General features: G+C 36.5%; 47 protein-coding genes, 2 tRNA genes and 3 pseudogenes (1 of these 52 running past the window's edge). 19 read left to right on the top strand and 33 right to left on the bottom strand.

The window, feature by feature from the left end; translation table 11 throughout:
* Nucleotides 1-124 precede the first annotated feature (124 nt).
* On the bottom strand, nt 125-1,207 hold the full coding sequence (locus ACFIL7_RS01650; protein WP_375634715.1) for a hypothetical protein: 1,083 nt from the start codon (nt 1,205-1,207) through the stop codon (nt 125-127).
* A 381-nt stretch (nt 1,208-1,588) separates the two neighbouring features.
* Between ACFIL7_RS01650 and ACFIL7_RS01655 the strand changes: the two genes are divergently transcribed.
* Both ACFIL7_RS01655 and ACFIL7_RS01660 read left to right on the top strand, forming a co-directional pair.
* Entirely contained in the window at nt 1,589-2,329 is a 741-nt protein-coding gene (locus tag ACFIL7_RS01655; protein ID WP_375634716.1) for an antA/AntB antirepressor family protein, read from the top strand.
* Nucleotides 2,326-2,604, top strand: a complete 279-nt coding sequence (locus ACFIL7_RS01660) for a hypothetical protein (RefSeq protein ID WP_006589100.1) — start codon at nt 2,326-2,328, stop codon at nt 2,602-2,604. Before ACFIL7_RS01655 ends, ACFIL7_RS01660 begins: the two co-directional genes overlap by 4 nt.
* A gap of 46 nt (nt 2,605-2,650) precedes the next feature.
* On the opposite strand, the gene ACFIL7_RS01665 is transcribed toward ACFIL7_RS01660, so the two are convergent.
* From ACFIL7_RS01665 to ACFIL7_RS01675, 3 genes are read right to left on the bottom strand one after another with little or no spacing between them, the layout of a single operon-like run.
* The gene (locus ACFIL7_RS01665) at nt 2,651-2,797 is read right to left on the bottom strand and encodes a CopG family antitoxin (protein ID WP_375633829.1); all 147 of its coding nucleotides are present in this window, start codon (nt 2,795-2,797) and stop codon (nt 2,651-2,653) included.
* Nucleotides 2,798-2,839: 42 nt separating this feature from the next.
* Nucleotides 2,840-3,157: a type II toxin-antitoxin system HicB family antitoxin gene (locus tag ACFIL7_RS01670; RefSeq protein WP_375633830.1), complete on the bottom strand. Its 318-nt coding sequence runs from the start codon at nt 3,155-3,157 to the stop codon at nt 2,840-2,842.
* A complete protein-coding gene (locus ACFIL7_RS01675; RefSeq protein WP_375634717.1) occupies nt 3,147-3,419 on the bottom strand; it encodes a toxin HicA in 273 nt (90 codons plus the stop codon). The genes ACFIL7_RS01670 and ACFIL7_RS01675 overlap by 11 nt, the downstream gene beginning before the upstream one ends.
* A 41-nt stretch (nt 3,420-3,460) precedes the next feature.
* Between ACFIL7_RS01675 and ACFIL7_RS01680 the strand changes: the two are divergent.
* From ACFIL7_RS01680 to ACFIL7_RS01690, 3 pseudogenes are all read left to right on the top strand, one after another.
* Nucleotides 3,461-3,837 (top strand): annotated as a pseudogene (locus ACFIL7_RS01680) (lysozyme); the annotation flags it as partial.
* A pseudogene (locus ACFIL7_RS01685) lies at nt 3,834-4,060 on the top strand (hypothetical protein). The pseudogenes ACFIL7_RS01680 and ACFIL7_RS01685, both read left to right, overlap by 4 nt.
* 131 nt (nt 4,061-4,191) lie before the next feature.
* Nucleotides 4,192-4,411, top strand: a pseudogene (locus ACFIL7_RS01690) (hypothetical protein).
* Nucleotides 4,412-4,577: 166 nt separating this feature from the next.
* Here ACFIL7_RS01690 and ACFIL7_RS01695 read toward each other — a convergent pair.
* From ACFIL7_RS01695 to ACFIL7_RS01715, 5 genes are all read right to left on the bottom strand, one after another.
* Nucleotides 4,578-4,898 (bottom strand): hypothetical protein, encoded by a 321-nt coding sequence (locus tag ACFIL7_RS01695; RefSeq protein WP_375683275.1) that lies wholly within the window; start codon nt 4,896-4,898, stop codon nt 4,578-4,580.
* A gap of 126 nt (nt 4,899-5,024) precedes the next feature.
* Entirely contained in the window at nt 5,025-5,528 is a 504-nt protein-coding gene (locus ACFIL7_RS01700) for a tyrosine-type recombinase/integrase (protein WP_375683276.1), read from the bottom strand.
* Between the two features lie 710 nt (nt 5,529-6,238).
* Complete coding sequence (locus ACFIL7_RS01705) at nt 6,239-7,186, bottom strand: outer membrane protein (protein WP_375629670.1); 948 nt, start codon at nt 7,184-7,186, stop codon at nt 6,239-6,241.
* A gap of 558 nt (nt 7,187-7,744) precedes the next feature.
* Nucleotides 7,745-8,017: a hypothetical protein gene (locus ACFIL7_RS01710; protein ID WP_375675692.1), complete on the bottom strand. Its 273-nt coding sequence runs from the start codon at nt 8,015-8,017 to the stop codon at nt 7,745-7,747.
* Complete coding sequence (locus ACFIL7_RS01715) at nt 8,011-10,386, bottom strand: mechanosensitive ion channel domain-containing protein (protein WP_375675694.1); 2,376 nt, start codon at nt 10,384-10,386, stop codon at nt 8,011-8,013. Before ACFIL7_RS01715 ends, ACFIL7_RS01710 begins: the two co-directional genes overlap by 7 nt.
* Nucleotides 10,387-10,566: 180 nt before the next feature.
* On the opposite strand from ACFIL7_RS01715, the gene ACFIL7_RS01720 reads away from it, so the two are divergent.
* From ACFIL7_RS01720 to ACFIL7_RS01735, 4 genes are all read left to right on the top strand, one after another.
* On the top strand, nt 10,567-10,944 hold the full coding sequence (locus ACFIL7_RS01720) for a hypothetical protein (RefSeq protein ID WP_375613487.1): 378 nt from the start codon (nt 10,567-10,569) through the stop codon (nt 10,942-10,944).
* Between the two features lie 91 nt (nt 10,945-11,035).
* Nucleotides 11,036-13,549 (top strand): protein translocase subunit SecD, encoded by a 2,514-nt coding sequence (secD, locus tag ACFIL7_RS01725; RefSeq protein ID WP_375675697.1) that lies wholly within the window; start codon nt 11,036-11,038, stop codon nt 13,547-13,549.
* Between the two features lie 99 nt (nt 13,550-13,648).
* Nucleotides 13,649-15,400: a YbaL family putative K(+) efflux transporter gene (gene ybaL, locus ACFIL7_RS01730; protein WP_375683277.1), complete on the top strand. Its 1,752-nt coding sequence runs from the start codon at nt 13,649-13,651 to the stop codon at nt 15,398-15,400.
* Nucleotides 15,401-15,415: 15 nt separating this feature from the next.
* On the top strand, nt 15,416-16,369 hold the full coding sequence (locus ACFIL7_RS01735; protein ID WP_375613484.1) for a YbhN family protein: 954 nt from the start codon (nt 15,416-15,418) through the stop codon (nt 16,367-16,369).
* A gap of 1,123 nt (nt 16,370-17,492) precedes the next feature.
* On the opposite strand, the gene ACFIL7_RS01740 is transcribed toward ACFIL7_RS01735, so the two are convergent.
* Nucleotides 17,493-17,568: transfer RNA gene (locus tag ACFIL7_RS01740), tRNA-Lys, on the bottom strand.
* Between the two features lie 436 nt (nt 17,569-18,004).
* Here ACFIL7_RS01740 and ACFIL7_RS01745 point away from each other — a divergent pair.
* Nucleotides 18,005-19,573, top strand: coding sequence for a TerC family protein (locus ACFIL7_RS01745; RefSeq protein ID WP_375612149.1), 1,569 nt, complete (start codon nt 18,005-18,007; stop codon nt 19,571-19,573).
* A gap of 655 nt (nt 19,574-20,228) precedes the next feature.
* Here ACFIL7_RS01745 and ACFIL7_RS01750 read toward each other — a convergent pair.
* The 4 genes from ACFIL7_RS01750 to ACFIL7_RS01765 all read right to left on the bottom strand — a co-directional run bounded on the left by ACFIL7_RS01750 (nt 20,229) and on the right by ACFIL7_RS01765 (nt 24,012).
* Nucleotides 20,229-20,372: a DUF6990 domain-containing protein gene (locus tag ACFIL7_RS01750; RefSeq protein ID WP_375634734.1), complete on the bottom strand. Its 144-nt coding sequence runs from the start codon at nt 20,370-20,372 to the stop codon at nt 20,229-20,231.
* A 2,019-nt stretch (nt 20,373-22,391) separates the two neighbouring features.
* Nucleotides 22,392-22,766, bottom strand: coding sequence for a hypothetical protein (locus ACFIL7_RS01755; RefSeq protein ID WP_375634721.1), 375 nt, complete (start codon nt 22,764-22,766; stop codon nt 22,392-22,394).
* Between the two features lie 424 nt (nt 22,767-23,190).
* A complete protein-coding gene (locus ACFIL7_RS01760) occupies nt 23,191-23,409 on the bottom strand; it encodes a YbfB/YjiJ family MFS transporter (protein WP_375632810.1) in 219 nt (72 codons plus the stop codon).
* A 526-nt stretch (nt 23,410-23,935) separates the two neighbouring features.
* Nucleotides 23,936-24,012 (bottom strand) — tRNA-Arg (locus tag ACFIL7_RS01765).
* Nucleotides 24,013-24,275: 263 nt separating this feature from the next.
* Between ACFIL7_RS01765 and ACFIL7_RS01770 the strand changes: the two genes are divergently transcribed.
* Together ACFIL7_RS01770 and ACFIL7_RS01775 are read left to right on the top strand one after the other, a co-directional pair.
* Complete coding sequence (locus ACFIL7_RS01770; RefSeq protein ID WP_375634722.1) at nt 24,276-25,049, top strand: NAD kinase; 774 nt, start codon at nt 24,276-24,278, stop codon at nt 25,047-25,049.
* Between the two features lie 146 nt (nt 25,050-25,195).
* Entirely contained in the window at nt 25,196-26,590 is a 1,395-nt protein-coding gene (locus ACFIL7_RS01775; protein ID WP_375683278.1) for a DEAD/DEAH box helicase, read from the top strand.
* A gap of 60 nt (nt 26,591-26,650) precedes the next feature.
* Here ACFIL7_RS01775 and gltX (ACFIL7_RS01780) read toward each other — a convergent pair whose 3' ends face one another.
* The 7 genes from gltX (ACFIL7_RS01780) to ACFIL7_RS01810 all read right to left on the bottom strand — a co-directional run bounded on the left by gltX (ACFIL7_RS01780) (nt 26,651) and on the right by ACFIL7_RS01810 (nt 36,998).
* Entirely contained in the window at nt 26,651-28,024 is a 1,374-nt protein-coding gene (gltX, locus tag ACFIL7_RS01780; protein WP_375634723.1) for a glutamate--tRNA ligase, read from the bottom strand.
* A 10-nt stretch (nt 28,025-28,034) separates the two neighbouring features.
* Complete coding sequence (locus ACFIL7_RS01785) at nt 28,035-29,696, bottom strand: NAD+ synthase (protein WP_375634724.1); 1,662 nt, start codon at nt 29,694-29,696, stop codon at nt 28,035-28,037.
* 137 nt (nt 29,697-29,833) lie between these two features.
* Nucleotides 29,834-31,213 carry a class II 3-deoxy-7-phosphoheptulonate synthase gene (locus ACFIL7_RS01790; RefSeq protein ID WP_375618353.1) on the bottom strand — a complete coding sequence of 460 codons (1,380 nt, stop codon included), beginning with the start codon at nt 31,211-31,213 and terminating at the stop codon, nt 29,834-29,836.
* A 68-nt stretch (nt 31,214-31,281) separates the two neighbouring features.
* Nucleotides 31,282-32,673, bottom strand: a complete 1,392-nt coding sequence (gene gor, locus ACFIL7_RS01795; protein ID WP_375632800.1) for a glutathione-disulfide reductase — start codon at nt 32,671-32,673, stop codon at nt 31,282-31,284.
* A gap of 204 nt (nt 32,674-32,877) precedes the next feature.
* Nucleotides 32,878-33,447: a DUF2059 domain-containing protein gene (locus ACFIL7_RS01800; protein WP_375634725.1), complete on the bottom strand. Its 570-nt coding sequence runs from the start codon at nt 33,445-33,447 to the stop codon at nt 32,878-32,880.
* 78 nt (nt 33,448-33,525) lie between these two features.
* Nucleotides 33,526-34,257 (bottom strand): ribose-5-phosphate isomerase RpiA, encoded by a 732-nt coding sequence (rpiA, locus tag ACFIL7_RS01805; RefSeq protein WP_375618356.1) that lies wholly within the window; start codon nt 34,255-34,257, stop codon nt 33,526-33,528.
* Between the two features lie 482 nt (nt 34,258-34,739).
* Complete coding sequence (locus tag ACFIL7_RS01810; RefSeq protein WP_375683279.1) at nt 34,740-36,998, bottom strand: ComEC/Rec2 family competence protein; 2,259 nt, start codon at nt 36,996-36,998, stop codon at nt 34,740-34,742.
* A 111-nt stretch (nt 36,999-37,109) separates the two neighbouring features.
* Between ACFIL7_RS01810 and gltX (ACFIL7_RS01815) the strand changes: the two genes are divergently transcribed.
* The 7 genes from gltX (ACFIL7_RS01815) (at nt 37,110) to ACFIL7_RS01845 (ending at nt 45,131) form a co-directional block, all read left to right on the top strand.
* Complete coding sequence (gene gltX / locus ACFIL7_RS01815) at nt 37,110-38,540, top strand: glutamate--tRNA ligase (RefSeq protein ID WP_375634727.1); 1,431 nt, start codon at nt 37,110-37,112, stop codon at nt 38,538-38,540.
* Between the two features lie 261 nt (nt 38,541-38,801).
* A complete protein-coding gene (gltA, locus tag ACFIL7_RS01820) occupies nt 38,802-40,097 on the top strand; it encodes a citrate synthase (protein ID WP_375634728.1) in 1,296 nt (431 codons plus the stop codon).
* A gap of 706 nt (nt 40,098-40,803) precedes the next feature.
* A complete protein-coding gene (locus ACFIL7_RS01825) occupies nt 40,804-41,556 on the top strand; it encodes a transporter substrate-binding domain-containing protein (protein ID WP_375683280.1) in 753 nt (250 codons plus the stop codon).
* Between the two features lie 464 nt (nt 41,557-42,020).
* Nucleotides 42,021-42,773, top strand: coding sequence for a transporter substrate-binding domain-containing protein (locus ACFIL7_RS01830; protein WP_375632791.1), 753 nt, complete (start codon nt 42,021-42,023; stop codon nt 42,771-42,773).
* A 78-nt stretch (nt 42,774-42,851) separates the two neighbouring features.
* Nucleotides 42,852-43,574 carry an ABC transporter permease gene (locus tag ACFIL7_RS01835; protein ID WP_375632790.1) on the top strand — a complete coding sequence of 241 codons (723 nt, stop codon included), beginning with the start codon at nt 42,852-42,854 and terminating at the stop codon, nt 43,572-43,574.
* On the top strand, nt 43,571-44,278 hold the full coding sequence (locus ACFIL7_RS01840) for an ABC transporter permease (RefSeq protein WP_375632788.1): 708 nt from the start codon (nt 43,571-43,573) through the stop codon (nt 44,276-44,278). The genes ACFIL7_RS01835 and ACFIL7_RS01840 overlap by 4 nt, the downstream gene beginning before the upstream one ends.
* Before the next feature lie 79 nt (nt 44,279-44,357).
* Nucleotides 44,358-45,131 carry an amino acid ABC transporter ATP-binding protein gene (locus tag ACFIL7_RS01845; RefSeq protein WP_375634730.1) on the top strand — a complete coding sequence of 258 codons (774 nt, stop codon included), beginning with the start codon at nt 44,358-44,360 and terminating at the stop codon, nt 45,129-45,131.
* Nucleotides 45,132-45,151: 20 nt separating this feature from the next.
* Here the strand turns inward: ACFIL7_RS01845 and lpxB are convergent, their stop codons facing one another.
* The 12 genes from lpxB to rpsB form a co-directional block, all read right to left on the bottom strand.
* Complete coding sequence (lpxB, locus tag ACFIL7_RS01850; protein WP_375634731.1) at nt 45,152-46,348, bottom strand: lipid-A-disaccharide synthase; 1,197 nt, start codon at nt 46,346-46,348, stop codon at nt 45,152-45,154.
* A complete protein-coding gene (locus tag ACFIL7_RS01855) occupies nt 46,341-47,213 on the bottom strand; it encodes an LpxI family protein (protein WP_375632782.1) in 873 nt (290 codons plus the stop codon). The genes lpxB and ACFIL7_RS01855 overlap by 8 nt, the downstream gene beginning before the upstream one ends.
* Before the next feature lie 2 nt (nt 47,214-47,215).
* Complete coding sequence (lpxA, locus tag ACFIL7_RS01860) at nt 47,216-48,040, bottom strand: acyl-ACP--UDP-N-acetylglucosamine O-acyltransferase (RefSeq protein WP_375609506.1); 825 nt, start codon at nt 48,038-48,040, stop codon at nt 47,216-47,218.
* Nucleotides 48,041-48,064: 24 nt separating this feature from the next.
* Nucleotides 48,065-48,532: a 3-hydroxyacyl-ACP dehydratase FabZ gene (gene fabZ / locus ACFIL7_RS01865; protein WP_375683281.1), complete on the bottom strand. Its 468-nt coding sequence runs from the start codon at nt 48,530-48,532 to the stop codon at nt 48,065-48,067.
* A gap of 1 nt (nt 48,533) precedes the next feature.
* On the bottom strand, nt 48,534-49,580 hold the full coding sequence (lpxD, locus tag ACFIL7_RS01870) for a UDP-3-O-(3-hydroxymyristoyl)glucosamine N-acyltransferase (protein WP_375612127.1): 1,047 nt from the start codon (nt 49,578-49,580) through the stop codon (nt 48,534-48,536).
* A 65-nt stretch (nt 49,581-49,645) separates the two neighbouring features.
* Nucleotides 49,646-52,042: an outer membrane protein assembly factor BamA gene (gene bamA, locus ACFIL7_RS01875; RefSeq protein WP_375632780.1), complete on the bottom strand. Its 2,397-nt coding sequence runs from the start codon at nt 52,040-52,042 to the stop codon at nt 49,646-49,648.
* 203 nt (nt 52,043-52,245) lie between these two features.
* A complete protein-coding gene (locus tag ACFIL7_RS01880; RefSeq protein ID WP_375634732.1) occupies nt 52,246-53,394 on the bottom strand; it encodes an RIP metalloprotease in 1,149 nt (382 codons plus the stop codon).
* A 15-nt stretch (nt 53,395-53,409) separates the two neighbouring features.
* Nucleotides 53,410-54,225 (bottom strand): phosphatidate cytidylyltransferase, encoded by an 816-nt coding sequence (locus ACFIL7_RS01885; RefSeq protein WP_375613469.1) that lies wholly within the window; start codon nt 54,223-54,225, stop codon nt 53,410-53,412.
* A 719-nt stretch (nt 54,226-54,944) separates the two neighbouring features.
* The gene (gene frr, locus ACFIL7_RS01890) at nt 54,945-55,505 is read right to left on the bottom strand and encodes a ribosome recycling factor (RefSeq protein WP_375632774.1); all 561 of its coding nucleotides are present in this window, start codon (nt 55,503-55,505) and stop codon (nt 54,945-54,947) included.
* A 37-nt stretch (nt 55,506-55,542) separates the two neighbouring features.
* Entirely contained in the window at nt 55,543-56,262 is a 720-nt protein-coding gene (gene pyrH / locus ACFIL7_RS01895; RefSeq protein ID WP_273790666.1) for a UMP kinase, read from the bottom strand.
* A gap of 157 nt (nt 56,263-56,419) precedes the next feature.
* Nucleotides 56,420-57,343 carry a translation elongation factor Ts gene (tsf, locus tag ACFIL7_RS01900; RefSeq protein ID WP_375683282.1) on the bottom strand — a complete coding sequence of 308 codons (924 nt, stop codon included), beginning with the start codon at nt 57,341-57,343 and terminating at the stop codon, nt 56,420-56,422.
* A 102-nt stretch (nt 57,344-57,445) separates the two neighbouring features.
* Nucleotides 57,446-57,671 carry the 3' portion of a 30S ribosomal protein S2 gene (gene rpsB, locus ACFIL7_RS01905; RefSeq protein WP_273788135.1) on the bottom strand. 554 nt of this gene lie beyond the right edge of the window, so the window shows 226 of its 780 coding nt (coding positions 555-780); its start codon lies off the right edge, out of view — the gene reads right to left on this strand; it ends in the stop codon at nt 57,446-57,448.

Genomic DNA, 57,671 nt, shown 5'->3' on the forward strand with positions numbered 1-57,671 from the left:
CAAAGCCCCCTCTTCTCAAGAACACTTCACTGTTACAGATGTCCAAGCCTCTGAATCCGGTATGTATAAGCTTATCTTGCGGGAGATAAAACAATGAACGTATCTTTTCTTGTGTGTTTAAAAATCAATAAAACTGTCCCAGAACTCGAATTACTGCTGTAAACCTTGGACTTGAAAAGGCAGTGAATTGGTAATTCCGTGGTATGCCGGTACGGAGACTGATTTGGCATTCATGGTATGTTATAGCTACTGATGCAATTCGTGTCCAAGTGGTTCGTTCATTCTTTTCAGGACTTTCAAATACAATGGCTTGATCGGTTACCAAAAGACGTCCTCTAAGTGTGATCTTTTTATTAATATCAAAGAAAACGCGTTCTTGAACCCCCAACAATTTTTCATTGTGTGCTAAACGATATTCATATTCGCTTGCGTCAAGCTCTTGAAACATTTTACACGCTTCAGAAAAACTAGACACTTTAATATCCGGTAGCAACATTGCAACTTGTTCTTCAAAAAGTTTTACTTTTTTCTTTTCAGAGTAGTGAGCGATCACCAAAAGTAAAACAATAATAATGGCTACTAATAACCATGGTGAAATACTTATTACTACCACAATGCCTCCAATCAATAGAGCACAAAGGAGAAAGATCCTGATCCATTTTTCCAGTTGTTCATTTTTAAGTGCTGGAGATGTTTTATTAACGACTGAGAAATCAGAATAAGGATGTGCAGGAGGGAGCGACATTGAAGCCTGTTCTGGAACTTTCTCTTTAGAAAGTTTTTTGCGTTTATCTTGCCAATAAGCGAAAATGGAAAACGCAAAAAACGCAAAGAAAATTAACCAAAACCATCCCCAAAAACCTAACCCATCATTTTCATCTGATTTATTGTCTTCAATGGAGGTAATTTGCTTATCGGTATTCTCAGCTGGTGCCTGAGTCACGCTTTCATCTTGAGTAGCGACATCTATTGACGCAGTTGAAGAGGAGGTAACAATTTCATTATTGTGTGTAATTTGATTTGGTTTGTCTTTGTGTACAGAAGCACCTACTATCGCAGAGCCGATAAATAATAAAGCTCCAATACCAAGAGTTTTCAGTCCGTTTTTCCGCCATTTCTTTATACATACTAAAACGAGTCCGACAACCATCATTGGCAATGATAACAAGCACACGATCATTGCAATTGTATCAAGGGTATCCAGCATTACCTCCCCCTCCGCTATAAATAAAAAAGTAAAGTGGAAATTTAAAGTGAGTCGACAAATAAAGTAAAGACGTACTTATATAAGTTAGAAAAATGTAATATTACTGCTTGACATTATGATAGGAGTATGAATAATCGAATCAGGTGCCTCAAAAACACCTTAAACCATAAGCGGATTGGTTACCGAAATAATCAGTCTTCTATACATTAAAGACTTTGACTCATTATATGCTACATGCGTATAATAATATTGTCGGGTGTGGTTACGCTATACAATACCCTTGCGGGGAAAGTGTAACGACGGACTTATGGCCGTGTTTTTGAGCACCCGGCACTCTTCTTAGAGTGTCAATCAAAAACATCTAACCATAAGGAATTCATTATGAATACTCTTATAGAAATTAGAGAACAGGTTATCGATCAGGAAACTGTTCAAACTGTTAACGCTCGTGATTTGCATGCGTTTTTGGAAGGAGGTAAAGATTTCTCTACTTGGATTAAATATCGCATCAACAAATATAATTTATTAGAAAATCAGGATTATTTAGTTTTCACCAATTTTGGGGAAAACCTCCAAGGTGGTCGTCCCTCTAAAGATTATCATCTAACTTTAAGTGTAGCAAAAGAGCTTTCTATGCTTGAGAATAATAAGAAAGGTAGAGAAGCTCGTTTATACTTTATCAAATGTGAACGGCTTTTGAAACAAGTAGCAACACCACAAGTTGACTACTCTAAACCCGAAGCATTGCTTGGTGTCTTGAATCACTTACAAAATCAAATAGAGCAGAAAGATCATGTTATTGCTGAATTGACTCCAAAAGCAAAAGCTTTGGAAGGTTTAAAACGCTCTGATGGTTTATTCGGTCTTATTGAAGCAGCAAAGATGTTAGAGGTAAGACCAAAGGACTTAACAGATTACTTGCGTAAACATGATTGGGTCTATCGACGGGCTCCAGGGGCACCTCTGTTACCTTATCAGGATAAAATCAAGAAAGGCTTTATGGACTGCCCTGCTATTACTATCCAAAGACCAGATGGCACAGAAAAGGTACTCCCTTCAACAAAAATTACCTCCAGAGGATTAGCATGTTTAAGAGAGCAAATTCATGGAGGTGTACAATGAATAGCAGTGTCGATTTTTTGTGCGATTTGTGGATGGCATTGTTTAAGCTTTCTAACCATCGAGGCATTGGAGATGAGGACTGCAATGCTATAGTTGAGGTTATGGAATCGGTCGTAGATGCTCTGGTTTTAAAGCTTCAAGATGACGTGCCCAATATTACAAAAATCTTGGCAATTTTGACAGATTTTGGAGCTTCAGAACTTCCACATCGTATGGATTCTTTGTTGCGAACTTATGAACCAAATTTAGACAACCCCATTAAAAAGGTTGCTTAACTTAAAAACAAAACTCCCCTCCCTATCGTTAAAGGTGGGGAGGTAGTCAAGAGACTTCTTTAGGTAAGAACTCAAAATGAACGGATTTAAAATCAGTTAAGTCATAATCTGTAAGATCGGCAGTATCAACAAAGTTTTCTGCTTCTTCATCCGTCTTGAAAACGGGTATTTGTTTTAATTTAGAGGTTTTCATAAGAATTAGTTTTCTTTTAGTACGTATAGACTTTTAAAAGATTCAAAGCTTAGAAGAAATGTATCTGTTTAAACTCACACCATTTTCAGCGGCTTGTATTGAAAGTTTTCTATGGAGTTCTGGTGGTATTCTTAATTGAAACTTGCCACTATATTTACCATGTGACAAAGGCAGAGGAACTTCTTCTCCATTATGTTGCATGTCCTCAACAACTTCTGAAACAAGGTCCATAATACCTTTTAAAGCTTTCTCTGCTTGAGCATCTAACCATGAAAGGGATGGGAATTCTGCACACAATCCGACATATTCCTCATCTTCTTGCGACCACAAAACACGATATGTATAATGATTATTGTTCATGTTTCATCCTTTCTATCGCTTGTAAGATTTGTTTGACTTGATAAGCTTTTGCTTTGTTACTAGAATCTTTTTGAATATTCACACGTGGGTCACCAAGCCACAGGGTTTTAAAAACAAAGTGGCTTTTACCATTGTTCCGCGGTTTTCCAAAAAAATGTACACACACAGCCAACAAATCTGAAAACTTGATGTTCTTTGGTGATGCTTTCATCAAGCTGATTATTTTTTCAACTTTATTGTTCATAACCAATAATAGTATCATTATTAATCCTAGTTAATCATTTTTAGAAATAGCGTCAACTAACAAGAGCCTTTTGTAACTCGACACTGTTAAAAAAGCTCAATCAAGGTGAATATGAAGCTGTCCCTTCAGAGCTACAGAAATGGACCAAAGCAGGCGGAAAGCGTCTTGAAGGTCTCACACACCGGCGCGCGGCAGAAACAGGCTTATGGGCAAAAGGGGCTTATGTTTCCTCTAACTACCAAACAGTAGAAACGCAAGCACCAACGGGACTTTTCAAAGCTGAAGCCCTTGCACCGATTATTGGCTCTTTTTCTGGGCTTGGTGGTTTGTTAGCAGGAAATGGACCAATCCAATGGCTTTGGCAACCATTATGGTTTTAGCCGCATGTGCTGGTATTTTCTTTGTTGCTAAACGCTTTCAGGAGCACCGCCTATGATCTTATGGATGAAAAAAATCTGATGGTGACAGGTGCGGCTTTAGCCGCTTTTTTTATGATTTTAGCAAGAGCTTTTACTCTTGGGAAAAAAGCAGAGCAACAAAAGCAAACAGAAAAAGCTTTAAAAGCAGCCACAACACGGCTGGAGGTGGAAAGTGAAGTTAATCAAAAAAGTGATGCTGATGTGCGTGCTGCTCTCTCTGACTGGTTGCGCAACAAATAAATATGCTTCTTCTTGTGTTGGCTGGTTGCCAATTTATTTAGACAAGAAAGATCTGAACACCATCAGTTCAAACTTAGCAAGAGAGATCTTAAAGCAAAATAATCTAGGTGAACGCTTGTGTGGGTGGAAACATGGCTAGAAAAAAAACACAAGACGATATAGAGCTTACAGAAGCAGAAAAAGAAATACTTCAAGAAATCATCATGACCTACAAAAGCGTGAAAATGATGTCTCGCTTGATAAAATGGATGGCATTCATCCCTCTTTATGGTTATCCTTTATTTTGCTCGTCTTATGGATGCAATAGACAATGTCTTTGCACATTTTAAACAGTGGCTAACCAAAAACTGAAAGCTTTACCCCCTCCCCGCTTTTAAAGCGAGGAAAGAGAGATTATATCGTAATCTATCCGCTAATCGCTTAAGTGTTTCTTAGACACCTGACGCGACAATAGACATAACAATTATCAAGCCTCTCCGGATATAAAAGACGCCCCTTGTTCTAAGAGGGCACGGCGCTATTCTAAAAAATCCGTCCGCATGTAAGCCTTTGTCACTGAATTCCCAACTGAATACGCAAGAACAGATTCTGCAATTTCAAATGGTGCTGACGTTGTCTCTGCTATCCAGTCCCACAGAATCGATCTGAAACCATGAAGTCTATAATCAAAACCTTTGTCTTTCATGAATTTAGAAAGTGCTACATCAGATATAGGCTTTTCAAAACTCTCAGCAAATAAAAAACCATTTTTTCTATTTTTTGCTTTTTCAATAACAGCAAGCGCTTCAGCTGTAAGCGGCACATGAAAATCAGAAACCTTTCCAACAATTCTCTTCATATTTTCTTTTGAGATAATCCATATTGATCCATAAATCTCTTCTGATCGAATATGCCTGATTGGTATAAAACAAAAAACCGTCAAAATAAGAAGTTTTAAAGCTAGATGTGATACAAGCTCATCATTTTAAGATTGAAAAAACTTAGGCATTTCTTTCCATGGCATAGCTGGAATATTTGGGGCATTTTGAATAAACTTTTCTAATAAAGCTTTTGCTTTTAATTGCATATCCACATCTATACTAAGTGCCACCGCATGTTTTATAGCTATATTCAAGCGGGATAAAGCTTTACTTGCTGTTTCGTTTTTTGTCTTCCAAATGGGAGAAATGCATCCTTTTATATCAATTTGCGTCAGTTCAATGATTGGCGTATCACCAAGTTTAGGAAAAACATGTAACTCAAGAGGTGTTAACCAGTTTGCTGCTTTTCCTTCATTTTTCAATTCGTTTTTTTTCGCTTCAAAAGTACTAGAGGCAATTTCTCGTAAAGAAATACCCCCTGCTCGACGTAAATTTTCTTTTTGTTTTCGACGAATCGGGTCAATTCTTTGATCTAAAAGATCACGACAAGCTAAAGCTTTGAACAGTGCTTCTTTTAAAGATACATTGCGACAAGAGCCTAATCCCATTTCTCGTCGTATTTATATTGAGGTCAAACCTAAAAACCCATCATCCTTGATCTGGTGTAGTTTTGATAAGCCATAAACCAGCTCTGTCAGCATATTTTCCTTTAGATAGATTTTTTACAGATAAGACAGACAGTCTATCACGTTCTTCGAACCACCTTTTAAAAACCACCTTTTGAATTGCACTTGGAGCACTTTCATCTGGTACCAAGATTATATATAAAAGGCAATTTAATAAATAAAATAAAATAAAAACAATTAGTTATTAAACAGAAAAAAGATAAACTGTGCTATCAGGTGATATTGTAGAGAGTTCTAAGGGAAGAAAAAATTGTTGCACAAACGTACACGCCGTCCGCACCACTCTATGTAAATTTTCTTTATTTTCTCATTACTTAGATAGTAAAAACTCTCTTTAAGTTTACTGTTTGCAACTCTATAACGGTATTATAAAGTGATAACTGTAATAATATGAAAGACGAAGCAATCCTTCTTTGCCAATAAATGTTTCAACCACACCTCGTGAACTAAAAATTTTTTATTCTTAACAATTAAGAATCTGAGTAACTCTTCCTTACCTCCTCATTCTCACTCAAAGTCAAAGCCCCCTTTTTTTTACCATAAAATAGTGTTTACAATGCATAAAATTAAAAAATAAAGGCCCTATCAAAGAAATAGGACCTCTTAAATTTAAGCTCCTTTATCCTACAAAATTAGAATTTGTAAGCTATTCCTGCGCGAAAATCATTCGTCTTATACTTAACTTCAATCTCGTCTTTAAATTTCCTTTTACCAAAATCTGAGTAACGATATTCCGCACGCACAACAAGATGGTCTGTCATTGCAAAATCAACACCACCACCGAGAGTATAACCAATCATCGTTTTTGTTACATCCGATGTCCTATTAAATGGCTCACCTCCCGTAATTACTGTCGACAAAATATCTTGAAACTGTCCATAAGCAACACCACCAGCAATATAAGGCATCACATGCCCCGCAGAAAACCCAACACGCACCCGTGTAGCACCTGTCCATTTTTGTTTTAACGTATGATTAAACGTTAAACTGTCTTTCTCTTCTTTATCCTCTGCAGAAGAGCGAGAAAAGTCTCTACCCTGTCTTCTGACAAGTTTTGCCTTTTTTCGACTTTTTCCTTCTGTACCTAATTCCTCAGTATCAGTACCCGATCCTTCAGTACCCGATCCTTCAGTGCCCGATCCACCAGTGTCAGGACCACCTGCACTCGTTTCATCAGCCTGAAATCTTGTTTTTGTATCCTTTTTTTCCGTTAAAAGCATATCCGTATCAATCCCCACAATAAAATTATTACCGAGATCAAAATTAACACCCGCATAAAAACCACCTATAAATCCAGAAAGCTCAGGCATATACTGCTTCTCGACAGGCACCCATGGTTTACTTTTACTCTCCTCATCGGGATAGAGAGGAATATCAACATCACGCGTTATTGCAGAAGTCTTACTTGAAAAGCCACCAACTTGCCCCCCGAAATAAAAACCTGCCCAAGAAAAAGGTGAAGAAGCAACAACTTCTGAGGCAACATGTAATGGCTCTTCGTGAGCCACCACATCTGCAGCCTGTACTATAGAAGGTGAAATCAAAGAAAAAACAGATGCTGTTATAAATTTTGTATTCATAAAATTATACCCCATTGCTAAATTTATATAATCAAAAATCACATTTAGAAAAACAAAGTTTTATAAAATCTTATGCTGCAAAATCGCATGTACTCCTTTATAGTTACATTTAAATCTATTACTATATTAATATATCATTACATCAAAATTTAATATTATCAAATAAATTTTAAAATATTATAATAATGATTACTTAAAATAATAAATATTTAATAAAAATACCTATTATCTTGTCAAAAGAAGGAAATATAAAACATTTTGTATTAAAATTACCGCAAAAAAATCACAAAATAGTATACTTTATGCCTTTTTTCATGAAAAAAATCTAAAAATGATGTAATTATTTTTAGAGAATCGATGTTTATTGACAATATTATAAATACCTCAATATTCTTACATCCAAAATGCATACTGTAGATTCTACATAGTATAAAAAAGCATCTATTTTATACTAAAATCATACTTTTTTTTACCATTTTCTAAAGGATGAGATTATTAATTACACACAATATCATTATCCTTCTAAATCTTGTCCCCAAACAAAAATTCTCAATCATTTTATTTAAAAATTGCTCTTCCCCTACTGATTTCTATATTATCATCTGCCTTTATTGCAAAACGGTCTTTATTAGGAAAAGTTATAAAACATCCCTTCATACAAATTGTAATTGTTTGATGAGTATTTAAAGAAATTTTTGAAGGTATACTTCCTTCAACAACAATAAGAGATTGCATCTTTAAATCAGTATTCTTCACTGTTGCAGCAAAAGCTGTTATGGTAAAAATACTTAATAGAATAACTGTAATCAAAATATAAGTATATTTCAGCATTCTAAGATTCCTTCCTCAGCAAAACGCTTATATAGGCTAAATTGAAGAGCATTGGTTACATGAGAAGATGAGGTAATATTAGGCACATAAATAGCCAAATTAAAGGAAAAACTCTTACGATCAAATGCTGTAAAACTCACCTGTGGGATAGGATTTTTTAAAACGCCTTCTGTCGCAGAAGCAATCTCTAACAAAATTTCAGCAACATGCTCTGGAGCAACCTTAGATGATACAGTAACTGGTATATCAATTCGTCCTACTTTATTACGTCGTGTCCAATTACTAACGTTGTTATTAATAAGGCTTGAATTGGGAATAATAATCGTCTTACGCTGAATTGTCTCAAGTTCCGTTGCACGCACACTAATACGCTTAACAACCCCCCCTACTGATCCAGATTCTATATAGTCCCCTATTTTAAATGGTCTTCCAACTAAAATAATAAGTCCAGAGACAAAGTTTTGGACAATATTCTGTAAACCAAAACCTATACCAAGTGAAAGTCCTCCAGCAATAAGAGCGAAATTTCTAAGATCCAAACCTGCCATTGATAATCCGGTCAAAGAAGATACAACAACGCCTCCATAACTTATCACTGTTTTGATAGAATTACGTATACCAGAATCGAACTCTCCATGAACCAACACCACATTATCTAACCAACCAATAAATCGGCGAATAAGAAACCAGCAAACACAAAAAGAAATAATTCCTGTTACAAGAGAAATCAAAGAAAGACTAATATTTCCAATCTGAAAACCGGTCACCGATTGCCACAAAACTGCTTTTAAATCAGAATAGGAAAATCCAAACTGTACAGCAATTGGCATTGCACAAAATATAACAACAAATAAATTGAGAAAAACGCTCACAAAAACTCCCAATTGATTCATCGTTTTTTCTTCTAAATGAAACCTCTGCATCAAAAGATGACCAACCGTTGTTTTCATAAATTGGTCTTTAGTTCCAAGTGCTTGAGCGCTTTGTATTCCTAAATACATGAGAACTAAAAATGCTCCATCAATCATAATTTGCTGCGTAATAAAACGCGCAAGTCCAACGTAACCTAAAAAATTCAATACAAAGAGCAGTAACCCCAAGCCAATAAGAGGAATGCGTATATAAAATGGCCAAAAGTATGGCTCTTTTTTTTCTTCTTGAACACGCCTACGTCTAAACCGCAAAGGTACAAATGATATTATAAATAGCAATATCGCTACAAGAAAAACAGCAATAAAACTTTTAGCAATTGTTAAAGATAGAGGCGCTGAAATGATTTGATAAATACTATCAAGAACAGCGTCAAATGCCAAAATACCCCCTAAAGACGTGAGTAAAATCACTAATTGATAAGCAGACGATGATGTAATCTTGAGAAGACCTACATGGGGCCTATTCGATGATAGAAGAACAACAGCTAATCGATTGATTAAAAATAATAAAATAATTTGACAACCTATCATATCAAAAACTGTTGTAAGCTTACCTGGATCTAAGTTAAAACTACGAAACAAAAACAACACAAGATAAACGCAAAGAATACATACAAGTGAAGGTAAGAGAACTGAAATAAAGGCGATCAATAAGCGTTGTAAATAAGATATTTCCTCATTAGACTTCGTAAAGTGGCAATACACATGAACAAGAACTTTTTGAGAAAAATACGAAAGTCCCAAAGTAATAAAAAGTGGAATTAAAAAGCAAAGAAATAGTTGTAAAAACTTGAAGTAAAATATAAAATTCCACCAAGAATTTAACAACACAAGAAAATCTGATGAAGCCTCTTTTGTTTTTTGGACGAGATGTTTAACCATCGGAATCGAAAACTCAAGCCTATACGTAAGCGTGCGTTTAAAAAGCTCCCGAGATTGAGAAATAGAAAGTTCAGCTATTCTATTTGCCGCTAAGAAAATTGCTTCAAAACGAAGCATGATACTGTTAATTTTAGCTTTTTGCTCTATCAAGTAGGAATATTCCTTCACTGAGCTTTTCAGTTTTTTCACGTCACGATGGAGCTCCATTAATTGATCAAGAAGTGTATTAATTTCATTAAGAGTAGGACGCAAAACAAATGCTGCCTCAATAGCACGTTCACTGATATCTTGTGCACGTAACCGTAATTCTTCTAAAGCACGCTCATCTTCTGGTTTTCTGTCAAAATCTCTTTTTAAAGTTTCAGTATTTTCTTCAAGAGTCTCAATAATCAACTGTTGTTGCTGAATAATTTCATCAACTGAATAAGAAGCTATCGTTTGTTCGACAATTGTATTTTGTGCCCCCCTATTACCCCATGCACCAGAATTAAATACAAAGATAATCCCCAAAAGAAGGAAAAGTATGTGGATGTTTTTTCTACAAAATGAATACATATCTACCTTATGAGCACAAAAGGGATTTTATTTTTCTCTTTTAAATATGGTATAAAGTAGATATTTTCAACTTTTATAGAATAATCTTATAAAAGCTTTCCCTTATCCTATAATACTGGTAATAAGATAAAAGAATGATAAATAAGCTGAACTCAATAAGATTAAAGAAGGCACTCTAGCATGTTTTTTTTGCACCTTTATTGCAAAAAAGAAGATTTTCTTCCTTTGACAACCTGGATTTTTCTATCCAGTTTAGGTGTATTCTTGACGAGCAACCTAGAAACACGTGCTTATTTAATCAAACAATCACACACCAATAATGTCATTAAAACGAATAGATTTGATTTACATCATAAGTGTGATCAGGTGAATGTTACCACAACTGAAAACAAAAAACTTGTAACACTCCATACAGAATCTATTTTTATGAGGACCTTTCAAAAAATCCTAACATTGGATTTCTTTTTAATAAAGATTCCAGCTGTTGACACACGATTTCGTAACGTTAAAACACAATATTTCTCAAATAAACGCGCTCCTCCCAATGAACATACTTAATTCTCTTCCTTGAATATAAAAACGATCATCTTATTTTACTTGTGCTTTTAACTTTGAATAACTGTTAGATTGCCTATTTACGGAATATATCATGCGTACACCTGGTTGGTTAACTACCCTTTATTGTTTTATTCTTTTAAGCAGCATTTATGTTGCCTTACCCAATTTATTTTCACACGAACAAGTTAAAAACTCGAAATTCTTACCCGACACCCGTGTAGCACTTGGTCTTGACCTTCAAGGAGGCTCTTCTCTCCTGCTCGAGGTTGATAGCAAAACGTTAAAACGCGATCAATTACACATCGTTTTAAGCAATGTGCGCAATGTATTGCGTGAAAAACAAATCCGTACATCAAATGTGCGTATTGTTGAAGATAGCGTTGTCGCGCTTATTTCTGATCCCTCACAAACTGAAAAAGCACTCTCTGCTTTGAAAACATTAATAATCCCCATACACAGTAGCTTTGGCACGACAGAACATAACATCACGATCAGTGCTCAAAATGAAATGTTTCGTATCACATTAACGGAAGCTGGTATAAAAGATCGTATAAGCAATGCTATTGAACAAAGCTTAGAAATCATCCGGCGCCGTATAGATCAAGTTGGTGTTTCAGAACCAGCCATCCAAAAGGTCGGAAATGACCGTATTATGGTCCAATTGCCTGGTTTACAAGATCCAAAACAATTACGTGATCTTTTAGGAACAACTGCCAAAATGAGTTTTCATCTTGTTCCTTCTAATGTGGATCCCAATAATCCACCGATAGGTGTTTCAATTCTTCCTGGATATACTGATGAAACGCAACGCTATGCAATTTATGATCAAATTGCTTTAGATGGAAATGTCCTGAAAGATGCCCGTGCAGGTTTTGACCCCCAAATACCAGGACGTTCCATTATTTCATTTACGCTAGATTCCGCTGGCGCAAAAATATTTGCCGATATAACACGACAAAATATTAACCGTCCTTTTGCCATTGTTCTGGATAATAAAGTTTTAACCGCTCCGACCATCAATAGTGTCATTCCCAATGGACAAGGTCAAATTACAGGAAACTTTGACTCCAAAGAAGCCTCAACTCTGGCTGCTCTGCTTCGTGCTGGTTCCCTCCCCGCACCACTCACGGTCATTGAAGAGAGAACCGTAGGTCCAAATCTTGGTGCTGATGCCATCCAAATGGGACTTTACACCGGCATAATTGGCTTTATTCTTGTTGCAATTTTTATTTTTCTTCTCTACCGTATTTGGGGATTAATTGCCAATATAGCGCTAGCTCTGCATACAATTTTAACATTTGCTGCACTGAGTCTTTTGGGAGCTACGCTTACGCTGCCTGGTATTGCTGGTATTATTTTAGGCATCGGTATTGCCGTTGATGCTAATATCCTTATCAATGAACGTATCCGTGAAGAAAGTCGAAAAGGTGTGGGTGCTTTTGCAGCCCTAGATCGTGGATTTAAACACGCTTTTGCAACCATTGTTGATGCAAATGTTACGGCAATTATAGCGACTGTCTTACTATTTTGGTTCGGCACCGGTCCCGTTCGTGGTTTTGCCGTAACAATGTTGCTTGGTATTATCATCTCCATGTTTACAAATATCACCATTGTACGCATCATCATGATTTGGATCGTTCGTAAATGGAAAATTAAAAAGTTGCATATTCACTCTGCTTTCAACATCATGCCACAAAACACAACTTTCCACTTTATGAAAGCACGTTTCATTGGTATTGGCGTCTCAATTGTTTTATCAATGGCTTCAGTTTTTCTCTTTTTTAAGCCTGGATTGAATTTTGGTATTGATTTCATTGGCGGAAGCCAAATGAGTATTACCACGAAAGGACCAGCAGATCTAGCAACTCTGCGTTCCAAGCTTTCTACTCTTAATATTGGTGAAGTTACCTTGCAAAATATTGATAACGAAAATACCGTATTAATTCGCATGCAAAAACAAAGCGGTGGCGAAGCACAACAAACCACCGCCATTGATAAGGTCAAAACAGCTGTACAAAATATCTATCCCGATACCACATTCGATCAAATAGAAGTTGTTGGTCCCAAAATTTCAGGTGAGCTTGCCACAGCTGCTTTTACTGCTGTTATTCTTGCGGCTATTGCCATGTCTCTCTATATATGGTTACGCTTCGAGTGGTTCTTTGCCATTGGAGCAATTATCACTCTCATTCTAGACACCACAAAAATGATTGGCTTTTTTGCTTTGTTTCAATTTGATTTTAATTTAACGGCTATCGCCGCACTCTTAACAATTGTTGGATATTCTATAAATGATAAAGTTGTCGTCTATGATAGGATGCGCGAAAATATGCGTCTTTATAAAAAAATGCCGTTGCGCGAACTGATTGATCTGTCCATTAATCAGGTTCTTGTACGTTGTTTTTTTACATCAGCCACAACAATTCTTGCGATGCTCCCCATGGCGATATGGGGTGGAAGTGCTGTTCATAATTTTGCATTACCCATGGTCTTTGGGATTATTATTGCAACATCATCCTCTATCTTTATTGCTGCTCCTATTTTACTCCTGCTAGGAAATTGGTGGCGTGAGCGAAATAATCGTGCAAATATCAAAGTGAAATAAAAATGCCCTTTAATGCGTATGGTACATCTCGCCTCTCTTCTCATAGAAATATAGTCGTTTTCATTCATTCGCTTTTTGATCAAGAATAGTAAATAATCCATGCTCCACGACACACCACTTATCACAACTATTGTTGCAGGCTTATGTTTAGCATTTCTCTTGGGAATGATTGCTAGCCGTTTACGTATTTCACCCCTTGTAGGCTATTTGTTAGCTGGTGTTATTGTGGGACCCAATACAGGCGGATTTAAAATAGATTCTGTCATCATTAATCAACTTGCTGAAATTGGTATTATTTTGCTGATGTTTGGTGTTGGGCTCCACTTTTCATTAAAAGACCTTTTATCTGTCAAAGCTATTGCTGTCCCCGCTGCTATTGCACAAATGGCATTTTCTACTTTTCTAGGTTTGTGCCTTGGTCTGATTATGGGATGGGGCTTTAGTGGTAGTTTGATCTTCGGTCTTGCTTTATCCATAGCAAGTACCGTTATCCTGCTACGTGCTTTGCAAGAGCGTCATCTTATTGAAACGGAAAAAGGACGCATTGCCGTTGGATGGTTGATTATTGAGGATTTAGCAATGGTCCTTATACTTGTCCTCATCCCTTCCTTGGCAAGTGCCCTCAGCAATACCAAAAAAGAAGCGTTGGATCCTCTTGTTCAATGGTTGGATTTAAGTATTTGGGGTATTTTTGGTCTCACTATCCTAAAAGTAATTGTATTTATTGCACTTATGCTCGTCATTGGGCGACGCGTTATCCCATGGCTTTTAAAAATGAGCGCACAATCGGGATCACGTGAATTATTTCGTCTTAGCGTCTTTGCTATTGCATTAGGAGTAGCTTTCGGAGCCGCTCATTTATTTGGAGTTTCTCTTTCTCTTGGTGCTTTTTTTGCTGGTATGGTCATGAGCGAATCAGAATTAAGCCACCGTGCCGCGGAAGAATCTTTACCACTGCGCGATGCTTTTTCTGTTCTCTTTTTTGTTTCTGTAGGCATGTTATTTGACCCCGAGAAACTCTTAACTCATTTTTTCCCTCTCTTAGCAACCTTATTCATTATCGTAATCGGAAAATCTGCTGTTGCCTTTTTCATCGTTAAAGCTTTTCGCTATTCTAATGCAACAGCTTTGACTATTTCTGCAAGCCTTGCCCAAATCGGAGAATTTTCCTTTATCCTTGCTGGTTTAAGTTTAAGCTTAGGACTTTTAAACAATGACGCTCATGATTTAATTCTTGGAGGAGCAATTTTTTCTATTTTGCTCAATCCTCTTGTTTTCATTGCCTGTAATAAAATTAAAAAACGTCTAGAAAAAAATTCTGCATCTTCACAAAATACCCAAATAATTATTGATATTGATCCACAAGATCCTGACCAAGATTTTTTACCGATGACCTTAAAAAACAACCATATCGTAATTATTGGCTATGGTCGTATCGGTAAGTGTGTTGCATTATCTTTAATAAATAAAGGTGAACCTATAGTGATCGTAGAAGAATCAAAACGCCTCTCTGATAAAGCGATTGCAGATGGCTTTGAGGCTATTTGCGGCAATATCATTCAACAAGAAATAATGAACGCAGCAAATATAAATAATGCACATAAAGTTGTTATTACAATGCGAAGTACCATTGAAGTAGGAGAATGTATCGTGAATATCCGTGATATGAAGAAAGATATCCAGATAATCACACATGCATTATCCGACACAGAGACAACATATCTCATTGATTTAGGTGCTGATGTTGTAGTAACAGATGATGAAGAAATTGCCAATGGCATTATAGAGTATATAACAGAACGAAGATCTGTAAGGAATATGCTCAATCATGAAAATTTACAGAAAACATAAAATGGATACAGAATCGTGAAAATAAAGCAATTTATATGGCCATTGATTGGTATCTTAGCAATGCTGGTATCTATTCGAATTCTTTACATGAAGCTCTCTGCCATTTCATTTGGGGATGTATTGGAGCGCTTGAGCAATTTAAATGCACAGCACTGGTTATTAGCCTGTTTATGTTCTCTCCTAGCTTATGCTGCTCTTGCTGGATATGATCGAATTGCCTTGCAACATCTAGGCCATAAAATTTCTTGGATTTTTATCGCTATATGTTCATTTACAACCTACGCTCTTTCACACAATATCGGTGCTTCAGTTTTTTCTGGTGCCGTTGTACGCTATCGCGCCTATAAAATGAAAGGATTAAACGGAACAGAAATCGCAATATTAGTAGGTTTTTGCTCTTTTACTTTTGTAATCGGCACAATCTTACTTTTGGGAATCGTTTTGGTGCTGCAACCCGAAATTATCACCCTCATTCATAAAGAACTTCCTGAATGGCTCGGAACAACGGCTGGAGCAATTTTACTCAGCTGTATAGCACTTTATACGTTTGGCAGCTGGCTTCAGTTAAAACCCTTACGCTTGGGGAAGAAAATTCAACTTTCCTATCCACGACTGAAAATTGTTATTCAACAGCTTCTCATTAGCCCTCTAGAGCTTTTAGGAGCAGCAGGAATTATATATGCTGTTCTCCCACATAACGCAGATATTCATTTTATCTCTGTTCTTGGTGTTTTCCTAGCATCTTTTACGATAACTCTTCTCTCTAATGCTCCAGCAGGAGGAGTAGGAGTTCTTGAAGCTCTCTTCATAACAGGCATGCCCAATATAAATCCAACCGATGTTATTGCAGCACTTATTGTCTTTAGAATGTTTTATTTGATTATACCCCTCATCCTTTCATTATTTGTGGTCGTCATTTTTGAGGCGCAACAATATTGGAAAAGAGCCCCCAAAACACCACCTGAATAAATAAAAGGCTATCAATGACTTCTTTTTTATGTACCTATAAAAGAACAAAACACCATCGTGTTACCAATTTACATATCTTTTTTAAGAAACCTCTCTCAACGCTCTTCTCCATTACACAACAATACCCGTAAATGGTATAATAGTAAAGCTATTGTTGCACCAACATCTTTATACTTAATAAAAGAGCAAGCCTGCGCCATTATACTATTTTTCCAATGTTATGATAACTTTTAGCACTTAAGAACATTAATAAGAATTATTTTTATGCCTTTCTTCAATAGGCTTTATCCACACGTTAATCCCATTTATGATGCACAAATGAATGATTTTAATTAATTTATTATAAGAGGGATTGAAACAAAAGAAGTTTATGATAGTAAAGTTTTTTCAAACAAAGAATAATCAATTCTTTATAAATCAATATATTATAATGAATCTGAGTGGCTTTCTTAATATTTATATTTTTAGAGGTTTAGCTAACGGAAAGACAGCATAGCGTAAAACCACACAGCTTAATATTTTAAAACTTTAAGCCTCATTAAAGTTTATTGTCTTTCGTTTAACAGGTATTAGCTTTAAACAATTAAACTGATCTAATTTTATTACTTGTATATCCATATAACTACTATGTATGTCCAGATAACTACTTTATTTTATCTTGATTTACCCTCTTGGAATACTGATGATTATTACAGAAGTTTTTTGTTTAAGCGGGAGAGTTATCAAAAAATATCCACGCTGCTGACACAACTAAAGTGTAAAGTTTCTTCTGTCTTTAAACAATATGCTAAAAATCCAAAAAAATTTTAATCAATTTATATTAAAAGAAGTGAAAACTGTTGATTTTTATACCCCTTTAAATAACACAATTGTCGGTAAGAAGCTTCTCCTTACCAATTGCAACTTAAAAAAAAGAAACAATACGCATTAAAAGATCTTTAAATGTCCTTTGGAAGTTCTTTGAGTCCCCTAAAAAGTACAAAAACCGATGACTAAGCTATATCAACAATCTTCACTTTTAAACAAACAGATATGGGGAAATCCTACTGCCCAATTTTATTTAGCAACTCATACCTTAAAAAAAATTACGCAATCAATAAGTTATTTACGGTATAAAATAAAATGGTGGGTGATGAGGGGATCGAACCCACGACCCGCTGATTAAGAGTCAGCTGCTCTACCGACTGAGCTAATCACCCATAAGCTTCTCAAAAGACGAGAATGAGCGTTTCTATAACGCTCCTAAGGATAGATGTCCAGATATTTTGTTGTTTGTTATATAAACTCATTGTCTGTAAGGTTAAAAATATGATATTCACCACTTGATCTTATATAAAAATAAACCCATTATAAGAAGCTTTATAAATAAATGTTCTGATTGTTATACAGAACCTATAGTTAGAGGATTATCGAGCATAATGCCCGAGCGAAAATTAGAGGAACCTTCTTGTGGTTGTAAGCGGGATGGGGCATCATTTTGTTTTATCAAAAATCACATGCATTCAAGCAATATTGTGCTGTTTTTTTCTTTGAATATAAGTTTTTTACATTCAATGTTCATGATCCAATATACGAACAAAAGCCTATGAATTTTTTTTGTCAATCGCGCGCTTTTAAGCTTCTAAAAGGTAAGGAATGATGGAATGGATCACTGATCCCCATGCGTGGTTTGGTTTGATCACGCTGGTTTTTCTCGAAATTGTTTTAGGAATAGATAACCTTATCTTTATTGCAATTTTAGCTGAAAAATTGCCACTGCATTTGCGTGACCGCGCACGCTTTATAGGTCTTACTTTAGCATTAATTATGCGGCTTTTTCTTCTTACCGTTATTGGATGGGTTATGAGACTCGATAGAGTAATTCTTTCACTTTCATCTTTTGTATTTAGTTGGCATAGCTTTATTTTAATCGGTGGTGGAGCCTTTTTGCTCGCAAAGGGAACGCTAGAATTACATGAAAGGTTAGAAGGAGTATCACATGAAAGAAAAACAGGCGTTGGTTATGCTGTTTTTTGGCAAGTAATCGTCCAAGTCGTGGTGCTGGATGCCGTTTTTTCACTAGACAGTATTATTACCGCAACAGGTATGATTGCAAAAGAGCAGGCAGCAGTTATGTATATCGCAGTCATAGCTGCTATGGGAGTAATGATGTGCGGATCTGGTGCTCTTATGCGTTTTATTAATCGTCATCCCACTATTGTAATCCTTTGTCTTGGTTTTTTGATGATGATTGGTTTTACTCTCATTGTTGAAGGATTTGGTTTTCATATTCCAAAAGGGTATTTGTATGCTGCTATTGGTTTTTCTGTTCTTATCGAAGCTTTTAATCAAATTGGACGTCGTAACCGTGAAAAAATGATTAAAACGAATGATCTACGCAGTAGAACAGCTGATGCTGTTTTGAGGCTCTTAGGAGGAGGAAGCAAAGATAGTCACCTTGCTGAGACTGTAGATGTTATTGCTGAACAGGCCGCAGCTTCTGAATTGTTTAGACCAGAAGAAAAGGAGATGATTCGTGGTGTTCTCGATTTAGCTGATCGCCCTGTTCGCTCTATCATGTCGCCGCGTAATGAGATTGAGTGGTTAGATTTAAATGCTGATGAAAATGAAATGCGTGAAGAATTACAAAAGGTTAAACATAGCCGCTTAATTCTTGCGCGTGAAAAAGTGGATGAATTTGTTGGCGTTGCATTGACAAAAGATCTTCTTTTGAATTTGGCTGAGGGGAAAAAGATTAATTGGAAAAAAGCTATGCGAGAACCCCTCGTTGTTCATGAAAATACAAGTGTTTTACGATTGATGGAGCAATTACGTCATTCTTCGATTCAGCTTGCAATTATTGTTGATGAGCATGGATCTTTTGAAGGAATTGCAACACCAACCGATATTCTCGAAGCTATTGCAGGAGACTTTCCTGATGACGATGAAGAACTCATGATCGCAGAACAACTTGAAAATGGCAGTCTTCTTGTTGAGGGATATGCTGATATCCGCCGTTTAAGTGGTTATCTTGGGCGTAACCTTGTGGATGAAGCAGATCGTTATACGACTCTGGCAGGCTTTATGCTTTGGCAGTTTGGTCATTTACCAAATGAGGGAGAAAGCTTTGAAACTGATGGTTTACACTTTAAAGTGATTGAAATGGAACGCCGAAACATATCTAAAATCCTTATTTCTCCACTTGTATCACCAGAAAAAAGCTAATTCTTTTTATAAGCAAAATGAATAAAAAGATTTTTTTATGATTAAAAATTGAAAAGAATAAGCAGTTGATAACTCAATTGCATTTCATTATTTTTATATTTTTTTTAAGCGTAAAGTAATGACATACAAAAGTTATATTATCAATGAACTTTCCATTATAAAAAATTTTCATTGATGATTGACGAAAAGCTGGAAGAGAGAAAATGGTGCAAAATTATTTGTCAATGGTCATTAACCTCAAAACAATGAATATATACAACATATTGATTTATAATAATTATTTATTACAATATTACCTTCACATCAAGAAAGCCTCTTTCAAACATCAGATTTCCGCCAATGGATAAAACTCCACCATTGTTGAGTTAACTCAACTGATGATGGCATCTTTAAACCAGACTCTGGCTCCTATAATCTTTTTAGATCTTCTTGATATTTCTTAAGGAACTATTCCTTAGCTTTTGTTTCGATAAATTTAGCTATTTTTTTCCTTCCAAGAATGAAACTCCACCTCTCTGGAAAGCTCTTATTAAGAACTTTGTTTTTCTTCCAGATGGTTCATATTTTTTACTACTTTTGCAATGAAAGCGTAGCTGAGTTGCTTAGATTTGACTACTTCTTTGACTAAAGCCAATGCACGTTCAAAATGAATCTGTTAGGTATTTTCATCAAAGCCTAAATGATCCTCTGTACTGAAAATTTGGTAATAAGATTGTAAGGTTGCAACATCACCCAATAAAGCTAGTGCACCAATATGAAGTAAGCTATAATCTGCATCATCTACCTTGATAACCTTTATGTGCCCTCCAACTTCACTCTATCGCCAAGGTGGTGCTCCATATCTGGAATAAAAGCATTTATGAAGATCAATTTTTTCTATCGCCTATTTCAAGACATAATCCCGCTTAATTCCAACCAATCCGCATATATTTCTTCTTCACAAACTCTCAACCCCTTTTTATAAAAATCAAGTTGTAGATCTTGTAAGTGCTGAGAATTGATAGGGATCAATTACCATAGGCAGCAGCTAAAATACCAGTACTAATCGAAACTCCAACATCAACTTACGGATAACCTTTGATAATTGCGTCATTATAAAGAATTTGTACTTCACAATCTGGTAGTTGATAACATGCTGAATAATTATCTACCTCTTTAATTTTTTCAACAAACCAATCAAGATTTTTGAAGAACACTGTTGCACTCTCCATGATTAAAAAATTCTTTGCTCTACCTCAAAAGAGGTTGTATCCATATCAAAAGTCAAAAGCGAAGCAGATTTTTGCAAACAAAAGTGATAACGCCGTGTAAGAGAAGAATCTTATCAATAAGGTCTTTGGTGATTTCTTTTGCAACGTCTAAACGAGATGGAATCTTATTCATAAAAAAATATAATAAAGTCAATAGTTTGCATGCAATTATTTTATATGAATCCCATTTAAAATCTACACTTTTATACGTGATTTAATTAACCATTTTTCATAAACAATTACCATGTATGGATAGACCATAAAACGCAAATCATGATGCAAATGTTATAACGCATGTAAACATTCAAATGAAGTGAACGCAGCTATCATTCATAACAGTTCATAAATTTTATGATACGTTTTTATCACACACAAATCGCATTATTAAAAACGTAATCGTTTGAAATTATCGATAACATAAATTGCATGCGTTTAAAGAATGGTATGGGGTTTACTCTTTTTTTGAGCTAAACCTTAAAAGAAATAATCATTTGAAACTATCATAGAATAGGTTTTAATTCATTAAGGGCACATAAAAGGATTTAAAGACAAGTCGATTTTAAAGCGGCGCTTACTAAAAAGTTAGTCAATAATAAGCAGACATCATATAGATATTATCATCACAACAGGTAATGAAATTGATAATGTTATGTCGTAGAAATCAAAAGATTTTTAATGATATAACGCAGGCAAACAAGCAAAAAACGTTTTAAAAGTTACAGTTTAAAAATACGAAACCAAATGACGTCCCCTCAAATTTGAGGATACTTATTAAGACAAAGATAAGTAGATAAATTTCAAAAGGATGGCAATCATATTACAAAGGCATGGTGTTTTACTCAATTTTGAGTTAAAAGCGACAATATTAAAGACTGCTCTACTCTAAAGTTAACGAGCTCAAATTTGGGCTGATTAATTTTGCCAGCCCAAATATGGACCGGCTTATTTGCAGAGAAGTTAAGTTTAAATGCAAAGTAAAAATACGCTTATGAGAACCTCACTAAATGAACGTTTAAACGTTTAGAGACACAAAATGATATCTCTATAAAAACGTTTGAAACCTAGGTTTTATAACAGTTTAAAAGCCTTAGATTTTATAAAAAGCGGTTGTTTATTGTCTTCTGAAAAGCTGCTTTTAAAACCAATGCTTGTAAATTTAAACAACGGGTTTTGTTACAAATATTCACTTAATACGCATTTTCTCTTGATTGTCTTGATATGAACCTACCAAGCGTTGAGACATTTTGATAATGTACTTTGTGTCAAATGACCACTTCAAAAATGCGAGCGTTATTCTTAATACGTTTTATAGCCATACAAAAGTGTTTATAGATTCTGTAATTCAAATGAGTGATTAAATATTATACCTGTCATTTACGTTCCTATTGATCAGTTTTAATCAATAGAATAGAGCGTTTGCAATATGATACGTTTTGTATATATGCATTCATTATTGATTTCTTTTGTATGATCTGTAGTACCTCTATTTAAAAGCAGCGTTATATCAATTGGCACGGCTTTCTTTTATGATGCGTTTATAACCATCAAAGAAGCACTCTCCACGTCTGTCATTTATTCTGTTCATCAATCTTGATAACATCATCACTTTCATAAACCTCACAATTTATGGGAACCGAATATAAATCGCTATGTCTTTTTATTCTTGCATTGCCATAAACAGAGCTATACCCATCAGTATGATACCCCATGCTAGCATTGCCGTAAACCTTGCCTAACAACCGCATGATCATAAACCGCGGCATTGCTATGAATACGTGCACTACCGGATAATTTTTCATTCCCATAAACCCACGCATAATGATAAACTCAACCGTTATAAAAAAGATGAGCATTGTCATAAACATGAGCACCAAAATACACATAGGTTTTATTACATATAAGGGTATTGCCATAGACATAGCCACCAATGGCAGTATTGCCATAGCCCCTTGTATTTTCATAAACACGACTAGATGTTACAACACGGCATTATCAGCAACCCAGCAATTGCCATCATGAGAGAGATTGCTCTTTCATTTTCAATAAAAGCATCTAGACCGCCTTTTTTACATCACCAAAATCTTTTAAAGCACGAATGCGATAATATATATATATACATGACCAGTCACGAAATCCATTTAATTGATCTATTCATATTTTGGATGTTTTTTTCTGATTAACAGGAGCGGTTTCATTTGCAATGGAAGAAATAACGGAGGTGTTTTTTGATATAGTTGTCATATTCAAGCTAATAATAACATATTCATTACCTAGGAGAATAGCAACTCCTATACCTGCCTAAAGCGAAGAAATAATCCGCCCATTATGGCTATGCTGCATGACCATCATAGAACCCAAAACCATCATTCACCAGCAACAAAACGGATCAAAAGGACTAAGTGTTAATGCCATGAAAATAATAAGTGCACTCATTACTATAGCTGCACAAGATAGTATGCGAGGAGCAAGAGATATAATCCCAATTCTGCCAAACGTAAAGAACATACTCCCAACTAAATAACCACCATAATTAGCGTTCGGTATATAAGAAAGTTGATTAAAGCTAAACAATCCCTCATCCAACATAACTGGCAATATTGGTGTATAGAGAAATTACCAGATAACCATATCAAATACAGCATTTTGAAACAATTCAAATCTTGACGGTTGTTTTTTCCCCCTTATTATTCCTTTAACTGGTGATATTCCTCATCCGCGTTCCATATCACCATAACAGCCTTTAACTCCAAAAATAGAATAAAAGCAAATTTAGCTATTTATTTTAATGCTCAAAACAATATATTTAGCGATCTACTGTCAACATCGCCAGATCAGTTGTACAATAACATATTGAATTAATATGTATTTTTATGTTATAAATGTTTATAGTTAAATTGAAAGCATATTTAGATAATCTTGCTTTTTTATCTCGATATTCAAAATGACTAACCGAAAAATTATATACGCAGCCGTAAATTTTACTTCTCTTGAAATTATTTGCTTATTCGCTACAAAACTTAATAAACAACTCAAATGACCATTTTCATAAAAGAGGAAATTGGCTTTTTTTTAGGTAATATTGTTATTTAGGATGATATGAAGTTGAAGAATTTGGTGCACCCGACAGAATTCGAATCTGTGACCTCTGCCTTCGGAGGGCAGCGCTCTATCCAGCTGAGCTACGGGTGCTTCACACTGATTATTAAAATCAGTTATGGTCTTTTAACTAATCATACTCTTAGCTTCAATGCTAAATTATCATTCTAATAAAAAAATTACTCGTTTGTAATTTATCTAACGACGCATTCCTTTTACTTTTTAATGATACTTTACCTTGAAATAACTTCTCTTTATTCAATGCTCTTTTTATTATAAAAAGAGCTTTTATTACAACTTCAAAACTCTCAAAAATAAGTTACAACATAAATTATAAGTATCAGGATAATTTTTAAATGGCTACATCACCAAGTCGCTTTCATTTTATTTCCGCAGAAACTGAGGAGGCTATCAAAGCTACCCATAAATTAATTTCCGTTTATGGTCATTCTTCTCTGGAAGAAACTGATATTGTTGTTGCAATCGGTGGTGATGGGACAATGTTACAAACCGTACGAGATGTCATGAACACAGGCAAACCTATTTATGGTATGAATCAAGGTTCTGTAGGATTTCTTATGAATGAATTTCATGAAAAAAAATTGCCCAATCGTATTGCTGCCGCACATAAAAAAGAAATCCATCCCCTGCGCATGATTGCAAAATCTGAATGTCAAGATTCTATCGAGGCGCTTGCAATTAATGAAGTATCCCTCTTTCGGCAATCTTATCAAGCGGCAAAAATTCGCATCACCATTGATAACAACGTACGAATGGAACAATTAAGTTGTGATGGTGTCCTCGTCGCTACACCAGCTGGATCAACCGCCTATAATTTATCAGCACAAGGACCTATCTTACCTCTTATGGCTCCCCTTATGGCCCTCACTCCCGTTAGCCCTTTTCGCCCTCGGCGTTGGCATGGAGCTTTGCTTCCCAATACAGTAACAGTGCGCTTTGATATGCTTGAACCTGACAAACGCCCTGTAAACGCTGCTGCAGATAATATTGAAGTTAAATCTGTCCATTCAGTTACTATTTCAATGGCAACAGAAGTAACAGCTTCAATCCTTTTTGACTCAAATCATTCATGGGATGAGCGCATTTTATCAGAACAATTTCGCTATTAATGATTGTATTATGCGTTTTATATGTATATGATTGTTATAGTTAGTTTTTTTGTGAAAACATCTTAACACTTTTAAAGAGTGTAGAATATTGGTTATAATCATCATTTAGATAGCGCAGTTAAAATCACAGAGCAGTTGATAAAAAAATGATACCATCTTTAAACAGTTTTGATGATTTAGGTCTTTCCGCAAAGGTTATTAATGCGGTGAAATCAGCGGGGTATACATCTCCGACACCTATTCAAAGTGAAACAATTCCGCATGTCCTTCAAAGAAAAGACGTTTTAGGAATCGCCCAAACGGGAACAGGTAAAACCGCCTCTTTCGTATTGCCTATGCTCACTCTCCTTGAAAAAGGTCGTGCAAGAGCACGCATGCCCCGTACGCTTATCTTAGAACCAACAAGAGAAATTGCAGCTCAAGTTGAAGAAAATTTCGATAAATACGGCATAAATCATCGTTTAAATGTTGCTCTTTTGATTGGTGGCGTTTCTTTTGAACTCCAAGATCGCAAACTTGAACGGGGAGCTGATGTTCTTATAGCAACACCAGGGCGCCTTCTTGATCATTGCGAGCGCGGTAAACTGCTCCTGATGGGCGTTGAAATCCTTGTGATTGATGAAGCTGATCGCATGTTGGATATGGGCTTTATTCCTGATATTGAACGCATCTGTAAACTAACCCCTTTTACGCGTCAAACTTTGTTCTTTTCTGCAACAATGGCGCCAGAAATTACAAAGCTAACGAAACAATTTTTACATTCTCCTGTATCTGTTGAAGTTACAAAAGCTTCCTCAACAGCTACCACAATTACACAACGGCTTGTCAAATCTGGAAATAAATCATGGGATAAAAGAGCGGTTTTACGAGAGCTGATCCAAAATGAAGGTGCAGAGCTTCAAAATGCAATCATTTTCTGTAATCGAAAGAGAGATATCTCTGAACTTTTTAGATCGCTCATCAAACATAACTTTAATGTAGGGGCACTTCATGGAGATATGGACCAATATTCGCGCATGAACACCCTAGCTGATTTTAAAAATAATAAACTTACACTTCTTGTTGCTTCTGATGTTGCTGCCCGCGGTCTCGATATTCCAGCTGTAAGTCATGTATTTAACTATGATGTTCCGACACATGCTGAAGACTATATCCATCGAATTGGTCGTACAGGGCGTGCAAATCGCAGCGGAAAAGCCTTTACAATCGTTACAAAAGCTGATCAAAAATATATCAATGCCATCGAGGAAATGAGTAATGAAAAAATTGAATGGCTCAATGGAGATCTTTCAACTTTAATAGCCGATGCTCAAACAGAAGATATTGTTGTAAAGAAAAAATCTTCAAAGAAAACTGCTCCAAAAGAGCCTGTTGCTCACACTAAAAAATCTGTAGAAGAGAATAAAACAGAATATATCAAAAATGCAAATAATAAGGAGAAGCCATCTGAGCAACAACGCTCACGAAAAAATAAGAATTACACGCCCCTTGGATTTGGTGATGATATTCCTGCATTCATGCTCATAAAGACGCGTAGATAGACTCGTCCTTTACTCTCTGTAAGCATAAAGTAAATAAAAGATGCCTTTTAAAAGTTTCTCTTATTTCTTAGAGAGTCTTTCTATTACCTTTTCACGCCCTAAAAGCTGCAAAAGATTTCCCATTTCAGGTCCATGATCCATGCCCGTAAGTGCTTGACGTAATGGCATAAATAAGAACTTTCCTTTCCGACCTGTTTTTTCTTTTAATGCTGTTGTCCAAATTTTCCAACTTTCCTCATTCAAAGCACCTTCAGGTAAGAAATCGAGTGATTGACGCACAAATACACGATCCTCTAGTGCCACTGTATCAAAATTCTGTTCATCATGAATGATTTTCCACCACAAAACAGCATCATTGACTTTATCAATATTGCGTCTTATCGCGTTCCAGAAATATTCCGCCTTATCTCCCTCAATAGAAAGTTTTTTAAGGCGCATTTTAACGTCCTCATAACTTAGTTCATGGACAAGATGACTATTCAAAGAAAGAAGATCAGCAATATCAAATTTTGCAACCGATTTTGATGTATCTTGTAAATTAAAATGCTCTAAAAGCGCTGCTTGATGGGGATAGGGATGTACATTTTGTGATGTCCCAATCAAAACGGCAAGGCATTGAACAGCTATAGATTCAAATCCTTTTTCCCGTAGAGAACGAATAGAAAGATCATTATTACGTTTTGAAAATCCTTTTCCTAAAACTGTCGCCAATAAATTGGTATGAGCAAAAACCGGTAATTCTGCATTAAGAGCTTTAAAAAGAGCAATTTGAGCGCCTGTATTTGTAATATGATCATCCCCACGAATAATATGCGTAATAGCCATATCTACATCATCAACAATAGACGGCAATGTATAAAGATAGCTTCCATCTTCACGAATAAGAACAGGATCTGAAAGAGAAGCCAAATCAATCGTCTGCTTTCCCTTTATTGCATCATTCCAGCAAACTTCTGTTCGCTTTGTTTGTAAAGGATCACTTTCAAAATTAGGAAGAAGAAAACGCCAATGGGGTTTACGACCTTGAGATTCAAAGTTTTTTTTCTCTTCTGCTGTCAATTTTAATGCTGCACGGTTATAAATAGGAGGCAATTTGCGTGAAAGCTGGATTTTACGACGCCGCTCTAATTCTTCTGCAGTCTCATAACAGGGATAAAGAAGCCCGCGTTGTTTGAGAATTTCTGCAACTTCATCATATCGATTAAATCGCTTAGATTGGTAATAAATTGAATCTGGTTGAATACCAAACCATTCAAGATCAACAGCAATAGCATCAATATATTCTTGTTTAGAACGTTCAACATCTGTATCATCATAGCGCAAAATAAATTCTCCTTTATGCGCTTGCGCATAAAGCCAATTGAAAAGCGCAATACGGATATTGCCAATATGAATATAACCTGTTGGAGAGGGAGCAAAACGAACTTTAACCATAACATAATACTCAATTTTTATCGCGAAAATGATTGACTATAGGATAGCGACGATCGCGTCCGAAATTCTTGTAACTGATTTTTACACCGGGTGCAGATTGTCGCCTTTTATATTCAGCACTATAAAGAAGCTGTTCAATTTTCTCAACAATTTCCCGTGAATACCCACGTTGAACAATATCACCAATACTCATGTCATTTTCTACAAGAGATTGCAAAATATCATCTAGAATAGGATAAGGTGGAAGTGAATCTTCATCTTTTTGATTTTCCCGCAGCTCTGCAGAAGGCGCTTTTTCTATAATATTGGATGGAATGACAATTCCTTCTGGTCCTCTCAAATTGTGCAAGTGATTTTTATTGCGCCACTCAGCTAATGCATAAACCTGCATTTTATAAATATCTTTAAGAGGATTAAACCCGCCATTCATATCCCCATACAATGTTGCATATCCCACAGCCATTTCTGACTTATTGCCTGTCGTTACCACCATTGAGCCGAATTTATTTGAAAGCGCCATTAAAAGTGTACCGCGTATACGACTTTGAAGATTTTCTTCTGTGACGTCAGAGGATAACCCTGAAAAAACAGGTGCCATTGTCTTTAAAAAAGCCTCAACAGGTTGTGCAATCGGTATGATTTCATAACAACATCCCAAAAGATCAGCACATTCTTTGGCATCTTTTAATGATTCTTGCGAAGTATAATGATAGGGCATCATAATGGTGCGAACCCTCTCAGCACCAAGAGCATCCACCGCCATTGCCGTACACAGGGCTGAATCAATTCCTCCTGAAAGACCAAGAATAACATCCTTAAAGCCGTTTTTATTAACGTAATCTTTCAAACCTAAAACACAAGCTTGATAATCGGCCGCTAATCCATTGAGAAGACTTTCTTTAGGACCTGAAATACAGTGCCATCCCGTCGTTGTTTTTTGCCAATGGCTTAAAGCAATATGGCTATCAAAGTGTTTCATTTGAAATATCTTTTTTCCTTCTCCATTCAAGGCAAAAGACCCGCCATCAAAAACGAATTCATCTTGACCACCAACTTGATTAGCATAAATAATTGGCACCCCAGATTGTAGAGCTTGCGTATGAACAACATCTATACGTCTTAAAGTTTTATTACGATAGTAGGGAGATCCGTTAGCGACAAGAATAATTTCCGCTCCTTTATCTTTAAGCTCTGTACTAAGAGAGGAATCATTCCAAATATCCTCACAAATGACTATTCCTAATTTAATTCCATGATAAACAATAGGCTGAGGACGTGGACCTGAAGAAAATAAACGCTTTTCATCAAATTCAGCATAATTAGGTAAATCAAACTTCAAACTTTCGGCAATGACTCTCCCTTCATCAAGAAGCATGACACCGTTGTAAATATTGCCATTGCGTCTTAATGGAAGTCCAATGACAATTCCTGGTCCGCCTACGGTTATCTTTGCTAATTTCTCAACAGTCTCTTCACATGTTTTTGTAAAAGCAGGTTTTAGAACAAGATCTTCCGGCGAATAAGCGCTTATAAAAAGTTCCGTGAATAAAACAAGATCTGCCCCCTCTTCTTTGGCCTTTTGATGCGCCATGACAGCTAAAGAAAAATTCCCCTCAATATCACCGACAATAGGATTTAATTGAGCAATTGATACCCGAAAATTATTTTTCATAAGCCTTTGTATCATTTCATCAGTTTAGTAACCACAACTTTATTCTTCATCATCTTTATTCTTCATCATCGGAAATATCATTTTTAAAAATTCTCTTCTGCCATAATGACCTAAAAAAATATTAGGCAAATTTTTGCCTACCCCCCAGCAGCAATTGCTAACGAGTCAGTCACGCGATTTTTTTTAAGGAGTTCAGCAACAAGAAAAGCCAATTCTAACGCTTGATCTGCATTTAACCGTGGATCACATTGCGTATGATAACGATCAGATAAATCGTCCACAGAAATGGCATGTGCCCCTCCTGTACATTCAGTAACATCACGACCTGTCATCTCAATATGAATGCCTCCTGGATAAGTTCCCTCTCCACGATGCACTGCAAAAAAATTCTCTACTTCTTTTAAAACATAATCAAAGGGACGCGTCTTATAACCATTGGCAGTAATTGTATTGCCATGCATTGGATCACATGACCATATAACCGCACGCTTCTCGCGTTCAACGGCACGGATGAGTTTAGGCAGATAACTTTCAACTTTATCATAACCAAAGCGCGTAATGAGAGTAAGCCGCCCTAGCTCGTTTTCAGGATTTAAAATATCAATTAATTTTAAAAGCTCATCAGACTCAATGGAAGGACCACATTTTAATCCTATAGGATTCTTAATGCCGCGACAATATTCAACGTGAGCATGGTCAATCTGACGCGTACGGTCACCAATCCATAACATATGACCAGATGTTGCATACCAATTTCCTGAAGTTGAATCAATCCGAGTCAAAGCCTCTTCATAACCAAGCAACAGTGCTTCATGACTGGTATAAAAAGATGTTTCACGCAATGAAGAATGTGTTTTGGATGTAATCCCTATAGAACGCATAAAATCAATTGCTTCAGAAATACGCTCTGCCAATAATTCATAACGTTCTCCCTGCGGACTGTTAGAAACAAAACTCAACATCCATGTGTGAACATTTTCTAAATTAGCATAGCCACCTTGTGAAAAAGCACGCAATAGATTAAGTGTTGCCGCAGATTGGCGATAAGCCATAGACATCCGTTGCGGATCTGGAATACGAGAACCTGCTTCAAATTCAATGCCATTAATAATATCCCCACGATAAGCAGGAAATTCAACTCCCTCTTTTCTTTCAATATCAGAAGAGCGAGGCTTTGCAAATTGACCAGCAATACGACCAATTTTAACAACCGGTTTAGAACTACCAAAGGTCAAAACAATCGCCATTTGCAAAAATACACGAAAAAAATCACGGATATTATCAGCTTCATGTTCTGCAAAGCTTTCGGCACAATCACCACCTTGCAATAAAAAAGCTTGTCCTTTTGCAACAGCTGCTAATTCATTTTTTAAATCACGTGCTTCACCGGCAAAAACTAAAGGAGGGTAACTTCTCAGTTTTCGTTCAACATCTTCTAACATAGACTTATCCGGATAAGTCGGAACTTGTTTAATTGGCCTTGTTCTCCAAGAGTCAGGTGCCCATTCTTTTATCATTACACTCTCTCTAAAGATTAATCTTACAGATTGGCATATCAAAAGCTTTTTACCGCAATATATGCTGTTTAACTTTCTATTTTCTTCCCATTTTCATATATATAACTTGGTTTATACATCGTTACCAATTCTTCTGCCATCGTTGGATGCACTGCCATCGTTTCATCAAAGATATCCTTCGTCAGCTTTCCTTTGAGAGCTATCCCAATAAGCTGTGCCATCTCACCAGCGTTTTCCCCTAAAATATGAGCGCCCACAACAATACGGCTTTCACCATCAACAATGAGTTTCATAAGCATTTTCTCTGAACTACCAGAAAGAACATTACGCATAGGACGAAAAACTGTACGATAAATTTCAAGACGCTTATAACGCTTTACCGCCTCCTCTTCTGAAAGACCAACCGTTCCAATCTCTGGCTGTGAAAAAACTGCTGTTGTAATTAAATCATAATCAGGTGTTGTTGGAATATTCTCAAATGCTGTCTTAACAAAACACATTGCATCATGAATCGCAACAGGTGTTAATTGAATATGACCTGTTACATCACCAACAGCCCAAATATGGGGGATATTTGTTGTCATTTTCTCATCAACAACAACTGCACCAAATTCATTCACCTTAACACCTGCCCGCTCAAGTCTTAAACCCATTGTATTTGGTACACGCCCCGTAGCCAACATAATCTGATCGGCTCTGATTATTTTCCCATTTGATAAAATAACTTCATAACAATTTTCTGCAGCCTGCACTTTAGAAATTGTTACACCATAGAGAATAGAAATCCCTTTTTCAGTCATTTCATCGCTGAGCAATTGCCGCAAATCATGATCAAAACCACGAAGGATTAAATCACCACGATGGAGCAGCGTTGTTTTTACACCTAATTCATGAAAAATATTAGCAAATTCAACACCAATATACCCTCCACCAACAATGACTATTGATTTTGGGAGTTGATCAAGGTCAAAAATCTCATTAGAAGTGAGGCAAAATCCACCGCCTTCTATGGACGTATTTGGTGCAACTTTTGCCCCTGTTGCAATCAAAATTTTTTCTGCACTGACCCGCTCACCCGTGGCAGAAAGCTCTAATGTGTGATCATCTACAAAAGTAGCACGACTTTCATAAATATGCACATTGTTATTCTCTAATCCCTTACGATACAGCCCTTCTAACCTTGATATTTCTTTATTTTTAGCTGCAACCAACTTTTCCCAACTAAAAATTGGATCCGCATATTTCCACCCAAAACCAACACTTTTCTTAAATTCTTTTACATATTGTGATGCATAAACATAAAGTTTTTTGGGAACACAGCCACGAATAACACAAGTGCCCCCTATACGATATTCCTCTGCTATAGCGACCCGCTTGCCAAGACCTCCAGCAAGCCGTGCTGCACGCACTCCACCAGAACCACTTCCAATAACAAATAAATCAAAGTCAAAAGAGCCCACGAATTATTCCTTCTTATACATCTGCAAGAGTAGGCTAAGATCTTTTATTATCAAATGAAAGTCTTTTTTTCTTTTGAAGAAGCCTTTTTTATAAAGCAGCATTCTAAAAGGACTTATTCTCATTAAAACATTTAAAACGGCGGGAAAACCGCCGCTATTTTAAAAATCAGAAATTGCCCATTGGTTGTCATGATATCAATCAAGCTATTTTTTATTTCCTGAAGATTCTGATTTTATAGGCACATTTGTAGGCATCGTAGAATTATTCAAATTAAGTGTTTCAGACATCTCTTTTCTCACATTTTCTACAAGATCCTGCATAAAAGCAGTACGCCATATATCAAATGCTGAGTAAGAATCACGTGCGATATTGGGAACTTCTGTCAAAAACTTTTTACCGGTATCAGAATTATAAAATGTTGTTATTGCATCAAGCTCTTTTTGAGTAAAATATTTTGCATATACATGAGCAATCTCTTTTTCTAGATCAGAGCGCCTTTTAATTAAAGCAAGTGCGTGCTTATCAACAATATCAGAAATATCCGCTGCCAAGTTTGGATCATCCCTCATCAGTACAGTTTTAAGATCTTCTACCGCATTTGGTAAAAAACTATCAAACTGATCCGTTGCGTGAATGGCACTTATAGCTTTTCTAGCTGAATCTAAATGTTGATCGCTCACACCTTGTGCATAAGCCATTCCAATATTCACAACAAAAACGACAACTACACCCAAATATACGACAAAACGCTGAAAAGAAAATATTATTTTCATTTAATGATTACCCCGATCGCTAATTATAATTTTAATTCGTTATTCTACCTAAAATCTTTAAGACCCTTTTTTACTGTGCTAACATATCGTCATGAAACTGTCTTCTCTAAAATCAAAAGATTCTAAAATTTTTGTTTGACCATCAGCCATAGCGACAATTGCACGTGAAGCCAACCCCAAAAAAAGTCCATGCTCAACAACACCAGGAATAGCAAGAAGTGCATCCGATAATGGTTTTGGTTGCAAAATGCAGCCCCAAAATGCATCAAGAATAAAATGGCCACCATCTGTTTCAAAAGGATTTTTTCCATTCATTCGCAATGCAATTTTTCCAGAAAGCCCTAAATCATCAGCAACTTTTTCAATGGCTCTGCATGTTGTGTGGATACCAAATGGATTAACTTCAATTGGTAGTGCAAAAGCACCAAGTCTTTTTACCACCTTTGTTTCATCCGCAATGACAAGCATTGCACGAGATGCCGACGCTACAATTTTTTCATACAACAATGCTCCCCCTCCCCCTTTAATGAGCATCATCTCAGGACCAATTTCATCTGCTCCGTCAATATCAAGATCCAGCTCAGGTATTTGTTCTAAAGTGCTAACAGGCACTCCAAACTTATGACAGAGTTGTTCAGAATATTTTGAAGTAGCAACACCAGTCACCCGCAAACCATCCGCAACACGCTCACCTAGAAGACGAATAAATTCATTGACTGTCGAACCAGATCCGATTCCAAGCCGCATACCATCTTCCACAAACTCAAGCGCTTTAATAGCTGCCATTTTTTTTAACTGCTGAACATTCATGAATGACTTTGCCTTCTATCCGTATAAGCAGCATTTATCACCCCTATTACCACCGATAATAATGATAATAAAAGATAACCTCTTGACGCAATCTATTTAAATTGACCATCATCTTTTGCTTGAAGAGATGTTACTCGTTATAGAAATATATGATAAGAATAAAATAGAATAATCAACAATTATCTTTTTTATTTCTTTGAGAATATTTGTTAGCATTTTTCTCATTCAATAAGAATTTTTGATTTATTTTGTGCTATCAATAGGATGCACAAAAATGCACATATCAATTTTTTTGAAAAAATTAAAATGATCAGATATAAAAAATCATCTATTTCTAGAAAACTGTAGATTATTATCTCATTTCAATGACGTTGATAAACTTACCAATTTAAATACCGTAAAATATTATGAGAAAAGTCTTCTGTTATTTTTTGTTTTGTCATTATCCAAATGTGAAGCAAAATATGACTGATTATATGTTTTTATGAACGCTGTCTGTGCATATTCCATGGTCTATGAAACCCTAGCGAAGACCAAATAATATCTCCACCTTTGGTCATCATAACGCTTCCTCGTGATAACAATTGTTGAAGTATAAATATTGTTTTTGCCTTCTTGTAACAAGTTGGATTATGCATCACAAATGTCTGAATGAGAATATCTGCCTCTACACATTGACCTGTTTCTCTCTGTAAAACGATCACTTTTAATCCATTATCCAATAAAGATGTACATACATGATAATCACAAATAAATTGTCCGTGCAACGAAGGACCATATTTTGTTGGTTTAATCGTTTCCTTCACACGAAATGACTTTTTCCATATGGATGTCGTGAACTTAGAAATATAGTAACGATCAATATATAACTTTTTATCATGGATAACGCCCACGAGACGCATATTATCTGCTATAATCAGTTGTACAGGTGAATGCATTACACAAATAGAAATACCTGCCAAAATAAACAAACTAAAAAAGAGCCGGATGGGTGTTTTGCAAAAAGTCAGTCCAACCAAGCCTATACTCAATAAAACTAACGCTGATAACGGCATAAAACCAGGATTCAAATCAGGAGAAATAGCCTTGATAGCATGTGCAATCTTTATTACAAGATCAACTCCAAAACCCATAATTTGAAGAGGAAGCCATTCGAATCCTCCTAACATTGCAAGAACTGCGATTAATCCAAAGGGAATGACAAAAATTGAGATGACAGGCAAAGCAAAAGCATTACTGATAATGCTCAACGATGCCATATTAGAAAAATGATAAGCAGCATAAATTCCACTTGCACTCCCTGCAACAAAGGAAGAAGCACATGTTGAAAGCATCGATAAGAAAACAAAATTTATCACTCCTCCTCCAACATAAGAGGGAGTTGTTTTTCTTTTACGAAAAAATGACCTTCCACTCCACCAATCAAAAAAAGCGATCAAAGCAGCAGTCGCAGAAAAGGACATTTGAAAGCTAGGACCTAATATTTCATGGGGTGTCATCGCTAGAGTTATCAACCCTGCAATGGAAAAATTACGCATTGTTATAGCAGAGCGATTACACAATATAGCAACCAACATAACAGCAATCATCACAAAACTTCTTTGCGCTGATATTGCTAAGCCCGACAATAACAAATAAAAAGCTGTTATCATAAAAGCAACGATAGCAGCAAATTTTTTACTGGAATAATAGGAAGAAAAAACTGGAAAAAATGCTAAAAAACTACGGATACTCAAAAGAACTATGCAGCTTAACAACGCCATATGTAAACCTGATATTGATAAAATATGAGCTAATCCAGCTGTACGTAATGCTTCATTTGTCTCATTTGAAATACCAGCACGCTGCCCTGTTATGAGGGCAGCTGCAACACTCCCCTTTTCTCCTTCAAGGGCTATACGGATTCTTTGTGTCATCTTCGTGCGTAAATTTTCAATTTTCTGTAGAATGATAGCGAATATTCCATCAGGCTGCGAAACGGATATTTTTCTTGGTTTTCCTAAATAAACGCCTTGTGCTCCAATTCTTTTAAAATAATTATGAAAACTAAAATCGTAGCCTCCTGGACGCACCGGCCCAGAGAATGCACGAATCTTAACTTTTCCATGCAATCCATCACCAATCGCTAAGCCAGATGGCAAATATCTTGCCGATAAACGAACACGATGAAGACTATGGCGTAATACGGGATTTTCTGTATTCAAAATATCCAAAACTAAACGAAATCCTCCTTTGGCACCTGACTCAATAGAAACAATTCTTCCCGTCAATGTAGTGACAATGTCACTGCTTAGCATGGGTGTTGCAATACGCCACGTTTCTATTTTTGCCGCTAAAACACCCAATATAATACAAAACAGAAACCCCACGGGAATCCATATTTTTCGATAAAAACGTGCAACATAGAATATTCCCAGAAAAATACTGACCAACGCCCCCAATTGTCCCCAACTTGGTTCCCACTCTAAATGAAAATAGAAAATGATTCCTAGGGCAAAAAAGACTAAAATCAGCGAAAAAAGGATACCAAAAGAAACTTCTTTATTAATACAATCTTCTAACCATTTGCGAAAAAAAATGATTACTTCTTTTAAGAGTGTCAATAAAAAAAGTTTTTGTTGATTATAGCTACCGTTCTTTGCATCATCATACCTAGAAAAAACACTCTGCCCTATCTGACATGGCTTTTTTCTTTCTGTAACAGATTTTTCGGATAAACCCTCTTTACTTTTATAAAACATCAGTCCCCCACTTTAACTCGCAATACGGCTATTGCACGCCCCATCACTTATGCTAACATGACTTTTCTATAAAATTCCATAAGTAATATCTTAGTTTAAAGGAAAATATTCGTGTCTGTTATTACTCGTTTTGCCCCTTCACCCACTGGCTTCCTTCACATTGGTGGTGCTCGTACTGCTCTTTTTAATTGGCTTTATGCAAAACATACCGGTGGAAAAATGCTTTTACGAATTGAAGATACAGACCGAGAGCGTTCAACAGAAGCAGCTGTAAAAGCCATTATAGATGGCTTGCACTGGATGGGTCTTAGTTATGATGGCGCCCCTATTTCGCAATTCGAACGTGCAGAACGTCACCGCCAAATCGCTGAACAGTTGGTCAAGAATGGCAAAGCATATTATTGTTATGCTTCACCTGAGGAGTTAGCTGAAATGCGTGAAAAAGCCCGTACAGAAAGGCGCCCACCCCGTTATGATGGACGTTGGCGGGACCGTGATAGTTCTGAAGCTCCTAAAGGTGTTAAGCCTGTTATTCGCATCAAAGCCCCTCAAGATGGAGAAACGATCATACATGACCGTGTTCAAGGTGATGTCCGTTTTCCTAATAAAGATCTCGATGACTTTGTTATTTTACGTTCTGATGGTTCGCCTACCTATATGCATGCTGTTGTCGTTGATGATCATGATATGGGCATCACACATATTATACGTGGTGACGATCATCTTACCAACGCAGCCCGACAAACGATTATCTTTAAAGCAATGGGATGGGACATTCCTGTTATGGCCCATATTCCTCTTATCCATGGTGAAAACGGTGCAAAATTATCAAAGCGACATGGTGCGCTCGGTGTTGATGCCTACCGAACAATGGGATATCTTCCTGCTGCTTTGCGCAATTACCTTGTCCGTTTAGGTTGGAGTCATGGTGATGACGAACTGATGTCACTTAAAGATATGATTTCTTGGTTTGATATTGAGGATATTAACAAAGGTGCTGCTCGTTTTGATCTCAAAAAACTCGATTCCATCAACGGACACTATATGCGTATGAGTAATGATCAAGAACTTTTTGATGCCGCTCTTAATATTCTACCAGAAACCGATAGGGGAGCACAAATTATTGAAAGACTTGATGAAAAACGCCGTGTTCAATTTTTAAAAGCAATCCCGCATTTGAAAGAACGTTCAAAAACACTGTGCGAACTGATTGACAATGCCTCCTTCATTTTTACGCAACGACCTTTACAACTTAATGAAAAAGCTCAAATACTCTTAGATAAAAATGGACGAACCATTTTAAACGATCTTTATCTTGCTCTGAAAGCTTGCCCCTCTTGGGATACAAAAACTCTAGATGAAACACTTCGCTCTTGTGTACAAACACAGAATCTCAAATTTGGATCTATCGCCCAACCACTTCGCGCAGCTCTTACAGGATGTGCAACATCACCAGGTGTTTTGGATGTTCTTATTTTATTAGGACGCGATGAATCCCTTCATCGCATCAAGGACCAACTTATCACAACAATATGCCCATGATGGACACTGAGTATATTTCCTCAAATAAGGATCTATACAGATATCTCAACGTGCCCTAAAAGAGTTTTTTATGTTATATCATTGAAATACATTTCTTATTGAGTAATAATGATCAATAAGGAAATATTTTTAGATTGCATGTACTCACTTTTAGAGGCAATCTACCCTTAAATAAGTAAGAAAAGCTTCAGTTATACATCCCCCACTCTGATGAAGCAGAGTCTTAATTTTTAGAAGTGAAGGATCTGAAAGGAATACCGAATGTCTGAGAATAACGCATATATTATTGTGAATGATAAAAAAGTAGAGCTTCCCTTGCGTAAAGGCACGAGTGGACCTGAAGTCATTGAAATTGCTTCTCTCTATAAAAAAACCGATATTTTTACTTATGATCCTGGTTTTACTTCAACAGCTTCTTGTGAATCAAAAATTACTTATATCGATGGTGATAAAGGCATATTGCTTTATCGTGGTTATCCTATTGATCAATTGGCTGAAAAAGGAGACTTTCTCGAAAGTTGTTATCTTTTACTTTATGGTGAACTCCCAACACAGCAAGAAAAAAATGAATTTGATCGATGTATTATGCAGCATACCATGGTCCACGAACAATTTGCACGCTTCTTCCATGGCTTCCGTCGTGATTCTCATCCTATGGCCGTCATGGTTGCCTGCCTTGGCGCTATGTCTGCGTTCTATCACGACTCTATTGATATTACAGATCCTCAGCAGAGAATGATTGCTTCTGTTCGTCTTATCTCAAAAGTTCCAACGCTTGCTGCTATGGCCTATAAATACAGTATTGGACAAGCATTTGTTTATCCACGTAATGATCTTAGTTATGCTGCAAATTTCCTCCATATGTGCTTTGCTGTTCCTTGTGAAGAATATAAAACAAACCCTGTGCTTGCTCGGGCGATGGATCAAATCTTTACCCTTCATGCAGATCATGAACAAAATGCTTCTACATCTACGGTACGTCTTGCTGGATCCTCAGGTGCTAATCCGTTTGCCTGTATTGCAGCAGGTGTTGCATGCCTTTGGGGACCAGCACATGGTGGTGCCAATGAAGCATGCCTAAAAATGCTACAAGAAATAGGTTCTATTAAAAGAATTCCTGAATTTATTGCACGTGCAAAAGATAAAAATGATCCTTTCCGCCTTATGGGCTTTGGGCACCGTGTCTATAAAAATTATGATCCACGTGCAAAAATCATGCAAAAAACCTGTCATGAAGTTTTAAAAGAACTCAACATTCAAGATGACCCTCTTCTTGATATTGCAATAGAGCTTGAAAAAATTGCCTTAAGTGATGAATATTTTATTGAGAAAAAGCTTTATCCCAATGTTGATTTCTATTCCGGCATTACATTAAAAGCTCTAGGTTTTCCAACTGAAATGTTTACTGTCCTTTTTGCATTGGCGCGCAGTGTCGGGTGGGTGGCACAATGGAAAGAAATGATTGAAGACCCTGCACAAAAAATTGGTCGTCCTCGACAACTCTACACAGGCTATGCTATGCGTGACTATGTTCCTATAGATGAACGTGCAAATTAAAAAAAGAAATCAATAAAGCTTCAATTTACTGAAGCTTTATTGAGAGTAATCAAAAAACATCCTTTAAGAATTTTTATAAAACGTGATTTTAAAACTCTTTCTACAGAGATAACATCATCATAAAAATTTACTAAAAAATTCTAAGTTTTAGCTCTGTAAAGAAATTGAGAATACTCTTCTGCGAATTAGCCAAACATTTAGCAAAAAGAAATTGAAAATTTTACCTTATAATCCTTATTATCTTTAATGGAAATGTATTCCCTATTATTCCCCCATGTTTAAAAGCCTTATTACATATTAAAATCTAGCAATGTCAGAATTTTTCTTTCTATCTTCTTCAGATAAAATTGCAAAAAGCTTACATTAAGTGCTTCTCTAGTTAGAATAAAAACACTTTACATTTTGTCCTGTTAAAAGCTGAAATTTTCTTTGTATTTAAGTTGATAGTTTTTCTTTTAAAGATAAATTATTGATTTTTAAATAAAATTATTAAAAATCACCCTATAACCAATAAGAGGTGACTTTCTTTCCTATATTTTTTATTCCCATACTTTATAAAAAGAAATTATTTTTTTGATAATGATATTCAGCATAATGATAGCAAAATGAACACAGATAAATTTTTTACATTGCTCCAAAAGAGCTTACAGATTATAAAAATTCATGATGGTTTCATATTTGCCAGCTTATCTAATAGGAGAACATAATGAAATTATTAGCAGGAGCTCTTATAATAAGCGCGACACTGTTTACCCTATCGTCCAATTCTCAAACGCTGAAAATTGCAAGCGATGCTTCTTATCCGCCATTTAGTTATATTGACTCAAATAACAAACTGCAAGGGTTTGATATTGATATATCTTATGCGCTTTGTAAAAAAATGAATGTTGAATGTACTATTGTCACACAAGACTTTGAGGGGATGATTCCCGGTCTTCTTGCCAAAAAATATGATGCTATCGTTTCTTCCCTTTCTCCTACAAAAGAGCGCTTACAAAAAATTGATTTTACAGATCCTTACTACAACACAGCACTCGCTGTTATCGTTACCAAAAATTCGGAAATTAAAGAAATCTCAACACAAGCCTTTAGAGGTAAAAACCTTGGTGTACAATCAAATACAACACAAGCTGCATATGCGGAAGATCATTATGCCTCTGAAGGAGTTAATATCAAACTTTATCCTACAGCAACAGAAGTTAATCGTGATCTTTTAAGCCATCGGCTTGATATCATCATCTTTGATAAATTAAAAGCATTAAATTGGCTTGAAAATGAAGGAAAAGACTGCTGTCTCCTCTTGGGAACTCTAGAAGAAACAAATTTTCCTATTGCAATTGCACTCCGTCAAAATAATAATGATCTTAAAAACAGTTTTAATAAAGCAATAGAAGAAATCCGCGCCGATGGAACCTATGAGAAAATTATGAGAAAATATTTTACTTTCGATATCAATTAGATAGTACTATGAATTAAAACTCAATCTGTATATTTAAGGGGTATCTTTAACTCTTTATTGAACATGCAGGTATAATTGGAAATTCGGCATTTTTATAAGAAAATTTACATTTATCAAAATAACTTTTAATTGCTCCTTGAGATCTAAACATTTTGTAGAATCTAATGACAACAATAAGGTTGTATTTTTACCGTATCAAAATCTAATTTTTTTATGTTCAAATTTAATAGCCTTATTTTCAAGAAAAATCCTCAGTTTTTACTCATGAAATGATTCAAATCAATCATTTCGTGAAAATTAAGCTATCATACAAGCAATAAGATATTTATTCTTTTTTTATCAATAATGCCCAACATAATGATCTAAAATAAACATCAATAAATTTTTGAATTGCTCCCAAAAAGCTTACGGATTATAAAAACATAATGATTTCATATTGCCCGCTTATCCAATAGGAGAACATCATGAAACTATTAGCAGGAGCTCTTATAATAAGCGCCGCACTATTCACCCAATTGGCTGATGCGAAAACATTAAAAATTGCGAGTGAAGGCACCTATCCTCCCTTCAGTTATATTGACTCAAATAATAAATTGCAGGGACTTGATATTGATATATCTTATGCACTCTGTAAAAAAATGAATGTTGATTGTACTATTGTTACACAAGACTTCGAGGGAATGATCCCTGGACTTATTGCAAAAAAATATGATGCTATCATTGCTTCCCTCTCTCTCACACAAGAGCGTTTACAAAAAATTGACTTTACAGATCCTTACTACGATACAGCACTGGCTGTTATTGTTACCAAAGCTTCGGGAATTAAAGAAATCTCGACAAAGGACTTTAGAGGTAAAAATCTTGGTGTGCAATCAAATACAACACAAGCTTTCTATGCAGAAGATCATTTTGCCTCTGAAGAGGTGAAAATAAAACTCTATCCTTCCACAATAGAAGTGAATCGTGATCTTTTAAATCATCGACTTGATGTGATTATTGTTGATAAATTACAAGCATTAAATTGGCTTAAAAATGAAGGAAAAGATTGTTGTCTCCTCTTGGGAACTCTAGAAGAAACAAGATTTCCTGTTGCAATTGCAGTCCGTCAAAATAATAATGATCTTAAAAATAAGTTCAATGAAGCAATAAAAGAAATCCGTTTGGATGGAACTTATGAAAAAATTATGAGAAAATATTTTACAAGTGATGTTTATTAAATATCAATATGATATTTAATAAAACCCGTTGGTTATTGCTAAAAAATATTATCTAACTCTTTCATGAGGAATATAAGAATGATTGAAAATTTAGCATTGCTATCATTTAGCAATGGTGGATGGGGAGCAGTTATACTTTCCAGTGCAGGAATGACTTTGTCATTGGCATTATGTTGTGGACTTCTAGGATTTCCTCTAGGACTTCTCAATGCAGTGATGATTCGATCCAATATTAAGATGGCCAAAGCTATGGCACGCCTCTTTTCAACGATATTTCGTGGGCTACCAGAGCTTTTAACTTTGTTTTTAGTTTACTACGGATTACAAAGCCTTATTCAAAATTTATTTGACTATTTTAGTTTTGAAATCATGTTCAGTATCAATGCTTTTGTTGCTGGTGTTCTTGCCCTTAGTATGGTTCTTGCAGCTTTTTCTTGTGAAGTTTGGCTTGGAGCATTTAATATTTTTGATAAAGGTCAATATGAAGCAGCTAAAGCTTTAGGGCTTTCACGGTCAACCACATTTTTTCGTATTGTCTTCCCTCAGCTCATCCGAAATGCCTTGCCAGGACTTTCTAATAATTGGCTTACTTTACTGAAAGATACATCCCTTGTTTCTACCATCGCGCTTGTTGACCTCATGCGACAAACGAATCTAGCTGTCGCTGCTACCAATAAACCCATGCTATTTTATTTTGTAGCATGCTTACTCTATTTGTTATTTTCAGCGGTTTTTACTGCAATCTTACGCTATTTGGAAACATACACTCAAATAGGCTATAAAAAGGTGCTAGGTCAATGATTCCTGAGTGGCTTTATTTTCTTTTTAATCCTGATCTTTTAAGTCATTATGGACCAAAATTTATTAATGGCTTTATTGTTACTGTTGAACTTGTTTCTATTTCTTGTTCTCTAGGACTTTTTCTTGGTATGCTTATCGCTTTTGCACGTCTATCAGAGAATACATTTTTACAATATTTTGCAAATGCTTATGTCTATTTTTTCCGTGGCTCTCCTTTATTAGCTCAACTCTTTCTTTTTTATTATGGGCTTGGTTCAATGAACAGTTTTTGGCAACAAGTGGGGCTATGGTGGTTTTTTCAAAACGCGTGGTATTGTTGTCTTTTTATTTTTACACTCAATTCTGCTGCCTATCAATCTGAGATCTTTAAAGGAAGTTTTCTATCCGTAACAACTGGACAACGCGAAGCATCAAAAGCTTTAGGTTTAAGCAACTCTGTCACATTTTTTAGAGTTATTCTTCCACAAGCAATGATTGTAGCATTACGCCCCCTAGGAAATGAGTTGATTTTAATGATTAAATCCAGTGCTGTTGCCTCACTTATTACTGTTTATGATTTAATGGGGGTTGCTAAACTCGCTTATTCACGGACTTTCGATTTTCAAGTTTACGTTTGGGCTGCTCTTATCTATCTCTTTATCGTTGAACTCATTCATCGTTTTATTGTTTTTATCGAGCAGCGCCTCACTCGATATTTACGGTAAATAAAATGATCATAAAAAACTTTACCAAACCAAAATGTTGAATTAATCAAGTTCTTCATCAATGAAAGAATAAAATAAGATGAATTTGAAAAATAATAAATCGATCTCTCCCAGTAAAAAACCAGTGATCTCTATTCGAAATCTAAATAAATGGTATGGAAACTTTCAGGTCCTACATGATATCAACTTTAATGTTCAAGCTGGTGAACATATCGTTATTTGTGGACCATCCGGATCAGGAAAATCAACGTTAATTCGTTGCATTAATCAATTAGAACAAGCACAAAAAGGTTCAATCTGTATCCATAACGTTGATATCCATACTGCACCTATACAACAGCAAAAAAATGTTCTTCGTAAGATAGGAATGGTCTTTCAGAACTTTAATTTATTTCCCCACATGAGCGTTATACAAAATTGTATTTTAGCACCTATGACAGTTCAGGGACTTTCCAAACAACAAGCAAAAGAACGGGCAATTCGTTACTTAACGCATGTTGGTATTGAAAAACACTGTGAAAAATATCCTTTACAACTTTCTGGTGGGCAACAACAACGTGTTGCGATTGCCCGTGCACTTTGTATGGAACCTGAAGTCATGCTTTTTGATGAACCAACCTCTGCTCTTGATCCAGAAAGTGTGGGAGAAGTTTTGGAAGTGATGGCTCGATTGGCCGATACAGGGATCACAATGCTTTGTGTTACCCATGAAATGGGCTTCGCACGTAAAGTCTCAGAAAGAATACTCTTTCTAGAAAATGGAAAAATTGTTGAAGATGCAGCCTCTGAAGAATTTTTTACCAATCCTAAAAGCCAACGTGCTTGTAATTTTCTTGCTAAAATTAAATATTAATCATTAAAATATTGCTTTATTTATACAATTTTATTCCTGCTTTTTAAAATAGTGATAATTGTTTGTGCGCCAACAACCCCCGATGGTACTTCAGTTTTCATTTTCTGTTCTACCATCTCAAAGGAATCAAGTTGTGCCTGTCGCAATAAAGGATTAGCCAAAAGTTGTTCTACCTGTCTTGCTAACATGCCAGGACGGATTAATTCATTCAAATATTCCGAAACAATAGGCTTATCAGCAATAATATTTGGAAGAGCAGCACTCCATAACATCATTTTAGGAAAAATAAATAATTTAGAAAAGAAATCAAGTTTATAGCAAAGAACCATAGGAACTTTTGCTAAGGCTAATTCAAGTGAAACAGTTCCATGTGCAGCAAGAGCAACATCTGCTTGTGCAAAAGCACGCCATTTTTCATCTTCACCAACTACAATTTCTATCTTGCTTTTCCAGCCCTGCACAAAGTCCCGGATTCTATCTACCAAATGAGGTAAGGTTGGTAAAATAATACGTAAATGAGGAATACGTTGTACAAGAATCTCTACTGTTTCTCGAAAAATAGGCATTAAGGAACGAATTTCTGAATTGCGTGATCCTGGCAAAATAACTAATGTAGGCGATAATGTTTGTGTATCGATCAAATTTCTTTGTTCTAATTGGCTTTTTTTTTCTGACTGAATTCTCAAAAGGGGAGGATATGTCAAAAGACGATGTCCAACATAAGTCGTGGCAGGGCCTCCCAAATCTTGCATAATCTTTTCTTCAAAAGGAAAAACCGCTAAAACATGATCAACAAATCCACACATAGCTTTTGCACGCTCTGGCCTCCATGCCCAAACGGTTGGTGCAATATATTTAATGATAGGAATAGAAGGCGCTAAAGCACGTACCTTTTTTGCAATACGATGCGTGAAATCAGGACTATCAATAATAATTAAACAATCAGGTTGTTCTTGTGCAATAAATTTGGATAAATTGCGAATATGTAGCAACAACAATGGTAGTTTTTTCAACACCTCCTTTAAACCTATTAAAGCAATATCATGGGAATCAAAAAAGCTTTTTAAGCCTAATGCCTTTAAATGGCTCCCCCCAACACCAATCAAATGAATATTGCATCCTATCTGTTGTAATAAACAAGAAATTAGATCGGCCCCAAGTAAATCACCAGATTCCTCACCTGAAACCACTGCAATCTTTAAGAAACAATTATTCATGACCAAACTTTTCAAATGTCTCTATAAATAAAGAATATTTGTTGGCTTTTTCTATTGTTGTTTTCACCGATAATATTAGACTTCTATTTGCCTCCACCGCAACACCAGATAAACCACTCTTTGCAATATTCATTATTGTCGCGGGCCCAATTGATGGCAAATCAACGCGATTATCCTGTTGTGGTTTTGCGCATTTTACAAGAATGCCACCTTTAAGGGGAATTTGCCCTCTTTCTCGCATTTCACAAATACGCCACAACATATTATCAGTTCCCTCAGCGCCCTCTAGAGCAACCACCCTTCCTTGAACAACGACAACGGCTTGCCCGATATCTAATTGACCTAAAAGCTTTGCTGCTTCTACTGCTAAAAAAATATCTTTTTTCTCTTTTGGAGTAGCGCGCCGTACTGTTAAATTAAATTCTATGGGAGCTAAAAGATCTGGGACTATTTCGTGAGCACCGATAACACAAAAACCGTGTGCTTCAATAACCCGTATAAAAGCTTTTAATAACGCATCGTCTCCCCTCTTCAAAGCTCCGATTAAATTAGGAAGAGCTAAAAATGTTGTCCAGTCCAGTCGCAATTGTTTAAGAAGTGGACGCTTTTTCACACCACCTGCCAAAACAACATTATATACACCAGCCTCTTTTAAAATTTTAACGAGTCGTGCTAACTCTACAATTGATAGCTCGCAATGCTCATAGCGATAAAGAACAGAATCTGCCTCACCATGCAAAAGCACAAGAAAAGGATTTTCTCCATTCTTCTCAAGAGTCTGCGCAACAGTAATCGGTAGAACACCATTTCCTGCTATAATAGCAGTACGGCCGGAAAGAAAACTTCTGGCTCCCCAAATAGGCATTTTTAATCCTTATGTTCTTTTATTCTAACACCTTCAAATTTTGGTGTACAATAAAAACGCTTTCCTTCTTCTTTAATAAAATTAACAACTTCAGAAACAGACTGAGAAGAAGAATAGAAAGAAGCAACATCACTGACACGCTCTTTAAATGGTTTGCTATGATCAAAAAGCATAGCAACCGCATGACGGAGTGCATGAATATCTTGACGCTCAAGTCCTGCACGCTTCATACCAATAATATTGAGTCCAGCAAGTTTTGCCTGCACACCAACAGCTGTTCCATAAGGTATCAGATCACCAACCAGTGCAGATACGCCGCCGATAAATGCATGATGTCCAACACGAACAAATTGATGAACAGCAGCACCACCACCAATAATCACATAATCACCAATAGTAACATGACCAGCAATCATTGCGTTATTGGCAAATGTTACATGATTGCCTACATAACAATCGTGAGCGATATGCGCATAACAAAAAAATTGGCAATTATCACCAACAACTGTCATTCCTACACTCGAATCGGAGCCCCTATGCATTGTTACACCTTCACGAATCGTACAATTCTTACCAATAAAAAGAGTTGTAGCCCCTCCTTTATGTTTATTATTTTGCGGATCTGCCCCCAAAACGGCATGAGAAAATACTTTACTCTTGGCTCCTAACGTTGTCTTTCCCATTATTACAACATGACTTGTCAAACTACATTCATCACCAATAACAGCCTCTGAACTAATATGGCAAAATGGTCCAACGCGTACATTCTCACCAAGCTGCGCTCCCTTCTCAACAAGAGCAGTTGGATGGATTTTCGTACCGGACATTTTTAAATTCCCATCAAATATCGTTTATTCTTCTTCGACAATCATCGCAGCAATTTCTGCTTCAGCGACGCGGACATCTTCTACTTTTGCAACACATGAAAAACGTCTCATACCAGATCTTTTTTTCAAAAGCTGAACATGAATCTTGAGCTGATCACCAGGCATAACCGGCTTACGAAATTTCGCATTATCAACCGTCATAAGGTAAACTAAATTTGTTTGCTTATTGCCTAAATTTAAAAGCGCTATTGCTCCTGCCGTTTGTGCCATAGCTTCTAAAATCAAAACTCCAGGCATAACAGGCTTTGAGGGAAAATGTCCTATAAAATGTGGCTCGTTAATCGTTATATTTTTAATACCAATCGCTTCTTGTTCACCATCAATATCAATTATACGATCAATTAATAAAAATGGATAACGGTGCGGTAATATTGATAATAGTTTTTCAATATCGACAGTCTCTAAGTTTTTAGTTTTTTCACTGCTGATCATATCAGCGTTTCTCCTTTTTAACTTTTCCCATACTGCGCAAGGCCGCTACTTCACGAAACCATTGTTTAAATGGTCGCGCTGGACTACCTCCCCATTTTTCGCCATCCGGAATGTCATTCATAACACCACTACGAGCAGCAATCTGAACAGATTTACCTATTATGATGTGATCAGCTACTCCCACACTTCCGCCAAGCTGAGACATATCCCCTATAGATGTACTTCCCGCAATGCCACATTGAGCGGCAATAAGACAATAGCGGCCAATTTTTACATTGTGGGCAATTTGTACAAGATTATCAATCTTGCTTCCTTCACCAATAACAGTATCTTGAAATGTCCCACGATCAATTGTCGTGTTCGCACCAACTTCTACACCATCCTCAATAATAACGCGACCAAGCTGTGGAATTTTCTCGATTCCAGAAACGCCCCCAACATAACCAAAACCATCTTGCCCAATGCAAACACCAGGATAAAGCTGAACCTTATCACCTATTATAGAACACTGAACTGTTACCTTAGGAGCAATATAGCAGTCACATCCAATACGGCAATTTTCACCGATAACAGCTGTGGATGAAATAAGAGTTCCTGCTCCAATCTCAACATTTTTACCAATAACAGCTCCCGCTTCAATACACACATCATGTGCCAACTTAGCCGTTGGATGAATATGCGCATGCGATGAAATCCCCTTCTGCCCCAACCAAGGCATTGGCTTGACAGAATCTGGAAACAAAATACGACCAATCTGAGCAAAGTCACGCTGTGGTGTGGATGTCACCAAAATTGCCATAGTCTCGGGAACTTTAAAAACAATCTCATTCGTACACAAAACAGCAACAGCAGAACTGTCCAGTAAAGCATCAGAAAACTTCCGATGCTCTACAAAAACAAGCGAACCTTCCACAGCACTCTCAAGTGAAGAAAGAGTATTGATAACTTTATGAGAAAACTCTGGATTAAGAAGCTTTGCACCCGTCAACTCAGCAGCATTTGCAACTGTCAATCGTCGGGACGGCGTAAAAAAAAATGTATCCGCCATCAAAACACTTTCTCTCCCAGCTTAAGCTATTCTCTTCAAGTTTTTCCTTCTTAAAATCGCTCAAATCAGAACTTCGTAGAAATACCAAAGTTCAATTGTTGCAAACGATCACCTTCCTGCTTCGTTATTGGCCAAGCATAATCAAAACGCAAAGGACCAAACGGAGAATCCCACATCAAACTCACACCTGCAGATGAACGCCAAGCACTTTTTGTATTGGTAACAGACGGTTCACCCTTAAAAACGGCTTTATAATTATTGCCATAAAGCGTGGCAATATCCGCAAATAAAGCACCGCGCAACCCAAATCCTTCAGGCACGACAGGGATAGGGAACTGTACTTCAGCAGTCGCATTCATATATGTCGTTCCCCCCAAGAAATAAACCTCACCCTTACTGGAAACCTGACGCGGACCTATTCCATTATATTTGAACCCTCGAATCATATCAGAATTTACTTTAAACATATCGAAAATACGAACACCATCTCGGCCCATTCCGTGGATATAACCACCCCCAAAGGAAAGCAAACCAACGATATCCTTCTGGTCAGAAAGAGTCTTGTACATCATCGCCTTACCCGTGGTCTTCAAGAACTTTGCACTCCCACCAAGCCCTGCATATTCCTGAAGCAGATGCACGTACCACCCATCATGAGGGGATCTCACATCATCAATCGTATTATAGGTGAAACCATAACTAATTGATGAACGTTTCCAAGGGCTGTGTTTTGCAGCTTGAACAATCGCACCAGAATATTTCCCATATAATTCTATTATGTCACTCTCTTTGTCAAAATCATACTCTCCGCCAAAATCATATTCTTCCTGCACATAAGAATAAGCTACATTAGCAGATAATTGATTATTAATAGGTAACGAAAACCGCAGCGACCCACCTGTCTGCCGTACATCATAGGCTTTATCAGCACGATAAGTACTACGAAAAACATCAACGCCAGCAGATAAACGATACCCTAAGAAATAAGGATCAACAAATGATAAATTATAATTACGAGATTTTTCTTGCCCCGCACCTAATCCTAAACGAACATATTGACCACGTCCCCCAAGATTACGTTCAGTAACAGAAACTTCAAGTGACATACCAGGACTTGTTCCCCCTGTTGTATACCCTCCAGAAAGAGAGAGATCTCCTGTTGAAGCTTCAACGACATCTATTACCAAAACAACTTGGTCAGATTGATCTGTAGGAACCATTGAAATATTAACGGCTTTGAAGAAACCTAAACTTTCTAGACGACGTTTTGCCCGCTGTAATAAAGTTTGATTGTAAGCATCTCCTTCGTTTAAATCAATCTCACGGCGAATGACGTAATCACGCGTTTTCTCATTGCCACGTATATCAATACGTTGAATATAAGCACGTGTACCCTGTTCAATATTATATAAAATTGAAATTGTATGATTTGCTAAATTACGATTTCCCCGCGGTTCAACTTTAGCAAAAGCATATCCCGAATCAGCAACTTTGTTATTAATAGTTGCAACAGACTGTTCAATATCTTCTGCACTATAAACATTACCTGGCTGGGTTTTAAGTATCCTTTTCACAGATTGAACGTCAATTCCATCAACATCACTTTCAACCTGAATATCGCTAATTTTATAGAGTGCACCCTCATCAAGAACGAAAGAAATTTTATACGTATTGCTTGCTGCATCAAAAGTTGCTTTAGAAGAGACTACACGAAAATCTGCATAACCACGGTTATAATAAAAGCGACGTAAAGCTTCTTCATCAACAGCGAGGCGCTCTTCACTGTAAACATCACCTCCCAACAACTTCGAAAAAATTCCTGAAGTTTTTGTTGAAATCACATCACGCAAACGGCGACTTCCAAAGACACTATTGCCCTTAAAAGTGATATCACCAATCTTTGTTTTTTTCCCTTCAACGACATTAAATACCACATTAACCCGCCCTTTTCCAAGGTTAATCGTTTGAACGTTAACAGTGATATTATTACGACCAAGAGTTTTATAAGCCTCACGAATTGTATTTATATCAGCAGAAAGCTTCGCAGAATTAAAAGGCTCATTCGGTTTTAAAGAAATAAACCGCTTAAGATCTGGGTCTTTAAAAGATTTATTTCCTTGAAACAATATTTGATTGACAACCTCATATTCTTTTACGAATACAACCAATTTATCACCCACCGGATTTATTTTAACATCATAAAATAAACCCAATTCGAAAAGGTTCTTCACAGCACTATCAACATCACCACTGGAAACACCTTGCCCAACCTTAATCCCCATATTGTCTCGAATCGCCTGAGAACTTACAAACTTATTCCCACGAACCTCAATAGAGCGGACTACAGACGCTTGTATTTCTCCGACCGCAGCAATTGACATAAAAACCGTTGCTGGGGCAATCATCCCCATCTTTAACACCAATACAGATGCTGCATTTAAAAACTTTGAATTCGTAGTCATTGGCTTTTTTACCTTACTCTCGTTCCTTAGACATGATGCCTTAAAAAGCTAACTGCCATAACAACCTTTTTACAGCGAGACTTTTCATTCCTTAATTACTCATTATAATGTACAATGCCACAACATTTTGTAGACATGGTAAACAACCTTCAATTTGTTTTTGCTATTATTACTTAATTTATAAAGCGTTTTCCATAATTTAATTAGCTAAACCAACAAAAATAATCATTAAAAAAGACAAAGATCATAAAAAGGAAAAGAATGGAAAAACCTAAACGAAAAACGATTCCCTGAATTTTAGCAGATATTTTCCTCCCAGTAATGACCTCAATGACATGCAATAAAAGATGCCCACCGTCAAGCGGTAGAATCGGAAAAAGGTTAATAAGCCCAACACTTATTGAAAGAAAAGCTGCTAAATTCAATAAAGAGATAAAACCTGTCTCGCTCACTTTCCAAGCAATTTTAACGGTTTTAGAAGGTCCACTTAGCCGACAACGATCCTCTTTGCCTCCTATTAAACGACTCATAAAAAGAACGGTTTGAGTGGCGATAAACACAGTACGGTCTGACGCTTTTCTTACAGCTGTTACAAAACCATAGCGAATATGTTTTATATAAGTTGGATCTAAACGTGCAGGATTATTTAAATCAACAGGAACACCTACACCTATCATAGCACTTCGTGTTCGATTACCAAATCCATCATCTCGCTCAACGACTTTCGGGGTAATCATCGTTGTAAAGAATCGCCCCATGCGTTCTATTTTAAACTCTATGGGTTCTCTTCCGTGAAAAGCTACATAATTCATCAAATCTTCAAAGCTTTCAACCCGTCGCCCATCCATTTCAACAAAACGATCACCTAATTCCAAACCGGATTGAAGAGCAGGGCTATCTTTTACCAAAGAACCAACAACGGGCTCAATGGCTACACGACCATAGATAAAGAAAAAAAATGTTAGAATAACAACAGTAAAAAGGGCATTGAAGAAAGGACCGGCAAAAACAGTTGCTGCTTTTTTCCAAGCATGCGCACTAGCAAATGAACCATCAACAATCAGAGATGATTGGGATGATTCCGTATCGATTTTTTCCTCATCCCCAACAAATTTTACATAACCTCCTAAGGGGATAAGTGCTAAACGCCACTTCGTGCCATGCTTATCTGTACAACTCGCTATTTCTGGTCCAAATCCAAGCGAAAAAATTAACGCCTTAATACCACACCACCGACCAATGAGATAGTGCCCAAATTCGTGTACAAAAATGATAATCATAATGATGAAAAGAATACTCAAACTTCTTAAAAGAAAATCACCCATAGTGACGATATGATTTAAAAGTTCCAAACTATCTTCTCCCAATTAGATCATACTAAAAAGATTAAAAGGCGCATCCATATCAGACATAAATGAACCAATTAAATAAAGAAGAAAAGCTGCCCCTACCAATCCATCTATACGATCCATAAAACCACCATGTCCAGGCAATAAAGAACTAGAATCTTTAACAGAAAACCGTCTTTTGAGCCATGATTGCCCTAAATCACTCAATTGTGAAACAATTGACAAAACAAGTGTAAGGAGTGGCACAAAAAAACTGGCTAAATTTATATCAAAAAATCCAAAAGCAACCCATATACCACCGAAAACTCCGACAAATGTACCACCAAGTGCTCCTGACCATGTTTTATTAGGAGAAAATTGTGGTGCTAATTTAGGTCCCCCTAATGCACGTCCGATAAAATAACCACCAATATCTGTTCCCCACACTATCGTAAATAAGAAAATAACAACTTGGAACCCCAACATTTCATGATCCCGTAGAAAGCATAAAGCAACAACAGGAAAAGATGCATATAAAAAACCACAAAAAACCCAACCACTTTTTTTTATAGATATAATAGCTAATACTGTAGCTAAAACGATTAAAACACAAAAAATCAATGAAGCAGATACACTCAACACTAAAAAAAAGCCAAAGATTAAATAAAAGATACTTGCTAATATTTTTTGTAAAATACACCATTTCTCTTTAGTAATACTCATCCACTCATAAAGAACAAAACCGCCAATACACCATACAAATAAAAAAAAGAAGTTTCCTCCCAACCATGTTAGATACAACGCAATAATGCCAAAAACAAAAGCTGTCAGAATACGATAAACCAAATTAGACAAAACAACATCCAAACAATAAAAATAGAAAATACAAGCTCTAAAATTAACGCAAGAAAAACTCCCCTACGCAGTATTTTTATCTCATACCTGTATAATTTCTCTTATAATTTATCATAAATAATTCAGTCTACTAAGATAGCGCTTATGAAACTAATAATCAATGAAAACAGCTTCAAAAATCTCCGTCAAAATTATAAAATATTTTTTTAATATTTTCTCAAATATAAAATGAAAAAGCAGTTACCTCTGCCCCATACAAATTAACTAATAGAGGTTTCGTATAAAAACACTTTTCTATCAACTATTCGTCATTAAAAAACGAATTACGCCACATAACATCTGCTTGATCAATTATACTCACATGTTTTATAATGAGAAATAAGAGAAAGGTTAGGCTTGTTTTTTGCATTATATTCTTTCCCCAACCTTCATCTTAGAATATTTGAATAATTTCTAAATGCATTTTAACAAAGACGTGCTCAACTAAAAAACCGCACCATGCTGTTAAATAGTGTCTCCCAGCAAAGCGCATGATTTATCACGCAGACTAAAAAATTAAAACATCTGCCCTTTCAAATCAGTCTCTCCCATATCAAAATGATAGAATACCTTCCTGCATCACACCTTGCTACCACAGAGCACACCACTCCCTACAATTATCCCTAGAAACAATTTACAGGCTGGGAGTATAACATCCTTTTTCTAGCGACAAAATCGTCTTAAACGTGCATAATCTCAGATTCTTTTACGACTAAAATTTTATCAATATCAGCAATAGTTTCATCTGTGAGTTTTTGAACTTTTTCAGACAAACTATGGGCTTCATCTTGTCCAATTTCACCATCTTTTTCTAACTTTTTCAAATTGTCCAGACCATCCCGACGAACATGACGTGTAGCAACACGCGCTTGCTCTGCATAGTGATGCGCAATTTTTACAAGTTCTTTACGGCGCTCTTCATTCAACTCAGGCAAAGGAATACGTAAATTCGTACCATCAGTTATGGGATTTAAACCAAGACCAGAATCGCGAATAGCGCGCTCTACAGCTCCGACCATCGTTTTATCCCATACAGAAACAGAAAGCATCCGAGGTTCAGGAACAGAAATATTAGCAACCTGATTTATATGAACAACAGAACCATAAGATTCAACGGTCAACGGTTCTAATAAACTGGCCGATGCACGTCCAGTCCGCAAACCACCTAACTCATGTTTAAAAGCCGTAATGGCACCATCCATGCGACGTTTCAGATCATCCATAATTGATGTAACATTCATATTTCTGTCTCCTTCAATTGTCCTTTGAAGCTTACCCTTATTCCGATACTATTGTAAAGCGTCCTGTTCCATTCAAGACCTTAGCCAAACCGCCTTTTTCATGAATGGAGTACACAATAATCGGTACATTGTTCTCACGTGCTAAAGTGACCGCCGTTGAATCCATAACAGATAATCCCCATTGCAAAACTTCAACATGTGTTAATTGGTCAAAACGCTTAGCCGTAGGGTCTATTTTTGGATCTGCTGAATAAATACCATCAACTTGTGTTCCTTTAAGAAGGACATCCGCACCAATTTCTGCTGCACGTAAAGTAGCAGCAGAATCAGTGGTAAAAAATGGATTTCCTGTACCACCTGCAAAAATAACAACTTTTCCCTGATTCATATAAGCTATTGCTTTACGTTGCGAAAAACTTTCACAAATTTGTGGCATAGCAATCGCAGAGAGTACAACAGTTTCAACCCCTAATTTTGTCAAAGATGTTCGCAATGCTAAAGAGTTAATAGCAGTTGCAAGCATTCCCATATGATCACCTGTCACTCGGTCCCCACCATGCGAAGCAACAGCAACGCCACGAAAAATATTTCCCCCACCGATAACAACCGCAACTTCTATCCCCATTGTGCGCACTTCTGCAATATCAGCGGCAATACGGTCTACAACAGAAACATCAATGCCAAAATTCTGCCCTCCCATAAGAGCTTCACCAGAAGCCTTTAAAAGAATCCGTTTATACGGAAGTGCTAATGCCATTAATAATCTCCCCAAAAGCCCATTTACTTTTTGCTTTTGACATCACGAAGGGCACCACTTTTTTCACGTGACGCCCTCTCAACAATTACATTTTTCCCCTCAGAGATTCTACAACCAATGATATGACTTTAAATCTCTGATCAAGAGTTTGCAATAACTAGCCTTTTACAGCAGCAGCAACCTCTGCTGCAAAATCAGACTCCTCTTTTTCCACACCTTCACCTAATGCAAAACGAATAAAGCCTATAATTTTTGCTGGAGCACCTATTGATTTCTCAGCATCCTTTAAAGCAGCCTCAACAGTTATATCAGGATTCATAACAAAAGCTTGAGAAAGCAAAACAACCTCTTCAAAAAACTTACGCATACGCCCTTCTACCATTTTTTCAATGATATTTTCAGGTTTTCCAGACTGACGCGCTTGATCTGAAAAAATTGCTTTTTCTCGCTCAACAGCAGCAGCATCAACATCTTGTGCTGTAAGTGCTAATGGATTGGTTGCCGCAATATGCATCGCGACCTGCCGACCAAAAGCAAGAGCAGCCTCTTTATTTCCTGTTGTTTCAATCGCAACCAAAACACCAAGTTTTCCAAGCCCATCAGCCACACTATTGTGTATATAAGTCGCAACAACACCATTCTCAACGGACAATTTAGTGGAACGACGAAATGTTATATTTTCGCCAATTGTACCAATTGCATCTTTAATTGTAAGCTCTACAGTCTTCTCAGAACCTGGATAAAGAGAAACAGAAACAGATTCAACATCCCCTGACGTATCTAAGGCAGCAGTTGCTACTTTACGCACGATGTCTTGGAATCCATCATTGCGTGCAACAAAATCTGTTTCAGAATTAATCTCAACCAAAACTGCATGTGAATCTTTTGATACGACTCCGATTAATCCCTCAGCTGCTGTACGACCAGCCTTTTTATCTGCTTTAGCTATTCCTTTTTTACGAAGCCAATCAACAGCAGCTTCCATATCACCATTGGTCTCTGCTAGGGCGGCTTTACAGTCCATCATACCAGCGCCAGATAGTTCTCGAAGTTCTTTTACTTGTGCAGCAGTAATGCTCATATTTGCCTCTTTATTTTGTAACAGTGAAAGCGTGCAAAATCCCTCTGCACGCCTATAACTTCTTCTTTAGACAATAAAAGTACCTTAATTAGGCATTTTATATTATTCAGAAACTTCTGAAACTGCATTTTCTTCCAAAATAGGCTCCACAGGTGCATCAACTTGAGCTCCTAAATCGATACCCATTGCTCCTTGCTGGCGTGCAATACCATCAAGAGCAGCACGGGCAAAAAGATCGCAATAAAGAGAAATTGCACGTGAAGCATCGTCATTACCTGGTATTGGATGTGTTACGTCATCGGGATCACAATTGGTATCAATAATAGCA

This window comes from Bartonella sp. AP3QHHD, from assembly GCF_042195765.1.
In the GTDB taxonomy this organism is placed as follows: Bacteria; Pseudomonadota; Alphaproteobacteria; order Rhizobiales; family Rhizobiaceae; genus Bartonella.

Bases quoted from the DNA above. Each gene is read 5' to 3' on its own strand.
- ACFIL7_RS01650 (WP_375634715.1), bottom strand. From the start codon at position 1,207: ATGCTGGATACCCTTGATACAATTGCAATGATCGTGTGCTTGTTATCA.
- ACFIL7_RS01655 (WP_375634716.1), top strand. From the start codon at position 1,589: ATGAATACTCTTATAGAAATTAGAGAACAGGTTATCGATCAGGAAACT.
- ACFIL7_RS01660 (WP_006589100.1), top strand. From the start codon at position 2,326: ATGAATAGCAGTGTCGATTTTTTGTGCGATTTGTGGATGGCATTGTTT.
- ACFIL7_RS01665 (WP_375633829.1), bottom strand. From the start codon at position 2,797: ATGAAAACCTCTAAATTAAAACAAATACCCGTTTTCAAGACGGATGAA.
- ACFIL7_RS01670 (WP_375633830.1), bottom strand. From the start codon at position 3,157: ATGAACAATAATCATTATACATATCGTGTTTTGTGGTCGCAAGAAGAT.
- ACFIL7_RS01675 (WP_375634717.1), bottom strand. From the start codon at position 3,419: ATGATACTATTATTGGTTATGAACAATAAAGTTGAAAAAATAATCAGC.
- ACFIL7_RS01695 (WP_375683275.1), bottom strand. From the start codon at position 4,898: ATGAAGAGAATTGTTGGAAAGGTTTCTGATTTTCATGTGCCGCTTACA.
- ACFIL7_RS01700 (WP_375683276.1), bottom strand. From the start codon at position 5,528: ATGGGATTAGGCTCTTGTCGCAATGTATCTTTAAAAGAAGCACTGTTC.
- ACFIL7_RS01705 (WP_375629670.1), bottom strand. From the start codon at position 7,186: ATGAATACAAAATTTATAACAGCATCTGTTTTTTCTTTGATTTCACCT.
- ACFIL7_RS01710 (WP_375675692.1), bottom strand. From the start codon at position 8,017: ATGCTGAAATATACTTATATTTTGATTACAGTTATTCTATTAAGTATT.
- ACFIL7_RS01715 (WP_375675694.1), bottom strand. From the start codon at position 10,386: ATGTATTCATTTTGTAGAAAAAACATCCACATACTTTTCCTTCTTTTG.
- ACFIL7_RS01720 (WP_375613487.1), top strand. From the start codon at position 10,567: ATGTTTTTTTTGCACCTTTATTGCAAAAAAGAAGATTTTCTTCCTTTG.
- secD (WP_375675697.1), top strand. From the start codon at position 11,036: ATGCGTACACCTGGTTGGTTAACTACCCTTTATTGTTTTATTCTTTTA.
- ybaL (WP_375683277.1), top strand. From the start codon at position 13,649: ATGCTCCACGACACACCACTTATCACAACTATTGTTGCAGGCTTATGT.
- ACFIL7_RS01745 (WP_375612149.1), top strand. From the start codon at position 18,005: ATGATGGAATGGATCACTGATCCCCATGCGTGGTTTGGTTTGATCACG.
- ACFIL7_RS01755 (WP_375634721.1), bottom strand. From the start codon at position 22,766: ATGGCAATACTGCCATTGGTGGCTATGTCTATGGCAATACCCTTATAT.
- ACFIL7_RS01760 (WP_375632810.1), bottom strand. From the start codon at position 23,409: ATGTTGGATGAGGGATTGTTTAGCTTTAATCAACTTTCTTATATACCG.
- ACFIL7_RS01770 (WP_375634722.1), top strand. From the start codon at position 24,276: ATGGCTACATCACCAAGTCGCTTTCATTTTATTTCCGCAGAAACTGAG.
- ACFIL7_RS01775 (WP_375683278.1), top strand. From the start codon at position 25,196: ATGATACCATCTTTAAACAGTTTTGATGATTTAGGTCTTTCCGCAAAG.
- gltX (WP_375634723.1), bottom strand. From the start codon at position 28,024: ATGGTTAAAGTTCGTTTTGCTCCCTCTCCAACAGGTTATATTCATATT.
- ACFIL7_RS01785 (WP_375634724.1), bottom strand. From the start codon at position 29,696: ATGAAAAATAATTTTCGGGTATCAATTGCTCAATTAAATCCTATTGTC.
- ACFIL7_RS01790 (WP_375618353.1), bottom strand. From the start codon at position 31,213: ATGATAAAAGAATGGGCACCTGACTCTTGGAGAACAAGGCCAATTAAA.
- ACFIL7_RS01800 (WP_375634725.1), bottom strand. From the start codon at position 33,447: ATGAAAATAATATTTTCTTTTCAGCGTTTTGTCGTATATTTGGGTGTA.
- rpiA (WP_375618356.1), bottom strand. From the start codon at position 34,257: ATGAATGTTCAGCAGTTAAAAAAAATGGCAGCTATTAAAGCGCTTGAG.
- ACFIL7_RS01810 (WP_375683279.1), bottom strand. From the start codon at position 36,998: ATGTTTTATAAAAGTAAAGAGGGTTTATCCGAAAAATCTGTTACAGAA.
- gltA (WP_375634728.1), top strand. From the start codon at position 38,802: ATGTCTGAGAATAACGCATATATTATTGTGAATGATAAAAAAGTAGAG.
- ACFIL7_RS01825 (WP_375683280.1), top strand. From the start codon at position 40,804: ATGAAATTATTAGCAGGAGCTCTTATAATAAGCGCGACACTGTTTACC.
- ACFIL7_RS01830 (WP_375632791.1), top strand. From the start codon at position 42,021: ATGAAACTATTAGCAGGAGCTCTTATAATAAGCGCCGCACTATTCACC.
- ACFIL7_RS01835 (WP_375632790.1), top strand. From the start codon at position 42,852: ATGATTGAAAATTTAGCATTGCTATCATTTAGCAATGGTGGATGGGGA.
- ACFIL7_RS01840 (WP_375632788.1), top strand. From the start codon at position 43,571: ATGATTCCTGAGTGGCTTTATTTTCTTTTTAATCCTGATCTTTTAAGT.
- ACFIL7_RS01845 (WP_375634730.1), top strand. From the start codon at position 44,358: ATGAATTTGAAAAATAATAAATCGATCTCTCCCAGTAAAAAACCAGTG.
- lpxB (WP_375634731.1), bottom strand. From the start codon at position 46,348: ATGAATAATTGTTTCTTAAAGATTGCAGTGGTTTCAGGTGAGGAATCT.
- ACFIL7_RS01855 (WP_375632782.1), bottom strand. From the start codon at position 47,213: ATGCCTATTTGGGGAGCCAGAAGTTTTCTTTCCGGCCGTACTGCTATT.
- lpxA (WP_375609506.1), bottom strand. From the start codon at position 48,040: ATGTCCGGTACGAAAATCCATCCAACTGCTCTTGTTGAGAAGGGAGCG.
- fabZ (WP_375683281.1), bottom strand. From the start codon at position 48,532: ATGATCAGCAGTGAAAAAACTAAAAACTTAGAGACTGTCGATATTGAA.
- lpxD (WP_375612127.1), bottom strand. From the start codon at position 49,580: ATGGCGGATACATTTTTTTTTACGCCGTCCCGACGATTGACAGTTGCA.
- bamA (WP_375632780.1), bottom strand. From the start codon at position 52,042: ATGACTACGAATTCAAAGTTTTTAAATGCAGCATCTGTATTGGTGTTA.
- frr (WP_375632774.1), bottom strand. From the start codon at position 55,505: ATGAATGTTACATCAATTATGGATGATCTGAAACGTCGCATGGATGGT.
- pyrH (WP_273790666.1), bottom strand. From the start codon at position 56,262: ATGGCATTAGCACTTCCGTATAAACGGATTCTTTTAAAGGCTTCTGGT.
- tsf (WP_375683282.1), bottom strand. From the start codon at position 57,343: ATGAGCATTACTGCTGCACAAGTAAAAGAACTTCGAGAACTATCTGGC.